Genomic DNA, 57671 nt, shown 5'->3' with positions numbered 1-57671 from the left:
TCCTGTATCAACCCTGCAATCATTAATTTTCGCCCCGTTTGCAACGCAATCTGAATCGCCTCGCTCGTCCCTTTGTCGGGATGAATCCTTCCGAAAAAAAGAAGAAACTCTGACGGTGAAGGGATATACTCAAACTGATCACCGTCGATTCCGTTGTAGACAGTCGCTATATAATCCAGATCTGAACTCCGATCCGAATTACTGATGGAAACGTAACTGGTATGGCGATTGTACTTTTTGTAAACGTCTAGTATTTTGGGTGATGAAAAACCATGTATGGTGGTCAAGATCGGCGTTTTAATGAGTCTGGAATAGGTGAGCGGCAGAAAATCAAAATGGTTATGAATTAAATCAAACTGCGATGCTTTTTCCATAACATTGCTTATATGCAGACACTCAACCACTTTTGGGTCTACCCGTTCGTCTTCAGCATACGGAACCGCGCAAGTTGCGTCCAATCTGGCGTTTGTCACAGAGTCTGAAGTGGCAAATAATGTCACGTCAATACCCTTCGCATGCAAACCTTCTGTCAAATACGATGCAACTTGTTCCCACGGTCCATATTGACGGGGTGGTGTTCGCCAGGCGATGGAGGAAAGAATGGCGATTTTCAAACCGCCGTGCTTTCCAGTTTCGACACTTCTTCGAATGCTTCCAGCACACTGAGATAGGAGATCAGATATGCTAAGGTACTCTCCGCTCCCTGATTACGGTTTATGCCGTAACTTTCCAACCCGTCGCAACAGCCCTTTGTTTCAAAGTCATAAAGGCTGATCCGGAGATCATTTTCGCCCAGAAACCACATAAAACAGATATATAGTTGTGTGATATAGGACTGGTCTTTTGTTAGCCGAAATGCCTGATGTAGCATTAAAACCATCGCAAGGGCATCCAGTGGTTGTTGCGCAAACATCGAGTTTTCGCCGTCTTTTTTATACCACTTTCCATTCCCTACTATTGACAGATATCCGTTCCTCAGCGTGATTTCAGAAAGGAATTTCATGCTTTCCAGTCCAATTCGATTTACCTTTTCATTGTTCAAAAACTCAGCGGCGTGCAGAAGTGCTAGCGGTAAAAATGCATTGTCGTAAGCGAGAAGTGACTCAAACCAGTGCCAGTCGTCGGTGTGGTTTAATTCGTAATCTTTTATCAGCCGGTCAGCCATTTGCCTCAATATCTCAAGCATACCCTCATCCGAAGGATTGCTTTTTAAATAATGGCATATACCCACCATTGTATTTGCGATACTTCTGATCGATTTTAGTTTGATAAAGTTAGGGGCTGCATCAAAGAAAATCTCTCTGCCTGTTTGATAATATGCATCATTTGGTGCGTTTCCTAACAGATATCCCAATGCCCATATGGTGCGTCCAAATGAATCTTCAGAACCGACTTCATCGAGGAAATTACGATTGAAACTAAGAAAATTCCGGAATGCGCCGTCCTCATTTTGCATATAGTTGATATAGCTCAGATAAGTGGGCGACAATTTCAGAGCGAGCGGATGCTTGTTTCGTTTATAGGTCATCAGCACCATTAAGAGCGCCCTCGCATTGTCATCCAGGCAGTAACCTTCCTTCAAATTGGGTATCCCGTATTTTGCGTGTTGAATAATTCCCGTATCGTCGGTCAGTCGCTGAACATGGTCGAGCAGGAATGGAGGCAATGTCAGCAGATCAAGAATCATTTCCTTCCCGATCATCATATCGGTCTGCTCTGCTACAATGCGGCTGGCCAGATCTACATATTTGCCTCCGATTTTCGGCCAGGTGATACCCCGTCCATATTCATATGCATTTTTTCGCAAATCGCGCAGCTCGTCCGGATGGTCCAGCAGATCGAGGAAAATATCGCTTAAAGCCTGCGAGTCGTTGAACGGAAATAGCCTCCCGCGACCATCAGCCAGTAATTCGGCCGCGTGCCAGTAGGGAGTGGATATCACCGCCGAGCCAGCTCCAATTGCATATGACAAAGTCCCGCTGGTAATCTGGGCTTCGTTGGTATATGGCGTGATATAGATATCAGACGCCGACAGATACTTGAAAAGCTCGGATTGATCTATAAATTCGTTGAGAAAAATGACATGTTTTTCGATGTGCAGTTTCTTGACAAGTCCCAGAAGAAAAAACCGATATTCTTCACCGGAGTGTCTGATCACGTTTGGGTGCGTTTTTCCAAGAACAATATACACCAGCTGCGGATACTTGGCGACAACGGCCGGGAGTGCCTTCAAAACAGTTTCGATACCCTTGTTTCTTCCGATAAATCCGAATGTCAGCAAAACATGTTTTGACGCAAGTTTAAATTCCTTTTTCACCAGATGTTGGTCAAATTGCAGATCAGGGACTCCATGGGCGATCTCGACGATTTTTTCCTGAGCAACGCTATATTCCTCAATCAGCATATTAACGGCAGTCTGGCTCATCACTACAATCGACTGCGCGATCTTGCAAATTTCAACAAGAACCGCGCGCTCATTGTACGAAGGATTTTTTAGAACCGTATGCAAAGTGACAATCAAAGGGATCTTCAACCTGTACAGCAGCGGAAGAATGTATATCCCGTTTTGTCCCCCGAAAATCCCGAACTCATGTTCGAGGACGCACACATCGGCCCCACTGATATTGATAAAGTTGGCAGCCTCGAGGTAATCAGCCTGTTCCTCCTGGCGAATGCTCATTTTCACTTCCTTTGGGTAGTCGTAATCCTGATCGTTGTCGTCAATTGCGACCACAAAACCATTGACTGGTTCTTCGGTGGTTGACGTTCCGATCATTGAGTCGAAAAGGTTTTTGGTAAATGTCCCAATTCCACATTCCCGGGGTGGGAATGTCCCTATAAACGAAATTTTCATATTAGTGTGGAGTTGGTTTCTTCTAAGTTAACCTTATTTTCCGATAGTTTGAGCGTATATAGTCTCCACGGCCTTGAATGGGGATATGGATTTTTGGCATAGAAATTGCAAAGGAGAATGGCCATTAAATGGTTATCTTACCATAATTCCATAAATATTATGTCAAAGGAAAAGGAGGTGCAGAAAGGCGATAAGAAAAAGGCAGGGAAGAACTTAAAGGAAAAGCGGGCTGACAAAAAAGAAAAAAGGGAAACTAAGGCAAACGAGGCTCAGAGTTAATATTAAAAAGCATGTCTTAGAGGTCATCAATTGCCACTGGTTGATGACCTTTTAGATATCAATCTTTATCAATTACTCACTCCATTGTTATGAAATTAGCACAACAAATTGCCGATAAGGTTTACCCGATTATGGACGGCAACAGACATCAAAGCTCAGAGCGGCTCAATGTCGCACTGGTGCAGGAAATAGGACCCTTAGTAACCAGGCCTATTGAACTATTGCTAAAGCTGATGCATGCAAGCGTTCCGAACCAGTCAAATAAATATGTATTTGACGAGGTACGGACTTACCTAGAATCTCTCAAATGAAGTGAAATACTGGTCAATATCAATAAAAACCCCCGACGAGTGTCAAGGGCCTGATATTGGTCACAGGTTCACAATTGTTTATGTTGTTAATTTTTTGTTGAAGAAATCGACCGTTCTACCCCAGGCGAGTTCGGCAGCTGCTTTGTCATAGCGAGGCGTGGTATCGTTATGGAAACCGTGATTGACCCCGGGATATACAAAGGCGGTATACTCCTTATTATTTTCTTTCAAAGCTTTCTCGTAAGCCGGCCAGCCCTCGTTAACCCGGGTGTCCAATTCGGCGTAGTGCAATAGCAACGGCGCCTTTATTTTAGGGACATCCTCAGTAGCTGGCTGACCACCATAAAACGGAACCGATGCTGATAATTCCGGAATCCGTACGGCCATCATATTGGCGATACCGCCTCCGAAACAAAAGCCAACTACCCCAATTTTACCATTACAGTCTTTATGGCCTTTCAAATAGTCATACGCTGCTAAGAAATCCTCAGACATTTCATTCCGGTCCCGTTTGCTCTGAAGTTCACGCCCTTGATCGTCGTTTCCAGGATATCCTCCCAGCGGAGTAAGGGCATCTGGCGCAAGGGAGATGAAGCCTGCCAATGCGGCGCGTCGCGCTACATCTTCAATGTGAGGATTCAAGCCCCGATTTTCATGAACAACGATGACGCCACCGAGTTTCTTGGAAGCTCCTTCCGGTTTTGACAATAATGCCTTGATAGTCCCGCCACCTTTAGGAGATGAATAATTGATATATTCTGATTTTAATCGCGGGTCATTGGCATGAACCTGAATGGCACCATGATAATCAGGCATCAGGAAGCTCATTAAAGATGCCACCGTAATACCACCAACAGCATATGCCGAAAGGTTTTGCATAAAGTTACGCCTGTCGATCCGGCTGTGCGCATAGTCATCGTAAAGGTCAAATACCTCTTGCTTAATGTCTTCTTTTCTGATCTCGCTCATAATGGTCTGTGAAATTCTTGATTATAATATATCTGATGGAAATCGTGCAATTCAGACTAAATCTCTGATCCTGATTTTGCCAAAAAGTTCTGGCGGAGTTATAGCTATAAAAGCATGATGAAAAACCGTTCCTACTTTAATATAGAGGAAATTTACTTTTTGATATTTGGCGGAATGATGCAAAACTGACTTCGATTTGGAGTAGCTCTAACTCCGATTTGCAATCGAGGTTGCATGGTCAAGCGTTTGCAACGCATTTAAAATACTTTTTACAATTATAATATCTCAGGCTGTTTGATTTTCTTAACTTTGATTTATGAAAGATATAGCTGTGCCTCCAACTATAAATCCAAATGAGCGCGATTTAAGGCTCAGAGGTTTCAAAGTTTATGAAATAGAAACAAATGTAAGTGGAGCACCCACGTACAGTCGCCGTGATTTTTACAAGATCACTTTGTCGACAAGCAATATGATGATCCATTATGCCGATCGAGCAATTGAAATGGATGGTACTTTCTTGTTTTTTAGCAATCCACATATCCCGTATTCGGTAGAATTGTTATCGGGAAGGCATACCGGATTTTCCTGTCTGTTCACCGAAAAATTCCTGAAGGAAGGCGGACGTTCAGAGAGCTTGCACGAATCGCCCTTGTTCAAGATTGGCGGAACTCCGGTTCTGGAAGTGACTAAAGAGCAGAAGAAAAACATAGAAGCAATTTTCAAAAAGATGCTTTCTGAACAAGATACCGACTATGTTTTCAAAGGCGAACTGATTCGCAATTATCTCAGTATCATTATTCACGAAGCCTTGAAGATGCAGTCGCCGGATCGTTTTGTCAAAAATAAAAACGCATCTTTTCGAATTACCTCATTATTTCTTGAGCTTTTGGAAAGGCAGTTCCCGATCGACAGTCTCGAAAATCCTTTGAGTTTGCGAACTGCCCAGGATTTCGCGGAGCGGCTGTCTATTCACGTCAATCACCTGAACCGGTCTGTGAAAGAAATTACAGGAAAGCCTACCACCGCTCACATATCGGATCGGATTGTAAATGAGGCGAAAGCTTTGTTACAACATACCGACTGGACCATCGCGCAGGTGGCATATGCTCTGGGTTTTGACTATCCCACTTATTTCAACAACTATTTTAAAAAGATCACGGGTACAGTTCCTATGTCATATAAGGCGTAGTTGTTTGAAATTCTTAATTTTCTGTTTGATCATCGTTAACCGGGTACCAAGTTAACGGAATACCTTTGCGTAAGATTAATTATCAAAGCGCTGCTTTTAAAATAAGTATCATGCAAAATCGCAAATTAGGGAATAGCAATCTGGAGGTTTCGGCTATCGGCCTCGGTTGCATGGGTATGAGTTTCGGGTATGGTCCAGCCCACGACAAAACCGAAATGATTAAGTTAATTCGCGCATCGGTCGAACAAGGAGTAACTTTTTTCGATACCGCCGAAGTATATGGTCCTTTTACGAATGAAGAGCTGGTTGGGGAAGCGCTTGCGCCATTCCGCGACAAAGTTGCTATTGCCACCAAATTTGGATTTAAAGAGGCTGCCGATGGTCGTTGGTCAGAATTGGATAGCAGGCCGGAACATATCAAGCAAGTGGCGGAAGCTTCATTAAAGCGATTGAAAACTGACGTAATCGACCTTTTTTACCAACATCGTGTTGATGAAAATATCCCTATCGAAGAAGTAGCCGGCGCGGTAAAAGATTTGATTCAGGAAGGAAAAGTGAAGCATTTCGGGCTTTCCGAAGCTGGCGCTCAAACCATTCGCCGCGCGCATGCGGTGCAGCCGGTTGCGGCGTTACAAAGTGAATATTCCTTGTGGTTTAGAAAACCAGAGTTAGAAATAATTCCTACATTGGAAGAACTAGGAATTGGTTTTGTTCCGTTTAGCCCGCTTGGAAGAGGGTTTTTAACAGGAAAAATCGATGAGAATACCCAATTTGATAAAACCGATTTCCGTAATACAGTTCCCCGTTTTGCAATTGAAAACAGAAAGGCCAATCAGGCGATGGTCGATTTGCTGACCAATATCGGCGCTCAAAAGAATGCCGCTCCAGCCCAAATTGCTCTTGCGTGGCTGTTGGCTCAGAAGCCATGGATCGTACCAATTCCAGGTACCACGAAACTCCATCGCCTGGAAGAGAATCTGGGGGCAGCGAATCTTGAACTGTCTGCTGACGATCTTCATCAGATTGAAACTGCCGCAGCCAATATCGAAATCCAGGGAAATCGATATACTGAAGCAGGAGAGAAAATGACAGGCCGTTAATCATTCCGACACCACTTTTATGAGACGTGTCAAGGTATATCATTGACCTAAAACGCACATTTCCCATGTTCACCGCTGGACGGAAAACGTCCGCTTTTGAACATGAGTGATTAAGAATTGTGCTCCTGGATCTTCCTAAAGGCTATATACGAAGGTGGCAGGATATTTGCCTAAAATAAAATGACTGAAAATCTTCTCAAGTCTCTTGGGAAGATTTTTGGTTTTCAGTTTCTTACTAAGCCAACAAATCATCCTCACTATATGCTGAGTTTAGACATGCTACGGAATTACCTGAAAATAACTTTGCGCCACTTTCTCAAGGAGCGGCAATTCACACTACTAAATCTGATTGGCTTGTCGACAGGTTTGGTTTGTACTTTGTTGATATGTCTTTGGGTTAACGATGAGATAAGTTTTGATAGATTTCATGAAAACGACAGCAGGCTTTATGAGGTCATGATCCATCAGAAGACGGGTACTGGTATTGCGACCTCCAACGGAACGGGTGACAGGGTGGGGGAGACATTGTTGAAGGATATGCCCGAAGTTGAAATGGCAGTGATATCAACGCCATCTACCTGGTTTCAGAAGTTCAGTCTTTCTCTGGGAAATACCACCGTCAGTGCAGGAGGAAACTTTGTAAGTGAAGATTATTTTAAAACATTTTCGTTTCCCTTAATTCAGGGTAATAAAAACGAAATTCTTAAAACTAAGAACTCGATTGCGATATCTGAAAAACTCGCGAAACAACTTTTTCAATCGCCAGAACAAGCAGTCGGGAAAATTCTGGAGTGGAAGTGGCAGGCTTATTCTGAAAAATGCATGATCACCGGTGTTTTCAAAGATTTTCCGGCAAATTCTTCGCAACAATATGATTTCCTGTTGTCTATGGCTTCCTGGCATCAGATCGTTCCGAAAGGGGATATGTTGAGCAGCGGCGGTCCATTTAACAATTTTGTGGTATTGAAAAAGGGGGCTGATATTGATCAACTAAATCACAAAATGGTTGGACTATCCAAAAACACTTTCAATGACTCGACTTCAACTTTGTTTTTACGAAAGTATTCAGATGCTTACTTATATGGGGCGTATGAAAATGGCGTGCAGAAAGGTGGCAGGATTACGTATGTCAGACTGTTTTCGGTAGTGGCCATAATCATTCTATTGATTGCGTGTATCAATTTTATGAATCTGTCGACGGCAAAAGCGTCTATGCGGATCAGAGAGGTGGGCGTTAAAAAGGCACTCGGCGCAGGCCGGTCAACATTGATATATCAATTCCTGGGCGAGTCTCTGGTCATGACTTTTATTGCAATATCCATCGCCGTTTTGCTGACCATATTACTCCTTCCTCAGTTTAATGTACTTACCGGCAAGCACCTTTCTCTCGTACTTGATTTGAAAATCATATCAGTCATTCTTGTTACTTCGAGCGTAACTGGTTTATTGGCAGGGAGCTATCCGGCATTTCATCTTTCCCGCTTCAATCCTGCAATAACGCTCAAAGGCGGAATGGCGAGCTCTTTCGGTGAACTTTTTGTGAGAAAAGGATTGGTTGTTTTTCAGTTTACGGTTTCGGTGATCTTTATCGTCTCGGTTTTGGTAGTATACAAACAGATCGATTATGTTCAGCATAAAAATCTTGGATACAACAAGGACAATATCCTGTATTTTGAAATGAATGGAAGGGTTGCGGCCCAGTCAGAGGCGTTTCTATCCAGATTGAAAGCGTTGCCGGGAGTCGAAAATGCATCCAGTATCCAACAAAAAATCATCCTGCCGAATTTGTTATCGGGAACCGGAACAGGAGTTCGCTGGGACGGGAAAAATGATGACGACAAGATTCGCTTTTACAGAATGCCGGTCAATTTCGATCTCATTGAAACAATTGGAATAAAATTGGCCAACGGTCGAAGCTTTTCTCGAGCGCATGGCACGGAAACAGGCAATGTTATCCTCAATGAAGCGGCGATTAAAGCGATGGAAATTAAAGATCCGATTGGCAAAAAGATTATGATCGGTGGGCAGGAACAGCATATCGTTGGTGTCACTAAAAATTTCCACTTCAATTCCCTTCATGAAGAGATAAGGCCTTTTATTCTGTATATCTCACCCGCAGAAACCATGCTCGTCATGACTAAAATTGCGGCAGGGCAAGAGCATCAAACGATCGATCGGATCAGCAGATTTTACAAATCATTCAATCCCGGTTATTCATTTGATTATCAGTTTCTGGATCACGATTACCAGGTGCAATATGCAGAGGAGAAACTCGTGGGCGAGTTGGCGAAATACTTCGCTGTTCTTGCCATCATCATATCCTGTCTCGGATTATTTGGACTAACAGCCTTCACTGCAGAAAGACGCAAAAAGGAAATTGGCGTGCGTAAAGTTCTGGGAGCGACTGTCGCGAACGTTGTCGGGATGCTTACCAAAGACTTTTTGATCCTTATTTTGGTATCAATCTCGGTGGCATTTCCGATATCCTGGTGGATGATGGACCAGTGGCTTCAAAACTTTGCGTACCATACCCCTCTTAGTATAAGTGTTTTCATGATCACCGGCGCGATGATGATTTTGCTGACTTTTATGACGGTTGGGTATCAATCGGTGAAAGCGGCCTTGATGAACCCTACAAAGTCATTGAAGGCGGAGTGAGGTAATCAGTGAAAAGGAATTTTTGAGATAAGCAATAGATAAATTCTGGCCCGGCATATTTGCTTCAAAGAGGACCCCCTATTGCTGCCGTCCACCGTCTAGATACAATTGCCAGCGCATTCCCACGGTGAGATGGTAAAAATGAATTAACTGAATATTAAAAATTGTTCACTTAGAGATCAGGTTGCCATCTTTTCATTATAAAAAACTATATTTCAAAAACATATTAATTATCAACTCAACGAAATATATGGCAACAATCACTGTAAAAGACGGAACCGAGATTTACTACAAGGACTGGGGTACTGGTCAACCGATCGTATTCCACCACGGCTGGCCACTCTCGGGCGACGATTGGGACGCGCAAATGATGTTTTTCCTGAACCTGGGCTATCGGGTTATTGCACATGACCGCAGAGGTCACGGCAGATCTACCCAAACCTTCGAAGGAAATGAAATGGATACCTATGCTGCTGATGTTGACGAGCTGGTAACGGCGCTCGATCTTAAAGATGCGATACACGTCGGTCACTCAACCGGTGGCGGAGAAGTTATTCGTTATGTTGCAAAATACGGTAAAGGACGTGTGGCAAAGGCGGTATTAATTAGTGCGGTGACCCCGATTATGGTAAAGACTGAAGCTAACCCGGATGGGATTCCCATGTCAGTTTTTGATGAAATTCGTGAAGGAACCGCTACAAAAAGATCCCAGTATTTTCACGAATTTCCGACAGCGTTTTACGGATATAACCGCGAGGGAGCGACCATCTCGCAGGGAATTAAGGATAACTGGTGGCGCCAGGGCATGATGGGTGGCGTAAAGGCGCATTACGATTGTATCAAGGCATTTTCAGAAACAGACTTCACCGAAGACCTCAAAAGTGTGGATATCCCTGTACTGATTTTACATGGAGAAGACGATCAAATCGTTCCTTTCCCATTGACAGGCGCAAAAGCTATAAAACTTCTGAAAAACGGAAAACTTATTTCCTATCCTGGCTTTCCGCATGGTATGCCAGCCACTGAAAGTGCAACGATTAATAAGGATTTGCTTGAGTTTATAAAATCGTAAGAGGATTTAGATCAGATTGGATCACTGAAAAGCCGTCGATGTTTTGGCTGCTTTTCAGTGATCTTTTTATTTGAGTTTTTGAATTCCTGCGCCAACTCTATTAAGAACAACAGGACCTTTCCGAAGCTTTAGCCAAGGCAGATGTCCCCGCCATGATGCATCGGAATGCAGGAGGACATTGGTAAGTCCATTGGAGCCGGAAAATTCGAAATATGAATAGGGAAGCAGAAGGTTTTTAGAAAGAAAACTGGTGGCAGTTGAAGCGGATCTGAGTGGGGTTTATGGTAAGAATAATCAAGCCTAAACCAACTTGATGCCTGCTCGCCATGAAAAAAAAAATTTGAATTGGGCGGGACATTCTATCCATCGGAATGGTATAACTTCGCGTGAAGCAATGGTACTAAGCCGCTCAAAAACTTATTTCAAATGCAATTTCGATTCCTGAAAACCCTTCTTTTAGTTTTCCTGGTTACTACCAGCGCGACACTTTGTTTTGCTCAAACCGAGTTCAGTACCGCTTATTTTAAGATCGCAATCAATCATAAGGGCTGGATAACGAGTATGAAAAATGTGGCTGGTACGACCAGCCATCGGGAATTTTCACCTGCGGATAAGCCGTCGCCCCTGCTGTCGCTTTTTGATGAGAAAAAACACAAATACTACTATCCACAAAAAGCGGTATATAATAAAGCAAAACAGACTTTCTCACTGCATTTTGAGAACGGTTCGCTGGCAACCGTCGCATTGATCACACACAAAAAATATTTCAAGCTAACCTTACTTTCGCTGACTCCAGCAAACGGAATTGATAACATTGAATGGGGCGCATATCATACCAATATCACCAACCTGTTTGGCGAAATAATAGGCGTGGCGCGCGATACCAGCGAATGGGTCAACTATGCGATTGGTATGCTGGCATTAAATGACAATACCCTTGGCGGCACGGCGGGAACGATTGCCGACGCTGCACCCTTTCAGTATATCATTCACAGTCCCGACAAAAAGCGTTATCCGCTACCCGCTCACCTGCATGAGGGACAGATTTTTCCGATCGGGGGCGATGGTATAAATGACGTCGCTTTTTACGCTCACAAAGAGCCTTACTACCGCATATTGTACGGAAATGCAGCCCAGATTGACCGACAGGGCAGGATTTCGATTGCTTATAACTCACGCGACAGAGCGCAAAAGCGGGAAGTCTATTTTTCACTAATCCCTAACATGGCCGTCAATGCGCCCAACCACCTGGAAGTACAGCCTTTATATGGGGTCAATTTCATTGGTTCATCCGTCGCGCTTTGGGGTAGCACGGATAGCACTGCGTTGCTGGATGTCATACAGGAGATTGTGAAATTGGAAGGCTTGCCCTACCCGACAATCGACGGCAAATGGGTAAAAAATCCGTCTGCTTTTGTACCCGACGTGATGACGCAGGGTGTGGCTTACGACAGTACCATATCTTACACGAGGCAGCTCGGCTTCAAAGCAATCAGCTTATATGATCAGGGTTTTGTAAGGCCTGACCGTGGAAATGAGGGATACCTCGATGGGAAAAGCTTTGAAAATAAGTCAATTAAAATGGCGTCGGGGAACAAATCACACAAGGCGTTTTCTGAGCTGGCAGCGCAGGGTGGATTGATCATTGGCCGCACGCCGATTACTACGGCGCTGGCTCCGGGTACAAAGGATGCAAGCCCTGTGCCGAGTGACAGCTTATGTTACCAGCAAAAGGGTTTATTGACAAAAAGTATAGTGCCGGGCGATACCGTTATTCTCGTAAACGATCCCGGATATCTCGACGAAATCGCAAGCTGGGAAGGCCATTCGAAAAACTTGAATATGATCAAAATCGGCAAGGAGCTCATTTATTATATGGGTGTTTCGAAAGAAGCTCCTTTCCGACTGCTGAATGTAAAACGCGGTTATTGGGAAACGGCCGAAGCGAACCATGCAGCGGGTGATACGATTTATAAACTGCAGGTCACGATCAATTATGGTTACGACGGCTTGGTTCCCAATATGCAGTTGCAGGATCAAATTGCTGCATATTATGCTTCCGTTTGCAAGATCAACGGGCTGGCGTACTACGATTTTGACGGTCAGGAATTTTTGTTCAACAATGGTCACGGGTATTATTCTGTCAAAAGGTTTTTTGGTAAAATGTTTGATAAGGCCAAAGAATTGGGCGTTCCCTACATTCGTTTCACGGGTTCTACGCTTTCGGAAGGCTCCTGGCATTATCAGAGTATCTGGAATGTGGGCGGCGGAAAAAATCTCTATGATACTGCTACCAGAGAATGGGGGAGTGCGACCAGTCAGGGAAAAGATCTTCGGGATGTAACCTATGCTAATTTTTTTCCATCCGGAATGGGAGCAAACTTTCCGGTTAATGCAAAATCCACTGTAGCGGAATACGAGCATATTCAGGCAGTTTCGGTGGGGATTGGTGCGACTTACAGTCTGCAATTGAACCAAAAAGAAGTCGAAAGCTGCCCGGAGAAATATGCGATTTTTAAAGCGATAAGAACCTGGGAAAATGCCCGTGCCGCTGATGCTTTTCCTCGCTGGGTCAAAAAGGCACTAGCTGATCCAGTGAATCAGTTTCATTTGGAACAAATTGACGACCGCTCCTGGAAGCTTTACAAGACCGATATAGACGGGAGAAATCCAATATTGTTTACCAGGATTGGAAAATAGAATAGCGACCTTTCAACATCGAGTAGCGTTATAACTGGTTACTGCTAGTCAACGCAGAATTGACAGGTATTGCCACGCCTTCACCTTACCTCGACTAAAACTTTCCCTTTCTCTCTCTACACAGGCAAGTGCTTCATTGATTTGGGTGAACGGAAAGACCTTGTCCACAAAAGGTTTTATATCTCCCGACTCGATCAGTTTTGTTATCTCGCGCAGCTATTTACCATTTTCCTTCACAAACAAAAACGGATAATGTATGCCGAGTCTTTCTGCTTTTTTCCGAATGCTTGAACTGATATAGGAGGGAATCATTTTTATGAACGAGGGGGCACCGATCTCTCTTGCAAAATCCGGTGTTGGCGGCCCCGATATTGAAATGAGCCTGCCTCCTGGTTTTAATACAGGGAGAGATTTCTTAAGTGTAGGCGTGTCCTGGCTGTGAAGCACGAGATCGTAGTTCTGCAGAATATTTTCAAAATCTGGCTTTTGTAATCGGTCAGTACATCCGCAGCAAGGCTTTTTAGTGTGTCAAAACTTTTTTTACTGGATGCTGCCGCAACTGACGCTCCCAGAAAGATAGTCCTTTTGCGCAATGCCAGCGAATGTTTGCAAGCCCGCAAATTCCTGTGAGTGACAATAATTTTTGGCTACTTATTAAATCCTTTGCGCTGATTACTTCTACTACTTCTATATCAAGCCTATAACTTCAGCTTTACTCATCGCAAACGGTGAACAGCGTCCGCTGCGGCTCAGGCTGAAGTGAACCTCAAGCTGTGAAAAATAAGGTGTGCCTTCTGTAAAAATTCCGTCGTCACTGGCAGTAGACCTAAATAGCACGCCAGCGCAAAGCGGAAGAGCCAGTGGCTGACAATCTAACTTTCTTTTCCGTCTACAAATTTCTGCTCGCGCTAGGCACTGCTCATTTTGCGCCCGGTTTCAGCGTAGCTATGTTCTGTAAATCGCCGGATATTCAGATAGTGAATATTCCAATCCCGCGCACTCAGTTATTAGCTTTCTTCCAATTGACGAAGGCTTGGGCTGGCAGCGGGTGTAGCGATAAAATCATAATGATAGTTCGGTTGGCTGATCTCGATTTTCCTCAAGGACTAAAGTTTGGTTAATGGTCTTCTGTACCGACCAATTGGAATTGCGACCGCATGCCGGCATCGCGCAGGGGAACCAGTGCCCGATAATCCGGTGAATGAAACCAGCCAATTGCCTGTTCCTTGGTAGGAAATTCAAGAATGACCTGCATCTCATAATCGGTGTCGCCGGAAAGCTTTTCGAACTTACCTTTGACCAGAAATTCGCCGCTGTACTTGGTCAGTGTGGCCGGAACGGCGGCAGCGTATTGTTGTAGCTTCTCCTTATCGATCGGAGTAAAATTGACGGTGATATAGGCGGACATTTTTGGGCCGTTGTCTAATGAGTGAAAGGGGTATGGAGCGTATGGTTTGCACCCGACACTATTGGGCCGGCGTCGGTTGAACTTGCTGCGGGCTTCCACCTGGCTACTGTTCGCCTTGGGCCGATTTTCAGGTTTCTACATAGGCCAGCATGCAAGATTAAATCGATTAGCGGGAAGAAACTCTCCAAAATAATTAGGTTTGATTAAAAGCACAAACCTAGAAAAATACAATATCCTCCACAAGTTTTTGAATTGATACGTTTTTGATTTGATCCGTTTTCGGACTGATCCAACATTTGGTCTTGATCCAGTGTTAACGAGAATGTTAACGTTTTTAAAAGCAAATAGCGCAAACAATTGATAAACAATTATTTACGCTATTTTGATGTACCCAGAGCCGGAGTCGAACCGGCACGAGTGTAACCTCATTGGTGTTTGAGACCAACGCGTCTACCAATTCCGCCATCTGGGCATTGATCTTCTCTGTTGGGAGTGCAAAAGTAGCGAGAAAAATAGATTACGCAAGTTATTGTGAAAAAAAATGCGAGAAATTTTTTCGAAAATTTTCTGCCTTTTCGTCTATTCGTAACGCAGCGCTTCGATAGGGTCTAAGCGTGAGGCTTTTATAGCTGGATAGATTCCGGAGAGTACCCCAACGACTACGCAGACAATTATTCCAAGTGCCATCCAAAGCCATGGGATCACGAACGTACTTCCCTGAGCGATGAGTGAAGAAATTCCATTTCCAACCAAAATTCCCAGAAACAGGCCTAAAAGTCCACCCAGTACACAGACCATTATCGCTTCTATCAGAAATTGTACCCGAATCACAAGTGGCGTTGCGCCAAGTGATTTTCTGATTCCGATTTCTCGTGTACGCTCGGTAACTGATACGAGCATGATATTCATCAGAGCAATAGCCGCTCCAAGAAGTGTGATAATTCCTATTACAAATCCTCCAATGCGCAGATACCCTGATATACTCTCAAAATCCTTCGCCATGGCGTCAGCGCGTTCAATTTCGAATGAATCCTCCTTACCTAATTTATCTCCTCTTACTCTGCGCATCAGTCCACGCGCTTCCTCAATTACCGTTTCCCCGTCCGCGATACTTGGTGGCGAGGCCGTGATATTGTACGTTAATGTGCGGTTTGCAGCAAGGGCACGGCCGCTTTCCAATGGAATAAAAATGATCCGGTCGGCGTCATTGCCACCACCCATGGATCCTTTTTTCTGTAGCACACCGACAACCTTGAATCTAGATCCCATAAATGTGATCTCTTTGTTGACCGGGTCGAGGTTGCCAAAAAGCGTCCGACCAACTTCCTGGCCCAGAATGCAAACGTTCAATGAATTTTCAAGGTCGTTTCTGTTCAGATTTCGACCGAAGTCTATTTTGTAGCCATTAATGCCCAAATACTGATCATCTCCGCCGACAACGTTACTGTTGGGATTGGTCTTTTTGGAGCGATAATTCGCCTGAACCGCTCCTGCTATCTGTGAAGACAAGGAAACCATGGCCTGGTAATCATCATGGAAATGATCGGCAAATTCAACGGCTTCGCGGTAAGTAATTTCCGGATATCTTTTTTCTCTTCTTCCTCCAAAACGAAACCCGTCATTATCCCTATTCCGGACCGTAAAAGTATTGGCTCCCAAATCAGCAAAGCTATTGTTGACCGAGTTCTGAATTCCATCAATAGCCGTCAGGATCCCCACTAATGACGAAATACCGATCGCAATGATCAGCGCGGTGAGCACTGTTCTGAGCAGATTGGACTGTATGGACTTTAGGCTTTCGTCAATGTTAACTTTAAGATTCATACAAAGGGAGTAGCTATTAGCTGTTATTTACTTCGGACGCGGACTTTCGGCCATCGAAGCGGTTATTGATTAACTTGAAAACTCTCGGCACTCATAGGATTGCGCTGTAAACTCAGCACCAAATATGTTCAAGAGGACGATGCAAACACCATAATCGGTAATATTACGTTTACTAAATCAGATACGACCAATTTTCTTCCTAATTTAAGTGGTAATTTTGATCCGATTTTGTTTTTGTAAAGCTGCATATGATACGTGAAAGATTCAAACCGATGAAGCGCTTCTTTATTCCGTTTATCATTTTTTTGACCTTATCCCTACCCGGATGGTGCAATAAAATACTGGTACCGATGGATGAAAGTCAGAAAAACCACCTTAAAGCGTATGGAATATCATATTGGGTCCTCAAAAACTATGAAATCGAAATTGACTGGCTTTTGAACTACCGGGGTGGCAGCTTTTTGATTCCTTACAACCAGCAATTTGCCTCCGAAATGACCATTCGCGGTATCAGTTTTGATGTGATTTCAGAGGGTCAGGCTGGGCAAATTCTACAGGAAATCAGCGCGCCGGACGTGAATATGGATGCTGTGAAGTTGCAAAAAGCGCCGAAGATTGCCGTTTATTCTCCTAAGTCAAAACTGCCGTGGGATGACGCCGTGACGTTGGTTCTTACTTATGCCGAAATTCCATACGATGTGGTATATGACGACGAAGTATTAGACGCGAAATTGCATGAATACGACTGGTTACACCTTCATCATGAGGACTTTACAGGTCAATACGGTAAATTTTTTCAGTATAAGGATTTTCCCTGGTATCGTGAACAGAAGAGGGAAGCGGAGAATACTGCCGACAAATATCAGTTTTCCAGTGTGCCTCAAATGAAGCTTGCGGTTGCCAAAAAAATCGCTGAATTTGTTGCTGGAGGAGGGTATATGTTCGCCATGTGTAACGCGACGGACACTTTCGACATAGCTTTGGCGGCCGATGGAATAGATATCGTTGAATCAATTTACGACGGCACGCCTTCCGATCCTGACGCCAATAGCAAACTGAATTACAATAACTCGTTTGCCTTTAAAGATTTTAAAACGATTCCCTATCCATACGAAATTGAGTTTTCGGATATTGATAATCAGCCCGATCAAAGAGGGTTGCTCGAATCCAACGACTTTTTCACCTTGTTCCAGTTTTCTGCCAAATGGGATCCCGTTCCGAGTATGTTGACACAAAATCACAAAACCATTATCAAGGGATTTTTGGGACAAACGACAGCATTTAAAAACAAATTCGTGAAACCGGAAGTCGTGATTCTTGCGGAAAACAAATCAGCTAATGAAGCTAGATATATTCACAGTACTCATGGAAAGGGTTTTTTTACATTCTACGGTGGTCATGATCCGGAAGACTATCAGCACCGGGTGGGAGAGGAACCAACCGACCTTAACTTACATCCGAATTCTGCCGGCTATCGGCTGATTTTGAATAATATCCTGTTCCCGGCTGCAAAGAAGAAAAAATTAAAGACCTAGTCTTACTATCATCTTAAGGCTGTCTGCTGAAAACCGAAGTCTATTAAAAATTGTGCTAAATGACACCAGCCGTGCGAATTCGCACGGCTTTTTTTGTGTGAATATTTTGTAATCAACTGATATATAGATTTTTATGGTTTGGCACGTTTGTGTTCTCGTTTTAGAGCATTTAGAAAGGAAATCTGTCCGAAATTTAAACGAGATACATGGATCGGGAGCTGTCACCGGAGTACGTTAAAGGCCTTAAGAAACGCAGAATTGTCATAGCAATTGTTGCAGCGACAGTTTTATCGCTGGTGATATACTGGTTCCGTGAGTCCCTGGGAAGCAGTATTGAGGGATCGAAAATTACAACGGCTGTTGTTCAGGTGGGGGATGTTGAAAATACAATTAGCGCGACGGGCGAAATCATCCCGGCCTATGAGCAGATTTTTACAAGCCCCATCAAAGCTAGTATCAAAAGCATATTGATAGCTCCAGGGACGACCGTTGTTCCCGGTCAGGCTATTCTTGAGTTGGACAAATCTTTATCTGAAATAGAATTGGCACGATACCAGGACCAGCTGGAATTGAAACGAAATAGCATCGAGCAGCTTCGTATGCAATTGGACAAAAAGTTATTTGACGCTGAAATAAATGACAAGATCAAGTCGCTGAATATCAATAAACTGACTGCCGACTACGAGGATGCTATTCGCCTTCAGAAAGTGGGAGGGGGAACTTTGGAAGATATTACCCGTGCACAGAATCTGTTGCGAATCGCTGAATTAGAGAAAAAACTCCTGGAAAACGACCTGAGCTACAACCGCCAGTCAATGGGTGCTAGTTTGAAAGAAACGGAATTGGGTGCTCAGATTGAAGGCAAAAACCTGCTCGAACTACAACACAAATTGAAAGTTGCAGACGTGATCGCAGATCGCAAAGGCGTTCTGACTTGGGTAAATGAAAATATTGGTTCATCAGTTAACGAAGGTGAAATGTTGGCGAAAGTGGCTGATTTGGGAAGTTTTCGGGTGGAAGGCAGCACCTCGGATGTATATGCGGATGAGATTAAGCCCGGACTTTCGGTCATTGTGAGGTTGAATGAAGTGACGCTGAGAGGGGTGATATCACTCGTGAAACCGGCTGTGAAAAATGGCGTTGTGCAGTTCGTAATTCAATTGGACAACGCAAAAAGCGAGTCGTTGCGACCGAATATGAAAGCGGAGGTTTTTATTGTAACCAGTCGCTCACGAAATGTGCTGCGGGTCTCCAACGGCGCGACATTCAAAGGAAAGAAAAGGCAATATGTTTTTGTGATGAAAGGAGATGTGGCGGTGAGGAAAGAGATTGAAACAGGGCTGTCCAATTTCGAATTTGTGGAAATAAGAAGTGGATTGGAAAAGGGGGATAAGGTGATTTTGACGGATATGAGTAGTTATGAGCATTTGGAGAAGGTGGGGGTAGGGGAATAGGGGGGGAAGGAGAAAGGAGAAAGGAGGTAAAAGATTGATGGGTTAGGGATGGTAAATTGTTGAAAATCAAGGATTTTATTATTTGTAGACGTGTTATTTAGCCTGGATGAAAAAAATAGTTTACATATTACTAATGATACTGTCGCATTCTTTGGTTGCTCAGACTTGGAAGTTGAGTTTGCCGGAGGTTGTGCAAATGGCCAAGGAGCAGTCGCTCGCGGTGAAGCAGGCTACCACTCAGAAGAAAACGAATTATTGGCAGTACCATTCGTATCTGGCTGACTTTAAGCCACAGTTAAGTCTGGATGGAATCGTTCCGGGATTTACCCGATCGTATATAGACGTCGTTCAGCCGGATGGATCGATTGCTTTTCAGAATGTATCATATAATAATTCTTCCGTTAACCTTTCGCTGAGCCAGAGTATTGCAGCGACGGGAGGGGTTATATATATTCAGAAACAGCTTCAACGGTTCGATGATTTTGCTAAGGATAATACCAGTTATAACGGCATTCCATTTCAGCTCACAATCGCCCAGCCGTTATTCCGGTTCAATAAAATGAAGTGGGATCGCAAAATTCAACCTTTGAAGTATCAGGAAGGAAATCAGCAGTTTAAACAGTCTTTGGAGCAAGTGGCACTTTCTGCCACCGATTACTATTTCGAACTGCTTGTGGCTCAGGTGAATTTGCAAATTGCAGAAAAGAACAGGAGTAACAATGACACACTATATAAGATAGCTCAGCAACGATTAAAACTAGGTAAGATTTCGACGAATGATTTGCTGCAGTTACAAATGCAACTTCTCACCGCGCAGAAAGATCTTGCAAGCGCAGACCAAGGTGTAGCCGTGGCCTCACTACGTCTCAAAATGTTTCTGTCGACCCGGGACGAACGTGCGCTGGAATTGGGTATACCCATGACCCTGAAAGAGTTTGAAGTTGATACGCAACTGGCAATTAATCAGGCATATACTCATCGTGCGGATGCCGTTGGATTTCGAAGAAGGGAGCTAGAGGCCGAACGCGATGTACAGTTGGCCAAAAAGGAAAATGGACTCAATGCATCGTTAAATGCTTCGTTTGGCCTTTCAAACCAGGGCTTGCATCCGGGTGATATCTACCGAAACCCGCAGGATCGTGAGTTTGTCGAACTGCAATTTGTATTGCCGATTATGACTTGGGGACGAAACAAAGCCAGAACCGAAGTGGCAATAGCGAACCAGGAGTTTGCAAAGCAGTCCGTTGAGCAAGACAAGCTGACTTTCGAACAGGAGATTTTTACGCAGGTGACACTTTTGCAAATGCTTCAGAAACAGGTAAAATTAACACAGCAGGCAGACGAAATCGCTGCGACGAGGTATCAAATTGCTCAAGAGCGATTCATATTGAGCAATTTAAGTGTGACAGACCTCGGGATCGCCATGAAAGAAAAAGACGAAGCCCGCCGCGATTATATTCTCGCGTTGAAAGGGTATTGGCAATCCTATTATAACATCCGGCTGCTCACGCTCTATGATTTTGAAACTATGTCGGCTATTGAGTAGGTTTAAACGCAGAGTTATGGGAGTTGGGCGCCAAGTTACGCGGTTTTTTTAGGATTGAATCGTAGTAATGTTCTTTTGGATCTATACACAGAACAGGAATTAAAGAACAGCAATTTAATATTGGATAATTAGATTTTTTGTGTCTTCGAGCCTTAGTGGCAATCTCATTTTACAATTCAATAAAAACCCATTTATACAACCTTGATTAAATCGAATGCCATGATTAAACTAAAAAATGTAGAAAAGGTATACCGAGCGGGTTCAGTAGAAACTCTTGCTCTCAACAATATCAACCTTGATGTCAAAAAGGGCGAATTTATCTCAATTATGGGACCTTCCGGCTGCGGTAAAAGTACACTGCTGAATATCATGGGGCTGTTGGATGCTCCGTCAAAGGGTACCTGTGAGATAGATGGAAACGCCATTGTCAGCTACCGTGACAAGGAATTGGCGCGTATGCGGAATGATAAACTGGGTTTTATATTTCAGAGCTTTCATTTGATCAATGACTTGTCGGTGATGGACAATGTTGAGATTCCCCTGCTATACCGTTCATCGACCGCCAGCCAACGACGCGAACTGGCGAAGGAGGCACTCGAAAGAGTTGGGCTTAGCAACCGTATGAAGCATTTTCCAAAACAGCTTTCCGGAGGACAAAAACAGCGCGTGGCAATTGCAAGAGCCATCGTCGGTAAACCGGAAATTATCCTCGCCGATGAGCCCACGGGAAACCTTGACAGCGTAATGGGAAACGAAATCCTGAACATTCTCGAAAAACTCAACCAGGACGGAACGACAATAGTAATGGTCACTCACGACGACGCGATGGCGAAACGAACGCACAGGTTGGTCAGGCTTTTTGACGGAACGCAGGTGTTTTGAGTGAATATTTCAACAATGCAACCTAGCTCGAGCCTACTAACTATTCACTCAATCGCTTATTCAGTCATTCAAAATCGATCTATCCGAAACATCATTAACAGGGAAAAAAGATGCTCTTTAACTATTTGAAAATCGCCTGGACAGTCCTTCTGCGGCATCCGTTTTATACTTTTATCACCTTATTTGGAATAAGCCTTACACTTACGGTGATCATGCTGATTACTTCTTTTGCCGATCATCTTTTGGGCTCTCACTACCCGGAACAGAACCGGGATCGGATGCTTTTCGCGCCAATGATGCTATTGACCGACAGCATGCAGCAGTCTATGAACTCGAGTCCGATGGCATTCAGTTTTGCCATAAAACATGCAAAATCCCTCAAAACACCGGAAAATGTGTCTCTGAGTACCTTTTTTGGTAGTTCTAATGCATATGTAGGCAACAAAAAGGTCAAGCTAAATGTGAAGTTCACGGATGCTGCTTTCTGGGAAATTATGCAATTTGACTTTTTAGAAGGTAAACCTTTTAACGATTCCAATATCCTCAACAGCGAGCATGTTGCGGTTATCACAGACAAATTCAAAAAGGAATATTTTGATAGCGTCGATGAACCGGTTGTTGGTGAGGATATAGAAATAGAAAGTATTCATTATAAGGTAATTGGTGTTGTGAAAGGAAGTCCGGTGACGAGGCTGTATAGTAATGCAGATGTGTATTTTCCATATACTGCGCCGAAAAGCAACTACCAGCGCGGCGACTGGGGCGGGGAGTATGTGGCTGTTGTATTAGCAAAAGACAAATCCGACTTTCCGGCTATTCAGGCAGAATTCAAACACCGAATCGATATGATCCCAAGGCCGATCATGATGGGTCAGCAAAAGTTTTCGAAACTCGAACTACCGCTTTTACCATATGCCGACACCTGGCTGACACAGTTTATGAGAAAAAAAGAGATGCGGACGGTTCTTTATTCGGTAGTTACGGCGGTGATATTAATGTTGCTTGGTCTTCCAGCGATCAATCTGGTGAATATCAATGTAAGCCGGATATTGGAAAGAAGCTCGGAAATAGGCGTTAGAAAGGCCTTTGGCGCACCTATCAGCAAGTTATTGTGGCAGTTCATTGTGGAAAACATCTTCATCACCTTCATCGGAGGTACAATCGCATTGATGCTTACCCTGATCCTGATCCATTTCATAAATATCAGCGGATGGATTGCCTATGCTGATCTGGAAATTAACCTGACTGTGTTTCTCGTAAGCATAGGAATAGTGTTTGTTTTTGGATTCGTTTCGGGCGTATTGCCAGCCTTGAGAATGTCGAAATTAAACATTGTCGACGCCTTGAAAAATTGAAAATAATAGCTAATAACTAACAGCTGATAACTATGATCCGGCATCTTTTTAAATTAATATGGAACAAGAAAAAGTCGCATTCTCTGCTGATGGTCGAGATTTGGGCTTCATTTATGGTACTTTTCGGATTGGCTACCATGATTATCTATAACCTTAAGAACTACATCCAGCCGCTTGGTTTTGACTATGAAAATGTTTGGGTGATCAACCTGAATCAAAACCAGGATACAACTGACCTTCGGGAAAAAACGCTTCGCCTTGTTCAACGAATAAAGGATTATAGAGAAGTTGCGGGAGTGACGAGAATGAGTGGAAATGTGCCCTTTTCGTTTAGCTCAATGAACAATTCGGTGGAATATAAAAAAGCTTCCACATCAGCAAATATGTTTCGAACCGATGCGGATTTTGCCAAAACCTTGAAAATGCCATTATTGTCGGGGCGGTGGTATGTCAATGCAGATAGTGTTGGAAAATATATACCCCTGGTGATTAATAAAAAGGCTCAGGACGTACTATTTGGTGATGAAAATCCCATCGGGAAAATGATGGGGGCCGATGCGAAGGGAGAGCCAAGATGGAAGATTATCGGAGTTATCGGTTATTTTAAGAAAGACTCGGAGTTTATGAAAGACGAACCCGCAGTTTTCGAGTTGATTAAAAATGACAATAATTGGGACAATACATTGCTTGTACGAGTTAAACCCGACATTTCCGCAGCTTTCGAGGGCAAAATGGTAAAGGATATCAATTCCATGCTGGTCGGCTGGAGCGTAGAGGTTCAGCACCTCTCGGAAACAAGAAAAAACCAGCATAATCTGGTCATGATTCCAATCATTATATTCTTGATTGTAAGTGGTTTTCTGATTAGCAATGTGTCACTGGGACTTTTCGGTATCCTGAATTTAAATGTGGGAACAAGAAAAGGTGAAATTGGTCTGCGACGTGCAATTGGTTCGACTCAATCTGCGATTACTTATCAATTTTTGGGAGAAATGGGAGTGATCGCCACTTTCAGTCTGATCCTTGGATTATTGTTTGCGGTTCAATTTCCGCTGTTGAATGTATTTGGAATAGAAAGTCGAATATACGTTCTTGCGATTCTGGCGGCGGTAATCTTAATTTATTTTCTTGTTTTTCTTTGCGCGTGGTACCCAAGCAAACAGGTTGCGGGGATACATCCGGCTACTGCTTTACATGAAGAATAGCATTGTTTCAAAACTATTTCCGGTATCATGGTTTTAATCGTTGACGACGACCTGGCAATCCGAACCTCCCTGGCTCTCCTTCTTAAAAGGGAGGGCTTTCAGGTGCAAGGAGCCGCGTCGCCACAGGATACTTTGAGAATGTTAAAAGATGGTCCTCCAGAACTGATATTACTGGATCTGAATTTTACTATGGATACCTCCGGTGAAGAAGGGATTGCATTGCTTAAACAAATACGAAATCGGAATGCAACTGTTCCTGTTATATTGATAACAGGGTGGGGAACTATTGATTTGGCGGTGGAAGGGATGAAAGCCGGCGCCCGCGATTTTATAACGAAGCCATGGCAGAACGATTATTTGATGCAGTCGGTAAGGACGATATTGAATTTGCAAAATGCTTCCAATATTAACGAGACGACGGAATTCGTGCCAAACGCGAAGTTTCCAAATATCATTGGCAACGACCCGAAATTGCTGGAGATATTAGGAACAGTAAGGAGGGTATCACCAACCGATGCGTCTGTGCTGGTGACCGGCGAAAGTGGCACAGGGAAGGAGCTGGTTGCGGAGGCTATCCACCAGAACAGTAAGAGAAGCGGACGACCTTTTGTGAAGGTGAATCTTGGCGGTATATCCTCGACACTTTTTGAAAGCGAGTTATTTGGCCATATAAAAGGAGCATATACGGATGCGAAAACTGACAGACCCGGCAGATTTGAGCTGGCCGATGGCGGAACTATTTTTCTTGATGAAATAGGAGAACTCGATCTGGCAAGCCAGGTGAAGTTGTTGAGGGTATTGCAGGAGCGGACTTTTGAACCATTGGGCAGTAGTAAAAGTCGAAGAGTTGACGTTCGCGTGATATGCGCCACAAATCGAAATCTGGAAGATATGGTGGCTGACGGGACTTTTCGGGAAGATTTGTACTATCGTATCAATCTCATTACCATTAAGTTGCCTTCGCTTAGAGAAAGACCGGGGGACATACCGTTACTGGCCGGGTTCTTCGCAGATAACCTAAAAGTCCTCTATAACCGACCAGAACTTAAAATCGATAAGGATGCCTTGAAGTGGTTGAAAGGGCTTTACCTCCAGGGTAATATCCGTCAGCTTAAAAATATTGTCGAAAGAACTGTTTTGCTCACCGAAGGCGAGATACTGAGAACAGAAGATTTTCAGAAACAAATATCTTTCAATTCTACGCCGGGTAACAGTGGGCTGCCAGAGGTTGGAAGTTTAACACTGGAAGAAATGGAGTTCGCGATGATCCGGAAAGCAATGGACTATCATCATAACAAAATCTCAAAAGTAGCTCATTCACTGGGTATTACGAGGTTTTCACTGTATCGGAGACTAGAGAAATACGGAATAAGTTACGACTCAGAGAGCTGATACGTTACCACGAAATTGAATTAGGCCCCATCTCGGGCTAAGAACCTGACTATGATAATTTCAACCAGAAAAAAGTACATCGCGTATATGGTCGTGCTGCATGCAGTACTGATTTTTCTGGTATTCAAATTGCTGTTTGATAATAAGATTTTATTCATTGGTATTGAGGTTCTGATGCTAATTTCCATCATTATTTCCTGGCAACTTCTGAATGATTTCATGCAACCGATTGAGTTTGTTAGGTCAGGAATTGAAGCGATTAAGGAAAAAGATTTTACGATCAAATTTGTACCAACCGGAAAGGGCGAAGTAGATACTCTGATAGAGGTTTACAATCTCATGATCGATCAGCTCAGAGAGGAACGGACGCGGCTGACGGAACAGCATTTCTTTCTTGAAAAATTGATCATGGCAACGCCGATAGCTATTATCGTTTTGGATTTCGACGATAAGATTTCCTCAATGAATGAAAAGGCGGATCAATTGCTGATGAATGAGTCCCACAAACTAATAGGCCATTCGCTGATTGATGTTGATGATCCTATTTTGCAGCAATTAGTGGGTGTGACCGACGGTGAATCCAAAATCGTTAAGACCAACGGGATCGCCACTTATCGTGTCATTCGTTCTCATTTCATGAGTATGGGCTTTAGACGCTCGTTCTTGATAATTGAGGAGCTTACCGCTGAGTTATTAGCTAATGAAAAAACAGCATATGGAAATGTGATCCGCATGATGGCTCACGAAGTCAACAATACCCTTGGCGCTACTGACTCCATTTTGCAGACAACAATTAGTTGCCTGGTGGATGAGAATATGCAAGATATTCGGGAAGCACTTAGTATATCGTCTGACCGGAATATGAGGCTGACGAAATTCATGAGGAATTTCGCTGATGTTGTCAGATTACCCAATCCAACGCTTATCAAAACCGATGTAAACGAACTAGTTCGCGATGTGTCGGTTTTTATGGAAGCTTTGGCGGCCAATAAAGGTGTTTCAATTGAGAACTTGACTAATAATCAGGACGTTAAGTTTGATATGGACAGGGTGCAGATGGAGCAGGTCTTGGTGAATGTCATTAAAAATGCGATCGAAGCGTGTGACGAAAATGGCAGGGTAACAATTACGCTTACCACTAAAGATCTCATCATCAGCAACAATGGAAAAGGAATCCCGGCCGATGTCAGCTCAAAACTTTTTAGCCCGTTTTTCAGCAATAAACCCGACGGACAGGGGATAGGTCTCACGTTGGCAAGAGACATACTGGTCAATCACGGATTTGATTTTTCCTTAAAAACCAACGAATCAGGGTGGACTGATTTTTGGATTGGGTTTTCGATATAGAAGGTCCCTTTACCTGAATTTTTGTTCGCAATGACTGACCAGACCTGACAAACTCCTACTTCCGTCGAATTTTAATTTCGAAAGCATTTGCCGGATTTTTTACCATCAATTGATCTACCTCTTTTTCAGTAATTCCGGACGATTTGAGTTTAGGAATCAGCTGATCGGATATGGTTGTATACCCACGGAATTCTCCACCGTCAGGGGCGCCCGGGCTATACCAGCCTGCATCATGCGACAATAAAATCTGCCTGAGATACCCCTCTGATTTTAAGAGGTTGATCAACTTAACATGCTGTTGGATGTTTTCTGAATTTACCCCATCAAAACTGATCCAGCAACCTCGCTTTGCCAGTTTGATCAGTTCTTCATCGCTTCCTCGCGCATGTACCCATACAAACGCAGACGACGAAACTCCTGCCTTTTGGAGGATATCAAGCTGTTGCAGCGCAGGTTCAGCAGGACCAGTATGCGAACAGATGGTTAGGCCGGTGGCCAAATGCGTTATAGCAGCGGCTAGAACCAGTTTTTGGTGTAGCTCTGAAAGTGCTCCCGGATTGACACCAGTTTTGATAAAACCGGGTTTAATGTCCGTCCCATCAATTCCGTTCCTAAATTCGGCGATCCATCGGTTCGCCAATTGTTGTGCTGTTTCCTGAAAGGCAAAAGAAGGGAGGTATTTATTATCCGAGGCCCCATACAGGCCTGTGGTAGTAATGATCTGAATGCCAGACAATTTGGCTAGTTTTTGGAGTAGTAAGACATCTCTGCCGATATAAGCTGGAGTGCAGTCAAAAAGACTCTTTATACCTCTCTCTTTGATCTCAGCCAGATAAGCCAAGACCTTTTTTATAACCTCGTCGTGTTTCCAACGATCAAATGATATCTTATCTGCCCCAATGAAGTCGACCAGGATATGTTCGTGAATCAACGACATTCCTAGCTGCTCCTTGCTGATTTTAGAATGGACGGTTTGTATATATTTCTTTTCGGCAATTTTGAAATCAAAAAGAAAAGGAACTACTGCAATAGTTTTCAGAAAGTCACGCCGGTTTGCAAAGGAGGATTTCATTGAGCTCATCGATATCGAGTTTTGATTTTGCCAATATATACTCAGTGCCTGTCATCTTTTGCCAGAATGTGATGAAGGAAAACACTAATAATACCCGAAGCGAAATTTAAACTGATTGAAATCCTGCATTACAACACGATCAAAGGCTTCGGACTAAACGAAATAATGAAAATTATGATCGATATGATACCGATGATTACCCTTCCTTTTCCCAGGGGTGCATTATCCTCAGTTTCCGGATGTTTCACGCCCAGAAATCTGCCAAGAATGAAAATGAACGGCAAAAAACCTGAATACCCTTCCCAATCTGGTCTCAAAAATGTTACTGCGAATTGTGCAACTACTACGATAAGTGAAATCATTAGGGCCGTTGCAGTGCTGTCGCTCATTCTCTTGAAACATATATACAGGAAGTATACATAAAAAAACAAATACATCAATTGTTCGTAGAACATCTCATTGCTTCCGGTTGCAAACGATTCAGGACGGAAAAGGCCCAGACCGCCGTAAAATGCGAAAATTGTGAAGAGGACAGGTGCAACGACGTTAAAATGTTCTTTTCCAATCAATCCGTAGAGAATATGCCCGCCATCCAACTGTCCGATCGGGATCAAATTAAGAGATGTGAAGAACAAAGCAAGATAACCGGCAAAAATGATGGGATAATGGATGATCTCATATGCATGTGGTAGACGGGCTGGATCGGCCACGAAGTTTTTGAAAAACCAGAAAAGCATATTGTCGCCCAAAATCAACTTTTCGGCGGTATTTTCATATACAAATTGCGGATAACTCAGACCGAAGCGCGCATATTCGGGATGGATCGTATAGATAAATTCTGGAGGCGGAAGGTGTGTAAAACCATAAAATAACACGATTAATGCCATCACAAATCCTGCCAACGGCCCGGCGACTCCAATATCAAAAAACTTGAGGCGTGACTTGACAACAGTTTGAATACGGATAAACGCGCCCATGGTTCCAATACTCTGTGATATACCAAACCAAAACGGAATGTAATAAGGTAGGGAAACCTTCACCTTATGATATTTGGCCACAAAATAGTGTCCAAACTCATGAACGGTTAGTATTAGTAAAAATGGAATCGAAAATTGAAAGCCCTGTAAAAATTCTTTCCAGCCAAGGGCCTTTTTAGACGCCGTAATCACTTCCGGCTTTTTGGCTTCTGCTACAAAAAAAAGGAAAATATCGTAGATGAATGAAAAGATATTTCCGAACATCCATTCGGCACCCGCCATAGTCGTTGTGATGAGCGTGGCAACGAATAATAATGCCTGAATTACGTGGGTGCGCGTGTTAGACTGCATAGTCTTTTAAATAATCCAGGATTGTGGTGGGCTTTTGAACGTGGATTGTCTGGATTCCGACTGCCGAAGCACCAGTGATATTATCGAGATTGTCGTCAAGAAATAGCGTTTCTTCGGCAAGTAGGCCTGCTTCCAAAAGTACTTGTTGATAAATCTCTGCCGAAGGTTTCATCAACCCCATTTCGTAAGAAACATATACTTTTTCGAACAGATCGTCCAGTTTTTCAACGCCGGTCGCTTTGAAAAGTATCTTGTTTACCTCCGTAACATGGATTGAGCTCGTGTTGCTTAACAAAAAGAGACGATAATTTCCGGCCAGTTTTTTTAGCAATTCGATTCTTTCAGATGGTATGTCCAGCAGAAGACTGTTCCATGCTTGGTCGATCACGGCATCTTCCCACGCAGCCTGATTCAGTATTGTCCTGACGAAATCACGGAAATCTGTTTCCGACAAATGGCCGGTTTCAAATTTTCGGAAAACGTCCTGCTCTCTGAAAATCTGCAGAATTTCGGATTGAGATAAACCGCTTAATTCAGCGAACGACTGGGAGGCCAGAGGCACGTCAATATTGAGAATTACGTCTCCCAGATCAAAAATTATATTCTTAATTTGATTATTCTTCATCAGTGAGTGAAAACTCAAAAGCGCTATTGACGTACTTTCGGCTTGTTAAAATTGAATAGTATATTATTGTTCCACCACCATTCCCATTGCACAGAATTTGTCAATACGCTGACTAATTCGCTTTTCCGGTTTGATCTTGGAAAGTTCTTGTATATTTTCAATAATCACTCTTTTAAGCTCTTCAGCCATCCAGGCATGATCCAGGTGTGCGCCGCCAAGTGGCTCTGCTATGACGCCATCGATCAACTTGTTTTGGGTCATATCGCGGGCTGTGATCTTCATTGCTTCGGCTGCCTGCTCCTTGTAATCCCAGCTCCTCCAAAGAATTGCAGAGCAGTTTTCCGGAGAAATTACTGAATACCAAGTGTTTTCCAACATCAAAACTCTGTCTCCGATTGCAATTCCCAGCGCGCCACCCGATGCTCCTTCACCGATAACAATACATATCACAGGCACTTTGAGCATAAACATCTCCTTCAGATTTCTGGCAATTGCTTCTCCCTGTCCGCGTTCTTCTGCTTCCATGCCCGGAAAAGCACCCGGAGTATCTATCAGTGTCACAATCGGTTTGTTAAATTTCTCTGCCAATTTCATCAGGCGTAATGCCTTACGATATCCTTCCGGATTTGGCATACCGAAGTTGCGATGTTGTCTTTGCTTCGTATTTCGCCCTTTCTGTTGACCTATCAACATAAAAGAATGGCCACCGACATTCGCAAGACCGCCAATAATAGCCGGATCATCGCGTACCTGACGGTCGCCATGAAGTTCAATAAATTCATCGCATATCAACTGAATATAATCCAGTGTATATGGTCTGTCCGGGTGTCTGGACAATTGAACGCGTTGCCAGCGTGTCAGGTTCGCGAAAATTTCTTTGCTTAGCTCGGTGATGTTGTTTTCCAGAAGATCGATTGCGTCCGAAACATCAACATTATTTTCCTTTGCCAGCAATTTCATTTCCTCGAGCTTTTTTTCAAGCTCAGCCATTGGTTTCTCGAAGTCCAGATATGTTCTCATTTAGTAGGTTCTTATTTTTTGATGGAGTTCCGCTATAGGTCATAAACCTGGCCGCGTCTCGGTATTTCTACGTTGTAATTACCTGTTTTTTCTATAATCGTCTGGAAATCAGCCATGCTCTGCTGTTCGCCATGCACCAGGAATATACGTTTCAGCTTCTCCGGTTCTTGCATTTTGACAAATTTAATCAAATCGTTCTGATCTCCGTGGCCGCTAAATACGTCAATTTTTTCAACATTTGCCAAGACCTGCAATTGTTTGCCCCTTACAGAAATGGACTCCTGGCCGTTTAACAAGCGCCATCCGAGTGTACCTTCTGACGCATATCCTATCATCAGAATTGTCGCATACGGATTCTCGATATTTGCGGCAATATGATGTTCGATCCTGCCACCCTGAACCATACCCGATGACGAGATGATTATGCAGGGCTCATTATAATTGGATACGGCTCGACTCGCGTCCGCATTTTCCAGATAAATCAGATTATCGAAGTCGAACAGGAAATCGTTTTCGTCTTTAAAATTCCGTGCCTCTTTGTTCAGCAGTTTTGTGAATCGCTGGTATACCTTCGTGCTGCTATATGCTAATGGGCTGTCCGAGAATACTTTAAGAGCGGGAAACGAATGATTTAGGTATATCTTGTTAAGCGTATAAAGTAACGCCTGCGTCCGCCCCACTGAAAAAGAAGGGATCAGCAATCTGCCCGGGATATCAATGCAGGTACGTTTGATAACGTCAGCAAGCGCATCTTCAGGGCTACCCTGATCTTCATGCAGCCGATTCCCATAAGTACTTTCACAAACGAGATAATCGACTTGTGGAATTTCCTGAGGATCAGTCAACAAAGGGTAATTAGAACGCCCGATATCACCTGAAAAAGCGATCCGTTTTTTTTCCCCATTCTCAAAAACTTCCACTACCACATGAGCAGCACCCAACAAATGTCCGGCAGCATAGAAAGTAATAGCGATGTGATCAGCAATTCGATATCGTTGTCCGAACAATACGGGCACAAAGTTTTCAAGTGCCTCGTTTACATTCTTTTCAAGAAAATAGTCTTTTGGCACTTCGCGCGCCTTTTTGCTCCTCTTTTTGCCGGAAGCACTGGTGCGCGCGTTCAACCTTTTTTGATGCAGATTTGCGGCATCTTTCAATAAAAGCGCTGTTAACGCCAGGGTAGGCTCCGTACAGACGACACGGCCTTCAAACCCCTCTTTATAAAGATTGGGAATATTGCCTGAATGGTCAATGTGGGCATGGGTCAGCAAGACGGTATTAATCATGCTGGCGTCGAAAGGGAAAACACTTTTTTGTTGATCGTAAAGTTCCTTTTTCTGAATATCGTCGAGATCAAAATCGGAACCGCAGTCAATTAAAACTCGGTAGTCATCAGATTCCAAAAGGAACATACTACCGGTTACTTGTTGTGCGGCTCCCCAAAATGTTAATTTCATATTTTATATTTGGGATGAACAGCTATATTATGATTTCCCTTTTTAAACAGGAAAATCAATATCATTACCAGATCTTCAAATTGCTTTAAAATCAATCAGTTGAGAAAAAAATAAAGCGGTAGACGAGTCAATTTTGAGAGGGTACTTGCCTGAAAATGCCTTTTTTAGTTCGCCAACGGCCGATTAATTTAAAAACAAAAGTATCAAAAAAGAAATGGAGTATGAGGGATAAGTTATTAGTTTGCTCATGAAAGAACTCCTATTTATCGAAAACCAGTATACAACCCGTGATGAAATTTCAAAATGTATTATTCTTCTGCTTTCTTATCAACCATGCAACGGCTCAGACGATCGATTCTCTTGCACTGGTCAATTTTTCGGATGCGGCAGTCGAAATTCAGAATAGCGAACTTTTTCGTCATGGAACTTTGGGGATAAGTGTCCGATCTGTTAAAAATGGCCAGAATATTTTTTCACTAAATCAGGAACGCTCGTTGCCATCAGCGTCTATTCTGAAGCTCGTGAGTACTGCAACTGTTCTGAACGTAATGGGCGGAGAGTATCAGTACTCGACTTTCCTCGAATATAGAGGACGCATATCGGGTGATACTTTAATTGGTAATATATATGTTCGGGGAACGGGCGACCCGTCCCTCGCTTCGGGCCGTTTTAAGGGTTATCCTTCTAAAACCGAAATGATGAGCAGATGGGTCGCAGCGGTTAAAAAGTTGGGCATCAGATATATAAAAGGCGAAGTACTCAGCGATACCTGGTACTTTGATAAAGAAGCTTTTGCCAATACATGGATTTGGGGAGATATTGGTAACTATTATGGTGCCGGTCCGTGGGGATTGAATTTTAATGAAAACATGTACACCATGCGGTTTAAGGCCGGACCAAAAGTGGGGGACGAGACGACGTTGGTCGGCACTGATCCTGAAATGCCATATTTATCATTTCAAAACCGGGTAACGGCAGGGGAGCGGGGATCCGGCGATCAGACCGTTTTCTATGCAGACCCGTTGGGTTCGAATGTTTTGCTGACTGGCACGATACCAGCCGGGTCAGCATCTTTTGGGGTGAAAGGATCAATTACGGAACCGGGTAAATATGTAGCATATGCGTTAGGAAAAGCATTGAAAGAGACAGGAATTCAGATTGTAGAAAAGGAGGTGAACTTGAAAGATTTCGTTTTACCGGCTTCGGTTTTGGTAGATGAATATAAATCTCCACCGCTAAAAGACCTCTGCCGCGAGACAAATTACTGGAGTATCAACTTATATGCGGACGCGTTTTTTAAATTGGTTGGAAAAAAGTTAGGCGGGTCTTCGGATTATGATAACGCTGTTAAAATGCTGACCAGCTATTGGTCCTCCAAAGGTGCTGATTTAAGGGGTTTTATGATCAAAGACGGGAGCGGGTTATCTCCGTCAGGCTCAGTATCGCCGCTGAATATGACAGAGATTCTCCGATTTGAAAATAAGGAAAAATCGTTTGCCGATTTTTATCAGAGTATTGCAGTTATAGGTCAAAACGGAACGGTTCGAAATTTGGGCAAGGGGATTAGAATGTCTGCTAACATGCATGTAAAAAGTGGCTCAATTGAAGGAACAAGGGCCTTTGCCGGATATGTTACTTCCAAATCAGGAGAGTTAATATGTTTCTCAATCATTGCTCATAAATACCAACCCGGCAGCCAACGGCTCGTGGCTGATGACTTGGGGAGGTTAATGGTATTGCTGGGGAATTTATAATTGTGACTTCGGCAATCGGCAACAAGCTTTCGATTCTCCAAAACAATATGATCACTGCGTAACTCCGTTCAAAACCTTGGTCGCGCCACTCCCTTAACACTGCGTTTAACTAAAAGAAAATGCAAATAGAAATAAAGAAAGTTGAAACAAGTAAAGTATTACCACTCCGGCATCAGGTCCTTTGGCCGGATATGCCGTTTGAATATGTAAAAGTTGCCGAAGACGATTCGGCCGTTCATCTGGCGATATTGGAAAGAGAAAAAGCAATCTGCGTCATCTCCCTGTTCGAAGACGAGTCAGGTTTAAGATTCCGAAAATTCGCAACTGATCCATCGTTTCAAAATCGGGGATATGGTTCTCAAATGATGCAGTATGTTATTCAATACGCTTCGGAGCAAGGATATCTAAGAATATGGTGCGACGCCCGTGCAGATGCGTTAAAATTCTACGAAAAATTCGACTTCCAAAAATTTTCGGAAGTCTTCTACAAAGGAGATATTCCGTACTTCAAAATAGAGAAGAAACTCGAATCAAACTCGAAAGTTGTCAAAAAATTGGCAGTAAATAATTGATATTCAGCCTTTTTTTAACAGCTAACAGCTAACAGCTAACAGCTAACAGCTAGCAGCTACCTCAGCTTCACAATCGTAACTCCCGCTCCACCACGATCGGCATGTTCGTCCACCATCGACGCCACCTGGGAATATCCTTTCAAATGATTTCTGATAAGCGTCCTCAGAATACCGTCACCTTTTCCGTGAACAACGCGAAGTTCGTCATATCCAAGCATAATGGCGTTGTCCATAAACTGATCCACCACGCCCAAAGCCTCTTCACCACGTTTGCCCCGGATATCCAGGTTGAAGCTGAAATTCAGCATTCGTTCATTCAGGTCAACTCCCTTTGAGGTCATTTTTACGGTCTTTTCGCCGGTGGCTGCCTTGTAGGTTCTGCTGGATACCTTTTCGAGCCGATTGAGTTTAATATTGGATTTCAGATCACCGATCCGAACCTCAATATCTTTGCCTTTAATCGAAAGGACCTCGCCGATGGTCGATTGGCCGATGATACGAACATAATTACCCGGCACAATTTCCCCTTGCTCTGGCTCATATATCTCTTCCTGAATGGCCTCTTCGGGTAATTCTTCCGGTACTAGTTCAGTTTTCGTATATTTTTCCAGCTTGGTCCTTACGGTTTTGGTCTTCTCCTTCTCGGCCTTATTTTCCTTTATCTCTCTGATTGTGTTTTCAATCAGCTGATTAGCGTCAGCAAGAAGGGTTTTAGCCTTTTGTTTAGCCTCGTTAACAATTTTCTTTTCGTTCGTTTCAAGACTGGTTTTGAGCTTGGTATAGTCAGATAGTTCTTTGGAAAGCTTTCTTTCTTTAATACCTAGTTCAATATTTTTTTCCGAGAACACTCTTCTTTCAATATCGAGTTCTTTCAACAGTTTTTCAAAATTGACTTGCTGCGTTCCCAACTTTTCTTTCGCCCTATTGATAACGCCTTTTGGCAACCCAATTTTAGAGGCAATTTCAAAGGCAAATGAGCTTCCCGGTCGCCCGATTTCCAGTTGATATAGAGGTTCTAAATGCTCACCATCAAACCGCATTGCCGCGTTAATCAGCCCCGGAGTCTTGTCCGCCAAGACCTTCAGGTTTGTATAATGTGTGTTGATCATTCCATATGCTCCCGATTTTGTCAGGTCTTCCAGTATGGCTTCTGCTATTGCTCCACCAAGTCCTGGCTCGGTTCCAGTTCCGAATTCATCAATCAAAAACAGTGTTCGCTTATTGGCAAGTGTTAGAAAATGCCGCATATTCGTTAAATGCGAACTATAGGTACTCAGATCATTTTCAAGCGATTGCTCGTCGCCAATGTCAATAAATATGTTTTGGAAAAATCCCATCGAAGAATCTTCACGCATCGGCACCAAAAGTCCGCACTGAAACATGTATTGGATGAGACCGACTGTTTTTAGTGCAACCGATTTTCCCCCGGCATTCGGTCCGGAAACGATCAATATCCGGTCTTTTTCGTTTACTTCAATCGTCAACGGAACAACTTTCTTTCCTGCTTTTTGAAACGAAACATGCAGGATCGGATGCCTGGCCTCTCGCCAATCGATAAATTGCCTGTTTAAAAAAACAGGGCTGATCGCCTGCATTTCCAACGCCAACTTTGCCTTGGCTCGCAAGAAATCGAGCAGTCCCAAAAAGTGATATGCTTTTTGAAGATCTGGTACAAATGGACGAAGCTGGGAGGTAAGTTGCAACAGAATCCGGTTAATTTCTCTGCGCTCTTCATATTCCAATTCCCGGATCTCATTATTGGATTCGAGCACCTCCGTTGGCTCAATAAATACAGTTTGTCCGGTTGCCGATTCATCGTGTATAAAACCTTTGAGCCTTCGTTTATATTCTGCAGCAATTGGAATTACTGCACGACCGTTTCTGATTGTTAACGACACGTCATCGCTGATCCATCCACTTGATTTAGCTGAACGGAGAATACTGTCCAGCTTTTTACGGATTCCCGCTTGCTCAGTTATTAATTGCTTCCTGATGCGCGCTAACTCTGGTGATGCAGAATCGCGAATTTGCCCCCTGCTATCAATAATCCTGTCAATGGCATCGGTAATTTGCTTTTCTACCCGAATGGTTTTCGCATATTCACCCAACAACGGAAATGCTTCCGGCTCCTGGCTTTCGAAAAAGCGTAGACAAAGTTTGATGGTTTCAAGCGACGACTTAATATCTGAAAATTCAGACTGGGTAAGCAGCATACCTTCGATGGAGGCCCTTTTGAGAAACGCGGTTACATCAATATAATTTTGAGACGGAAAATTCTCTCCGGTCTCGAGGATAGCCTTCATTTCAGCAGTCTGACTTACCAGTTTTTCCACCATACCGAAGTTGTCGGAAAACCTGATTTTGTCAACGTAATATTGTCCTAACGTACTGATACAAGCCTCTCGTAACCATTCACGGAGCTTGTCAAATCCTAATTTTTGTTCTAAAGTCTGGGGGTACAGCATTTGGTATTATTCCGGCTCGAAGCCTGCGACGTATATCAGATATACAGAATTAATATTGTTTTTTATATTTGGAAACAGGCAAATGCAAGCTTAAAACAAGCCGCCGATTTCTTCTTTCAACGTTTTTAACGCAAAGGCCGTTGGTTGGGTTTCTTTTTCTATCACACGCGCGAAAATCTTTTTGGCAAGATTGCTTGCAGGATCTTCCTGAGATACCTCGGAAGCGGCTTGATTGATGACCGCAACCACCTCGTTCATCGCGTTGGTAATCTGTTCCCATGCAAATGGACTAATATACATTTGTTGCGCAATGTTGTGATTATACTCTTCACGAATCTCGCTCAAAAGTATTTGCTGAAAATCCAGTGCATTAATGGCAGTTGGAGCCAGTCGGAGTAAAAGATTGCTCGGTGTGATTCTTTCCAGATACAGACACATCCGCTCATATGCCTGAAGGCGTAACGGAAGCGTAACATCGGAGTATTTCCCTTTAAGGTCCTGTTTTTGTTTGAACAGAATTTTGGTCGCCAGGTTATCGGTAATCACGTATAATCCATACATAACTACTCCACCAAGACAGACATTTAAAAAAGGGACAATGAATTGATCCATGAATTTTACGAATTTTGTAGGGCACAAAATTAGAACATTACCATCATGAATTACAATTCAGAGGAAATTGGGGAATCGTTAGCCTCTAATTATTGTTGCCTTAACCACAGATTTGAACAATGTGTGGACTAAATTAATCAATTTGCCCGACATCAAACGGCGAACAGCATTTTACAGCGTGAGCATGGAGAACCCTATCAGTATTACCCAACGAGCAAAAGATGAGATTATCTCCACACTTACCGATAATAAGATACCTGAGATATATGGGCTTCGAGTTGGCCTCAAAGGCGGTGCCTGCAGCGGAACTTTCCTCTTAGGTTTTGATACTAAAACCGAGTCCGATAATACCTACCTGGTGGATGGCGTAAAGGTGTACATCGATAAGCGACACCTTATGTACGTCATCGGCGTGTCGGTGGATTATGAAGAGGGTTCGAACGGCAGCGGTTATACGGTTTGTGTAGCCGATAAGAAAGACTAGTTTATCATTCTAGTCGTCTATGGTTACATGCTTCCAGTTTTCTCCTGACCGTATCCTGTTGAGCTGCGTATGGGTTATACCAAATTGTTTCGCAATCATTTTCAGACGATTATTGTCATTTTTCAATAATTTCTTTATGATCTTGACCTTGCTCTCCGTCAGCTTATAGTTCTTTGTTCTTCGAGGTATCACGCGGTTGATAAAAGCTGGATTTTCACGATTGTGATCTATCATCTCAGTTTTAGTAACCCACTTCAGGTTCTCGTAGTAGTTGTTTTGTTTTTCAAAATCCACGTGAATAACAAAGCTGTTTTCAGGGGTAGCTCTCTCAACAAAATGCTCGGCTACGAGCTTATGAACATATCTGTTTATTGTTTTACCACCGGTAACCCTTATGTTCAGTGATCGATAACCCTGTATCACAGAACCTTTGATAATGGCTCCGTCTTTGGGATTGTTCTGAAAACTTTTCAGTCTACCATAGTTAGACACTTCGTAATGTGGCGGGTTTTCGATTTCGTCGAATATGATTTTAGCCCATTTCTCATTCCAGAAACTGCGTGCTGCTGTTGACTCACTCATTTTTTATTCGATTTGCAATTTTTAACGATATACTTTTGGGTTACCATTCCTCCCTGAACAATTTATATACCAGATCGTGTTCAATACTAATAACTTGGAAAAATGACATTTTAATTCAATACTTATGAAAAAAACCTTGGTTTTGGGAGCCTCATCCAATCCGGCCCGATACTCCTACCTTGCTACTCAGCGACTCATCGCATATCACCATCCGGTTGTCTTACTTGGTCGAAAAAAAGGATCAATTTTTGGAGAGGAGATTTATACCGAAAGGATTGAATGGCAGGATGTTGACACCATCACACTCTATCTAAATCCAGCAAATCAAAAGGAATATTATGATTTTATTATCTCTCTAAATCCAAAACGTGTAATCTTCAACCCTGGTACAGAAAATCAGGAATTTAAGGTTATTTTAGTCAATAAAAATATCGTACCAGTCGAAGCCTGTACTTTGGTAATGCTTGCAACCGGTCAATATTAATCCTTTGCTCATCGAAAAAATGGGGTAAATTTAATGATTTCATCACAACGTGGGTGTACAATTCCTCAAATTGGATGTATCCATTTTACCATTTAATCAGCGCGGATGCCCAGGTGAAACCGCTGCCAAAAGCCGCAAGGCAGATCAAATCGCCGTCTTTTATTTTACCTTGTTCCCAGGCTTCTGAAAGAGCGATTGGAATGGACGCGGCAGTTGTGTTCCCGAACTTCTCAATATTGTTCATAACCTGGCTTTCTGCTAAACCCATCTGATTTCTTACATACTCACTGATTCTTATATTGGCCTGATGGGGAACCAGCAAATTTACGTCCGACGATTTCAGATTATTGGCCGCAAGTGCTTCATTGATCACCTCCCCAAATCTCACGATCGCATGCTTGAAGACTGTGTTCCCATTCATATGTACGTTAAAACCGCCTTCTTCGATCATTTCTTTGGTAACCGGTCTGTCGATTCTGCTACTTCCGGGATCTTTTACATATAACTCTTCCGCATACCGTCCATCCGCATGTAAATGTGTGGAGAGGATTTGATGGTCTGGATCTTCCGACGCAACCAAGACAGCAGCACCGGCACCGTCTCCAAAAATCACGGCCGTATTTCTGCCCTGTGTACTTTTGTCAATCCACGAAGATTGAATCTCGGAGCCAACGACAAGTGCAGACTTGTACATACCTGTTTTAATAAACTGGTCGGCGATGGACAGTGCATATACAAATCCAGAACATTGCTGGCGAATATCAATCACAGGTTTGCCGTCCATGCCCAATTCCCTTTGCATGAGGAATGCGGAACCAGGGAAAAAGTAATCAGGTGTAATGGTTGCATAAATGATGACATCAACTTCTGCTGGGGTTAAACCGGCTCTTTCCAATGCGATCTTCGACGCTTCGGTAGCCATGCTGTAATTGGTGTCTTTTCCGTATTCGAAGTATCTTCGTTCTTTAATTCCCGTCCTTTCCTGGATCCATTCGTCCGATGTCTCCATCCATTGAGTCAAATCCTGATTGGTAATGATGTTGTCGGGGACGTAATATCCGAGGCCGGCAATACGAGAAAAGGTCATATTAAATGTTTCAGATAAGTGGGTGAACGGTATTTCAAGTTTGATATTCTGGCGGAGAGGTTAGTCACATCAGAACTATATTTAAGACAGCGTTATCCGAAGTAACCTGTATTTTGTAAGATAAACTTAAAAAAAAGATGTAATAAATGTAAATTTTCAATGCCGATTAAATACCAACGATTTACCTGTTTAGGTAATGTATTGATATATAGTCGATTATAGTCAGTTACCCTTCTTTGGCCGATTTTTTAGCCAAGGTATTCACGACTAATGAAATCAGAATGTAAAGTACCAGAATTAAGGGTACCGCAAAGATGTTAAATACAGCCAGAAGCACGATGGACAACATGATGAGAATATACCGTGCTTCATTATGAGCCCATCCAAAAGATTTGAACTTCAGAGCTACCAAAGGGATTTCAGACACCAGTAGCAAGGACATCACTACGGTTAGAATTAGCAAATTGTTGGTATTTACGATGATTGATTTGATCTGCTCGTCGCCAAAATGAACCATAAATGGGAGGGAAGCAATAAAAATCCCATTAGCTGGCGTTGGAACTCCTATAAATGAGTCGCTTTGACGAGGATCATTATTAAACTTGGCGAGGCGAATTGCTGAAAAAAGTGCGATTAAAAAAGCAGGATATGCCTTCCATATGCCAAATAGATCCGGGATACTTTGCATCAAAAGCTGATAAACGATAATGGCAGGCAGAACTCCGAAAGTCACCATATCCGCCAGGGAATCCAGATCCCTTCCGATGGGAGATGAGACACGCAATAATCGGGCTGCGAATCCATCAAAGAAATCGAATATTAACGCAATTGCCATGAGTGCACTTGACAAAAGGATATTGTTATGAAAAGCCTCCACGATGGCGACACAGCCACACAGTAAATTGCAGAGTGTGAGGATATTGGGTATATTTTTTCGGATCATATGAATGTTATTTCAAAAATGGATTGTGTTTCTTTTCGAAGCCAATAGTCGTTGGCTCCATGTGACCGGCATATACCTTATAATCGTCGGGAAGGGTGAAAAGCTGCGTACGGATGCTGTTTAATAGTATGTTCATATTTCCACCAGGCAAATCAGTTCGTCCAACACTTTGTCTGAATAGTACGTCACCACCGATAACTATGCGGCTTTCTTCATTTACGAACGCAACATGACCTGGGGCATGACCGGGGACAAATAACACTTTCAATGTGCTGTCTCCTAATTTAATATCTTTATTTTCAACAATATATCCATCAATCTCAGGCTCATCGAAAGCAGCAAATCCGTAATTTGAAGCATAGGTTTTTACGGCGCGAAGCAAAGGCTCGTCCAATTGATGCAAATAAAATGGAATATTGTATTTGCGTTTCACCGCAGCAACACCCAGAACGTGGTCGATATGAGCGTGTGTATTAATAATCATTTTAGGTTTCAACCCTCGTTCCTCAATAAATGAATAAAGCTCCTCGAACTCGGTTTTGGTATAACAGCCTGGGTCGACAATCACAGCCTCACCGGTGCCATCATATAATACGTAAGTATTTTCAGAAAAAGGATTAAATGTGAAACTCTGTATATGAAGCATTTGAGAAATAGTCGAATGTGAAGTGGGCAAATTTACGAAAAAAGCGGAGTATGAGCTGTTAGCTTTTAGTGGTTAGCTCTTAGTTTGGCCGAATTTCGGAGACTTATTAAACTTATAGCTAACTGCTAAAAGCTTCAATCAATACTCTCCGAAATCCTGACGACAATCCTGTCATAATAGAAAATGGAAAGACCTTCATAGCCCGAGTCGGTTCCAACGCATAGCCAAATTTCGCCTTTATCGTTGGCAGTTGCAGTGATGGGCTTGTCTGCATTTCCCCGCTTCACGATCGTATATACATTCCTATCCTGTCCGTTGGCAACATTTCCTAACACGATCATGTCTTTTCCACCTTCCGACTGACTTCCTTTATCCAAATTAAAAGTGTGAAAATCGTTTTCAATAACATCGAGTGGCTCTGCAGCTGTGGCGCCTGCTTTGATATATACCGAACTCCCCGGCGAACCTCCAGCGCCCACACTATTTTCCGCATATTGGCTTGCAAGGTCAATATCGAAAACCACACTATATTGTTTGCCAGCACTAAACCCACTGATCTTTTTTTTGACGAACATAAACATATCGTCACTATGATTGTTGCTTTGTATGCGCAAACCAGAGGTGGTAGTATCCAGTGGTGCCCGCAATTTGGCCCAGGCAAATCTCATTTGAAGAGACGCAGTATCTGTTTCAGTGCTATATTCAGAAAATACGGCAGCCCAACCTTCTATCCCTGTTTCAAATTTCGAGTCAACAGTTGTTGTTGCGACCATTTTTTCTCCATCCTGACAAGAGAAAATTGTTATAACTGCCAAAATCAAAACTGAAATATTCCATTTATTCATAGCTCACTTAATTTTTTAAAACCGGAGGTCCGGATTTCTGAACTTTACCTGCAAATAACGTGCTGATTCGGGAAGTATTTAATTATTGAACTGAGCAATCAAAAAGATAGTTGGTTTTTTGTGCAAATCCGGTTTGCTTTTTTTCCACTCAGCCACGGTTTTGGTTTTAAGCAGTTCATCCGGAGCCGTCAGATTTGAAGCAATACAAAGTCTGGTATGCCCGGCGCAGGCTTCCAGAATCGCCTCCAAAAGCTGATTATTCCGGAAAGGTGTTTCCATAAATATCTGTGTTTGTGTTCGTTGTGACGATTCGCGTTCCAGACTTTGAATCGATTTTCTTCGATCATTTTTATCAATAGGCAGATATCCATGAAAAGCAAAAGATTGCCCGCTCATTCCCGAACCCATCAGTGCCAACAATATGGACGACGGCCCCACTTGCGGAACTACCTGATAACCAAGTTCGTGTGCAAAACGAACAGCTACCGCACCAGGATCCGCCACGCCCGGGCAGCCTGCTTCTGACAGTATACCTGCATTTCTCTTTAGTGATTTTAATGCTTCGCGTGTTTTCTCTTCCGGCGTATCCTTTGTCAACTCAATAAAAGTGATTTCGTCAATGACCTTTCCGATTTTCAAGCTACTGATGAAACGACGCGCGGTCCGAACATTTTCCACGAATAGGATATCCAGATCATGAAGTAATCTACTGATTGATTGCGGGATAACTTCGCTTTGAGTTTCTTCTGCCAGAATTGTCGGAATGAGATATATAGTCGGTTTGAGAGCTTCCATGGTACTGTATTCAGAAATTAAAATATTTTAACAATTACAACCATTTGCCGGTATTCTTTGTCCAAACAGGAAACAAAGGTAATGCTATGAGATTATTAATATCTGTTTCACTCCTCCTGCTGATGATATTTGGATGCAAAGACCAAAGTGCGGACAGTCTTTCGGCACCGGTCGAAACGCTGGAGGGTTCGTGGAAAAAGTTTGAAACTTATTCAGGGGTAACCAATACGCCTCAATGGACCAACCTCCCTGATTCCCTTCAGGTTGTCATAAAATTTCGCGGCGACGGGGTATTAGTTGATCAGGATAACCTTCCCGCTTGCTGCCGTCCAACCAGTTATATCATAAATTCGACTTTGGTGGACGTCAACAAGAATGTTGAAGCAAATCCAAAATGCACTACGATTTATTGCGCAGGATGCCCGGTCTGGGAAATGCAACTGTCTTCCAATGAGTTGATTATATCTGGTTGTGTTTTGGCGAACGGGAAATACCGGCGACTTTAAGAAAATGCTTGCGGCAAAACAAAAAAAACAGAGTCTGGTTTTTCTTAGCCAGACTCCGTTTTTTACTCACTCAAAAATTTCAAAAGCACTGAAACAAATTCTTTCGGCTGTTCTGCCTGAACCCAATGACCGGAGTTTTCAATCGTAGCTAACTGCGCCGAAGGGAATAGCTTCAAAATGTCTTCCCAGTCCTCGTCCAGTATGTAGTTTGATTTTGCTCCCCTGATAAATAATGTCGGAACCTGTACCGGCTCATCGGTTTTGATCTCCGCACCTATTTTTGACATGTCACTGGTTAGCACAGGCAAGTTGAATCGCCACGCAAAAGATCCGTCTTCTTCTCGGTAAAGGTTTTTCAAGAGAAATTGTCTCACGCTGAGAATTGGCTCATATGGGCTCAGCTGATCGTCAGCATCCTGCCGCGTATTCACGGTCGAAAGATCAATTGCATTCAGACCCTCCAGGATTTTCCGGTGATGAATGGGATATTGTTTTGGTCCGATATCGACAATAACCAGTTTGTCATAAGTTCCCTGATGATTGACAGCATATTCCATAACCGTCTTTCCACCCATCGAATGCCCGATCAAAACCGGAGATTTTATATTTTCCTGTTCGATAAACTCGGCGAGGTCTGCCGCAAATGAAGGATAATCCATAGGCGACTCGTGCGGCGAACGGCCATGATTTCGCTGATCAACGAGATATAATTGATAGCCAGCCTCGGATATTGCTTTGCTTACAGTCAGCCAATTGTCCAGCAGTCCGAAAACACCGTGAAGGATAATGAGAGGTTGGCCCTGTTCGCCAATCTTTTTAAAGTTAAGACGCATATATTTTTTATTTTTTTCGCCTCGAGTGTTCACTGGTTACGAGGTGACCGGCAAAAATTCATTCCATTTAACGAAATGCAAAGATCGTCATCATTTTAAATAAACATCATTAAGATTAATTATAATGATTGCAAAGTAGTTCCGCTTTTGAGTGAAAATCACGAAATACCGTATAGTTGTCTTAACAAAAAAATAACATAGCCAAATGTGTTATTATTAATACATAAATCTGTATTATTACAATAAATCAGGCACTTACGATATCTAGTATAGTACTTTGGTAGGATTGTTGCCGTTGGATAATAACTTATTAAGCTCTTATTTTACGACAAATTCGATTGACCCATTATCTGTCTTTTGATCGCGTTCAATCCATTTCAAACCAAATCACCAAATCTATGATTCAGAAAAGTTTACTTTTCAAGGTATTATCTCTGATAATATTCACATTTGCCATTTCCCTGTCAGGCACTGAACTGTATGCGCAGGTTACGTCATCGGCAATTAGCGGTCGGATTACCGACGACAAGGGGGAAGTTCTTCCCGGGGCCACAGTCGTGGCAATTCACACTCCATCAGGAACCAAATATGGTTCTGTTACTAATGAGAAAGGACTTTACACAATTCCGGCGGTAAGGGTAGGCGGACCATATACGGTTACTGCATCCTTCATCGGATTTAAGGATCAAACACGTGACAACATTGCCGCGGATCTTGGTACGAATTCAGATGTAAGCTTCGTAATGAAATCGGATATTACGGATTTACAAGAGGTAGTGATCAGTACTTCACGAAGTGACGTATTCAGTTCGGATCGTACAGGTGCCTCTACTTCTTTTGGAAGAGACGCGATCAACTCAACTCCGACGATTGGTAGAACAGTAGCAGATATCACGAAATACAATCCTTACAGTAACGGACAATCTTTTGCCGGACAGGATCCACGTTTCAATAATATCACAATTGACGGATCGGTTTTCAATAACGGTTTCGGTCTTGGTTCATCTGCGCAGGCTGGTGGACGTACCGGTACTACTGCTGTGTCTCTTGACGCATTGGATCAGGTTCAGGTGAATGTTGCACCGTTCGATATTCGTCAATCTGGCTTTACTGGTGCAGGTATCAACGCGGTAACACGCTCAGGAACAAATGAATTTTCAGGTTCGGTTTATACCCTTTTCCGTAATAGCGATCTTGTAGGAACAAAAGGCGATGGTAACAAAATCACTCCAGATCCATATGTAAAAGAAAATACCTATGGTTTCCGATTGGGTGGGCCGATCATTAAGAACAAGTTGTTCTTTTTTGTAAACGCTGAACAATTTAAAAGTAGTAACCCTGCCTTGCAATACTCTCTTGACAGAGGAACAGGCGGAACGAACGTATCCCGCGTTTTGGAGTCTGATATGATCGATCTGAACAATTTCATGACTACCAACTTCAACCATCCGCTTGGAGCGTTGGACGGTTTCAACAACGAGGTGAAGAGCAAGAAAGGATTGATCAGATTGGACTGGAACATCAACGATATGCATAAGTTGTCAGTGAGATACTCAACCCACAACTCTGAGTCTGGATCAATCATCAGTAACAGTAGCAGTAGCAACACGGCTGGTAACGGAAACAGGTCGAACAGTTTGCTTGCCATTTCACCTGAAAATTCTGGGTATTTGATTCAGGATAATACGCGTTCTGTAGCGGCTGAGCTTACCTCCAATTTCAGCAGCAAATTTTCTAACGACCTTATTGTCACTTACAACAAGCAGATCGAAGACCGGAAATATAAAACAGATCCTTTCCCGACTGTCGATATTTTGAAGGATGGAAGCACTTATACATCCATAGGTTTTGACCCGTTTACTCCAAGTAACAAGCTGAATTATTCGACCTTCAACGTAACTAACAACCTAAGTTACTTTGCGGGTAAGCATACTTTTACGTTTGGCGTTGTATATGAGCACTTTACTTCAAACAACGTATTCTTCCCTTCTTCAAACGGGGTATATGTTTATAACTCAATAGACGATTTCAAAACTGCTGCATTGGCTTACATTGCTAATCCAACGGCAACCACTTCACCAGTGTCTGTAGCAAGATATAACTTACGTTATTCATTAATTCCAGGACTTACAGAGCCGGTTCAAACATTGAAAAGAGATTTGTACAGCGCTTACGTTCAGGATGAATTCCAGGTTACACCGAATTTGAAATTGACAGCAGGTATCAGAGGAGATATTTTTGCATATGATAATTCGACTGCCAAAGATTTCAACAACCCGGTGGTGGCAGGATTGACCTTCCGTGATGAAAATGGCGACCCATACAAGGTTACTACAGGAACTTATCCAAAGTCGCGTCTTTTGTTGTCTCCAAGAATTGGATTTAACTATGATGTAAAAGGTGATAAGACTACACAACTTCGTGGAGGTAGCGGGATTTTCGTTTCAAGAATACCAGAAGTATTGATATCTAACCAGTTAGGGAATAACGGAGTTAATACTGCCGTTCTTAGCGCGACAAATACAACTGATTACGGTTTTACAACGGATCCTTCGAAATTTATTCCTGATATATCGAATACGGATATCACCAAATTGCCCCCGTATGTTATCAATGCGTCGGATCAAAACTTGAAATATCCTCAGATTTGGAAAACCGATATCGCAGTAGATCAAAAACTTCCGTTTGGATTGATTGGAACAGTTGAATTCATCTTCAACAAAACGATCACTGGTTTAAGATATATTGACGCCAACTTGAAAGCGCCGGATCGTTCGTTCCCGGACCCTGAGGACGGCCGTCCACGTTTCCCTGCTTCCGGCGTTGCAAGCTCAGGCTCAGGTGCTGCTAATACTGTTGCGGTAGCGAGATTTTACAATCCGCAGATCTCCAATGTTTTTGTTTTGAAGAATACAAAAAAGGGTAGCTCGTATATCGCGACTGTTAAGTTGGAAAAACGTGCGACCCGTGGTTTCGGAGGATTTGTTTCTTACACTTACGGAGAAGCAAAAGACATCGCTTTCGTTGGGAGTACAGTGCAGGCAAACGTACCTAGTGTGGTAGGTCAGAATTATCTTCCTTTGACATATTCTGATAACGATTTGCGTCACCGTATCGTGGGTATGCTGAACTATCGTCTTAATTATGGAGGAAAATTTGGCGGATCAACAGCATTTAGTTTAGGAATGGTTTCTGCAAGTGGTGGAAAAATCTCATATACACTTAACCAGGATTTGAACGGTGACGGTCAGACATCTAACGATTTGATCTTCGTTCCGAATAAAGCATCTGATCTTACGTTTGCGCCGCTTACTGTAGGCTCTGGTTCAGCGGCAGTAGTATATTCTCCTGAGCAGCAACAGGAGGCTTTTGACGCCTACATTAACGGCAACAAATACCTGAAATCAAGAAGAGGGCAATTTGCAGAACGTAATGGCGGAGCCTATCCATGGTTGACCCGTTTCGATTTCACTGTTATTCAGGAATTCTATATTGCGGTGGGCAAAAAAGGAAAAAGAAATACAATTCAGCTTCGCGGAGATATCCTGAACGTAGGAAACTTGTTGAACGATTCATGGGGCTTGGGTAATGTTGCAACCGCACAATCAAGCACTGGGGTATCTAACCCGATTGCTCTTGCGAGTGTTTCGGCGGGCGGCGTACCTTCTTACAGAATCGCGACGCAGTCAATAAAAGATGGTGAGTTGAATAAAACAATCCTTCTGAGAGATTCATTTACACCTAACGTGTCAGTGAATAACGTATGGCAGGCACAAATTGGAATTCGGTATATCTTTAACTAATTCTGATAGTATTTTTAAAGCACAGAAGCAACCTCAGTCGGGGTTGCTTCTGTGCTTTAAACAATATAAAGTTTATGATGAGAATGGGATTTTCTTCAAAGTATCCAACGCTTCCTTATATCCCTCCACAATAAGCCTTGAGATATCATCACTTGTAAAATGCTGTAAATCCAGTACGAGCGGTGTTTGCGGTCGGATCACGGTCAATTTCATTGGTTTTCCCCTTAATATTGATCGGTCTACATAGGACTCTGCCCATTGAATATTGCTGTTCACGAGCTGATTGACTGTAATGTCTCTCACCCTTTCCACAAGCGTGATCAGGTTTCTGGCATTAATACCTTCGGGTTGGTAAAGCAAAGGGGAGTGGCAGGCAATCAGTACGATCTCTGTAGCGCCGTCTTCGATGGCTTGTCGAACCGGCGCAACTTCGCGTAAACCACCGTCCAGATACAGCGCATTATCAATAGGCACTGCCGGCATCAGCATCGGAATCGAAGAACTGGCGAATACATAATCCAGAAATCTGGGATGGTCGGGCGCTACATATTTAATCTCGCCACTCTCAATATTGACCGCTCCTATTTTTGACTTGATGTTTGACGACGAGAGAAATTCCTGCTTAATATTTTTCCGCACCATGATATGCAACGGAAGTGGGTCAAGAATCCCGTCAAAACGGCTCATGAGCGTATTCATCCCCAACATGACACGCGACCGGAGCATGGAGATATTTTGCGGCAACGTGATATTGGTCAACCAGAATTCAAGCAATTTTCGACCGGCTAGCGGCCAGTTCAGTTCATGGGATTCCATTGTCTGCCGGCCTGTTTCGTTTATCAAAAATGTGGTGTTCAACGCTCCAACGGAAATTCCATAGACCATATCCGGGCAAAATCCCTGTTCCATAACAGCCTGAATTGCCCCCACTTGAAATGCTCCTTTCATAGAGCCACCACCCAGCACGAGTGCCTTCATATTGTAACTTTCTGTTAAATAATATTAAAATACAAAAGCCTGCGGGACATATATCATCATTTTTTAGGGAGTCAGATATTTTATTTCCTCAATCCGAAATGTGTCATTTTCCCAATTCTAAACATTTTCGGACTAAAATGCTGAGAAAAAGAAGATTTTGTTCCAAATTTGGAATTGAAAGTAAAAATAACTTTACTCCACGCGAATCATCTGATTCGATTTCGCCCATTACGATTACATGAGGGACATTCCTCAGACATTTATATGACCCTTTCAATTAAGGAAATTCAAGTTCCGATCGATGACGAAATGAAGGCTTTCGAGCATAAGTTTCGTCAATTCATGAAAAGTGAGGTGAAGTTGCTTGACCAGATCATGAATTATATTGTCCGCCGGAAGGGGAAGCAACTCAGACCCATGTTTGTTTTTCTTTCTGCAGGCGTTTGCGGGCCTATAGGAGAGTCGTCTCACCGTGGAGCTGCATTGATCGAGCTTTTACATACGGCCACTTTGGTACATGACGACGTAGTTGACGATTCTAATTATCGCCGCGGTTTTTTCTCTGTGAATGCATTGTGGAAAAATAAGATTGCGGTGCTCGTCGGGGATTATTTACTTTCCCGTGGTCTTTTGCTGTCTGTTGACCATAAAGAGTTTGACCTGCTGAAAATCGTTTCCACTGCTGTGAGAGAGTTGAGTGAAGGAGAGTTGCTTCAAATGGAGAAGGCGCGCCGTCTTGATATCAGTGAGGATGTATATTACCAGATTATCCGCCAGAAAACCGCCTCTCTGATCGCTTCTTGTTGTGCTGTTGGAGCTTGCTCGGTCGGAGCAGGAGATGAAATCGTGAAGAAAATGCATGCCTTCGGAGAGAAAGTCGGAATGGCTTTCCAGATAAAAGACGACCTTTTTGACTACGGTGACGACGAGATTGGAAAACCGCTGGGTATTGATATTAAGGAGAAGAAAATGACACTTCCATTGATATATGCACTCAACAAAGCTTCATGGCTTGAAAAACGTCACGTGATTAATATTATCAAAAACCAAAGCCACAAACCTGTGAAAGTGGCCGAAGTAATTGCATTTGTAAAGCAATCCGGCGGGCTTAAATATGCGCAGGAGGTGATGCATAAATATGTTCGGGAGGCGCAGGAGTTGCTTCATGAATTTACAGATTCCCCTTATCGAAATTCATTGGAACAGCTCGTTCAGTTTACCATCGAGAGAACAAAATAAAACAAAAACGGCCTTGAAAGTGATTTCAGGGCCGTTTTTGTTCAGGAGGAATATTTTATAAATTCCACCAATAAGTTAGCTTCAAAACGATTGCCCTGTTTTTTACCATGAAATTATCTGGTAAATAATTGTCAGTATATACAATGAAAAGATCGGAAGCAGGTCGGTATCTCCATTGCACGCGAGCGTTCAGGTTGATATTGTCCGCCTGGTTATTATATTGCATAAAGGTCGTGAAAAACAGCTTGTTGGTGAACGTGACGTCAATCCGTGGGCCAACAAGCCACAGGTCAGTCTGGTTCCAGGGCGCTGGTAGTTTCAGGTTGTTGTAGTTGCCGGCTAGTGCCATAGCTACATATGGCTGTATACGATATCCCAGCTCAGTCTTAATTGTCGTCTTTTGCCCTTCCGCATAATATCCTCCATGACTGGCAGAAAACGAATAAGTAAATCGACGTTGAGGGCCTGAAACTATATCAATCCCTACCGTTTTCCAATGGTGTTCTGTACCAGCGTCCAGTCTAAAGCTTCCTAGATTTGTTGGATCAAATGGTTTAAGAAGTCTTATGTAATTGCTTGACACATAAGGAATAATAGTTGCGCGATTGATAAAATTGATGTTGTAGGAAAATATAAATTCCTTGTCACTCACATCAAATTGCTTGTCCCAATAGATATTGGTAATCAGCTTTGGACCATGGCTGATGATCTTCGGTGATTTGATAAAAAACAAATACCCAACATTAGGACTGATCTTGTAATACCCCATCCGAGCCGAATTTGGCACATATCCCACTTCGGCAGTGTAGTTTGAACCCACATATTCCTGCTGCCATTGCCAGAAAAAGTTTGCCTTATTATATTTCAGATCACCTGCATATACAAAATCGTCGGAGGATTTGCCCGGAGTGAATGATTTAAGAAACATTACTTTTCCGGTCCAAAGGTTTTTGGCACTTGCCAGGTTAAATTCCGCACCAATATTCCGGTTATATCGATTTACACCCTCATATTTCTCCTGTGAAAAATTAAGCGCGTCTTTATTTACAAACATGAAACGGATATTGGACCTGGCTAAAACCTGGCGTTGTAAAGCAAAAACCGCATAATTGTTTTTGGGCGTCAGACTATCCGGCGAATCCGTTTGAACATCGAGCACTCCAATACGCCAGTTTTTATCAAGCTTCCCGCTCATACGCGCTCCGAACTCAATGGGAGTGCCCAAACCAATTCGCCGCGAGAAAAAAGGCCTTATGGTAGCGTACCCGAAATTGGCAAAAAGGTCAGCGTTTTCAAGAAAGAACTGCCGACGCTCCGGGAAAAAGAGCTCAAAACGATCCAGATTTGTCTGCTGAACGTCTACATCTACCTGCGAGAAGTCCGGGTTGACGGTCAAGTCCAGATTGAGAGAAGGAGTAAGGCCGATTTTTACATCTCCTCCAATGTTATTTTTATACTTCGTTGGCTTGTCATTCACATAGTCGCGTGTCATTCTCGTAGCCGCATATGGAATCACGGAGATATTCGGACCAGGTTTTGGAGGTGGTACATCCCACACCAATACACCAGTATATGCCAGAGATGCCGAAGGAAATTGACGTGGAACAGGAGCCCACGAAGATTTTTCGGAAACAGTCAGATCCTGCCGGCTAAAATTGATTCCCCATTCCGTAATACCGGGTTTATAGCGGATACTCTTAAAAGGAATAGCAGCTTCCCAAATCCACTTATCTTCGTCGTTTTTAACGGAAGAAAGCCACTTATTATCCCAACTCAGATCAACAGATCCTCCATCCCACATTTGGCCGTCCCATGGTGCGCCTACCGCATTGGCGCCGAAAGAAAAGCCATTGGTCTTGTCATCAAAGGTGTCCATGAAAAGAAGAAAGTTGTCATTTTTCCCAAAAGCAAAATCTCTTTTCAGCGATTCAACCACCGTGCTTCCCTTGACTGGCTTGTGGTTGATCACAAGTATATACAGGTTATTGTGATCATAAGCCATTTTTACCTCAGTATTGCAACGCGCAAAACTGGTATCCATCGGCGTGATCATAAAAAACTTGGTCGCAGTTTCAGCATCCTGCCAGGCGATTTCATCAACCACACCGTCGATACTTATTTTCGATGATGCGGGATGAATATGGTATCGGTAATTATCATTGGGTTTTTGTGCAAGTGTTTTAGTCAGGGCAAAAATCAGCGCATAGGTGAATAGGTAACGGTACAAATTATTATAGGTTTAGGATATGGAAATTAACTTATAGGCGAAACAATTTTGCATCGGCATAAAAGGTGCCGAAAGGGATAAGAGATGCAAGAAAAGCAAGTATAGATGTTTTAAATGACCATCCTTTCTCAATCGCAACCTGAATTAAAAGCACTATATATAATATGAAAAGGACTCCATGCGCCATTCCAACCACGCGAACTGCCTCGGGAAGTCCCGCCATATATTTGAGCGGCATTGCAATACCTAACAAAACCAGAAATGAAATACCTTCAAGGAAAGCCACAATACGCAATCTGCCGATTGCCGTTTTAATTAAATCCGAAGTCATTATTTTTATGAAAATTGGAGAATGAACAAAGATAAGGTCTGATACGTTTATCCGCTTAATTTTCAGTTGATTTTGGTTAGGAAATCGACGTTCTAGGCCGTTTTTATGAAAGTTTTGTGACTTTTTTACAATGAATATGAATTTTACTGGAATAGATTACAATATTTTACTATTTTAATAGTTTGATTCAAATATGTGTCCATATTGCCATTTAAACGTACCAATGTGCGTTAAACAACCCACACATTAATTTCAATCGGCTTTAACCGACACATATGTCAACGATGAAGGCTTTTTACCTTTTTTTGCTTCTCATTTCTTCTCAGGTTTCTTATTCTCAAGTATTTACGGTCAAAGGCAGCATCAAGGACGAGAACGGCATGGCATTGAAAGGTGCTATAGTCCACGAAAGAGGTACAAATAACAAAGTGTTGTCAGACGGAAAAGGGCTCTTTACCATTTCAGTAAGATATGTAAACGCCGTTTTAATCGCGTCGGGCCCTGGTTTTTCGAAAGCCGAAAGGATGATCAATGGGCAGGGAACTCAGGATTTTGTGCTGAGAACGACGATTGACCTTGGTCAAATCAATGTAATTGGCACGCGGAATCTGAGCCGGAATGCCGAAACATCCCCAGCCTCAGTTGAAACAATAGATATACCGCAACTCTCCCGAATGCAGGGCCAGTTTGATTTAAATCAGTTGCTCCAATTCGCTTTGCCATCCTTTAATTCCAACCGCCAGTCAGGTGCCGACGGAGCGGATCATGTGGATCCTTCTTCGGTACATGGGCTGAGTCCGGATCAGGTTTTGGTGATGATCAATGGTAAGCGGAGAAATGAATCTTCGATGATGAATGGGTCTGGATCGAGGGGACGTGGTAGTAATTTCTTCGATCTGAATTCTATACCCATTGCTGCTATCAAGCGAATCGAAATACTAAAAGATGGCGCGTCTGCTCAATATGGTTCTAACGCAATGGGTGGAGTAATCAATGTTGTTCTTAAAGATTCGCCAAATGAGTTTTCTGCAAACGTGAATGGGGGGATGTTTTCGTCTCAATACCGACTGGATGATAGCACAATTGACGGGCTGAACACCAATGCGAATATCACGTACGGTATGAAACTCGCAAAAAAAGGATTTGTGAATATCACGGGCGACTACAATTTTCGCAATTACACTAACCGCGCATATGCCACTGAATTAGGTGATGTGGTCCGCCGGGAATATGGCGACCCGAGAATTCAGAACGGCTCGATATATTATAATATGCAGTTGCCAATTGGCTCTAAAACAGAATTATACAGTTTTGGAGGAATCAATTACCGATTGGGTGACGCATATGCCTGGACGCGTTTTCCCAAAGATTCCGAGAATATTGCGTCAGTATATCCAAAAGGATTTGATCCTGTTGTTTCCACAAGAATCGATGACCGCGAAGCAACAGTTGGTGTAAGAACAAAGAGGAATCGCTGGGATTTTGATTTAAGCAATACATTTGGCTTCAACAAAAATCATTTCTTTGTCTCCAGCTCATTGAACCGCTCATTGGGTGCTCTCTCTCAACATTCCTTCGAATCGGGAGGAACACTGGGTGGCCAAAATGTTTCTAACTTGACTGCCACGAGGCATTTCTCTGACATTTTTGAAGGGTTGAATTTCAGTGCGGGGGCTGAATACAGACTACAATGGTATAAGATTTTTGCGGGCGAGCGACCTTCATACTATAATTATGATCCGGGTAAACAGCCCGGTGGAGCACAGGGCTTTCCTGGATTTAGTCCGGCAAATGAAGTCCGGGAAACGCGGTCAAATATGAGCGGCTTTATGGATATTGAAGCCGATTTAACCAAGAAATTTGCAGTGACAGGAGTCGCACGTTATGACTATTATACTGATTTCGGAAGCACTGTCAGTGGAAAAGTCGGTTTGAGATATAAGGTCAGTGAGGAGCTAACTATCCGTGCTTCGGTCGGCACTGGTTTTAAAGCTCCCTCCATGTCTCAAAAGTATTTCAATCAACAGTTCAGCAATTTTGAGGGAAGTAGTCTGGTTGAAGGATTGGTGTTAAACGATAATAACAAATTACGGCAAGAACTCAAAATGCCCGATTTAAAACCTGAGTCTTCCGAAAATGCAAATATTGGAGTTGTTCTGAAGCCTGTAACTGGGCTAACTATTGCTCTGGACGGTTATTATATCAAAATCAAAGAGCGAATTGTGTTGACTGACATGATCGGAAGAGTCAACCGCCAAACGGATACTTTGTTTAAAAAATACGGCATCAATGAGGTTCGGTTTTTTTCAAACGGACTTTCGTCGACTACTACAATGGGGATAGACGCGAGCATCAAATATGTGATTCCGGTCGGCACGGCAAATTTCAGTACAACGTTGGCGGGCAATTATAATCATATGGAAATTGGCGACGTGAATATAGGTTCATCCGTTATCGGGAAGGATGGCATATATTTCAGCGAACGCGAGAAACAATTTATGCTGGCGTCAGCTCCTCAGACCAAGGTTAACATGATATTTAACTATTCGCTGAACAGACTGAGTTTCATGGTCCGGTTGGTTCGCTTTGGTGAGATAAATTTGTTCAATCGTAATTACGGAAAAACCGATCCTTCGACAAAAATGCCATATACTCCTGCCAAATATACCGATGTATACGCAGCCAAAGTGCAGGCTGATATCAGTGCGAGTTACACTCTAAACGACACATTCTCAATCATTTTAGGAGGAAGCAATATACTAGGTACAATTCCTGACAGGAAAATTCAATCGCTGACTGAAAGCGGTGGAGCATGGGATGCTGTCCAAATGGGAAATAACGGCGGGTTCTTTTTTACCAAAATTGCGATGCGGTTTTAAATATGAGAGTAACTCGGCATATGATGCTCTGGGCGTGGGTTTTGGTACCAATTTGTGGGTTTGGTCAAAATTGTATGCTTTTGAAACAAACTTTTGCGATTGCTGATACGATCAAGCCTGATACTTCGCAACTCTATCTGTTTCGGTTCAGTGCTGGTCAGCTTGCTGCTTTGAAAAATGTACCGACGCTCGAAAAGGCTATTGAAGTCATCGGGAGATTACAGCAAACGCTCGACCAGGATCACGAATCATATAAAAATGGAATAGTGTGGCAGCTGGATACCAAGCTTGCCAACAAACAGTTGAATGAATTAAAAGAGAAATGCGTTGAGACGCCGTTTCTGGTATATCAAAGAGAGATTGATTTCTACCGAAGAAGATATATTCCCAAAAAGCAGTAAAGTTTGTTTGTGTTATATAAAAACAGAGAGCTGACTTCCATATCAGCTCTCTGTTTTTGCTTCGGCACCTGCTACTATACTTTTACCAGGGAATGTATATGAAATCGTAATTCCTCAGACTACTTGCGGCTTCTGTTTTTTAACGCTGGCTGCTGTTGAGGCTAATTCTTTGTCTCTCATTTTTATGAAATCCTTGAACCGCCTTACCGTCGCCATAATCAGACCAATGATCAGAACAAAAGTCCCAAGCCAAAGCACATTGATTAACGGTTTTTCAATTGCTTTCAGAACCATAAAATCTTTCTGCGTCGTGTTGACCCCAAAAGTGAATTGTCCGGTCTGCGGATTGATCTCGTTAAATTGAATTCTGAAACCCAGGTCTTCATTAACTTCCGGCTTACGGGCAACCATACGGTCTCTGATCACAAATGACGGTGTGATCACATATTCGTTATCCTTGTCCAAAACCCTGATCAATGCTTTAACTGCAGCATCGCCTTCGTTGAGTTTCACACCTTCTACGTCGTCAGTACGAACCACATTGTCAAGAATTGCTACGTAGTCGTTTACAAAGAAAGTATCTTTCAGATTGACCGTGAACGACTCAGTTTTGCTCCAAACCG

At 43.0% G+C, this 57671-nt stretch carries 45 protein-coding genes, 1 tRNA gene and 1 pseudogene (2 of these 47 running past the window's edge); 22 read left to right on the top strand and 25 right to left on the bottom strand.

The genetic code is table 11. The annotated features are described in order from the left end of the window. The 3 genes from AC1XUD_RS04820 to AC1XUD_RS04810 form a co-directional block, all read right to left on the bottom strand. Window positions 1-614, bottom strand: partial view of a glycosyltransferase family 4 protein gene (locus tag AC1XUD_RS04820; protein ID WP_483359829.1) — the 5' portion only. 397 nt of this gene lie to the left of the window's left edge; 614 of the gene's 1011 nt are visible here — the first part of the coding sequence; the start codon lies at window positions 612-614; the stop codon falls past the left edge of the window. After that, complete coding sequence (locus AC1XUD_RS04815) at window positions 611-2854, bottom strand: glycosyltransferase family 4 protein (protein WP_483359828.1); 2244 nt, start codon at window positions 2852-2854, stop codon at window positions 611-613. The genes AC1XUD_RS04820 and AC1XUD_RS04815 overlap by 4 nt, the downstream gene beginning before the upstream one ends. A 668-nt stretch (window positions 2855-3522) precedes the next feature. Further along, window positions 3523-4413, bottom strand: a complete 891-nt coding sequence (locus AC1XUD_RS04810; protein ID WP_483359827.1) for a dienelactone hydrolase family protein — start codon at window positions 4411-4413, stop codon at window positions 3523-3525. 316 nt (window positions 4414-4729) lie between these two features. Between AC1XUD_RS04810 and AC1XUD_RS04805 the strand changes: the two genes are divergently transcribed. From AC1XUD_RS04805 to AC1XUD_RS04785, 5 genes are all read left to right on the top strand, one after another. After that, window positions 4730-5602, top strand: a complete 873-nt coding sequence (locus AC1XUD_RS04805) for a helix-turn-helix domain-containing protein (RefSeq protein ID WP_483359826.1) — start codon at window positions 4730-4732, stop codon at window positions 5600-5602. A 110-nt stretch (window positions 5603-5712) separates the two neighbouring features. After that, entirely contained in the window at window positions 5713-6702 is a 990-nt protein-coding gene (locus AC1XUD_RS04800) for an aldo/keto reductase (RefSeq protein ID WP_483359825.1), read from the top strand. 180 nt (window positions 6703-6882) lie between these two features. Next, a complete protein-coding gene (locus AC1XUD_RS04795) occupies window positions 6883-9360 on the top strand; it encodes an ABC transporter permease (protein WP_483359824.1) in 2478 nt (825 codons plus the stop codon). Between the two features lie 250 nt (window positions 9361-9610). After that, window positions 9611-10432 (top strand): alpha/beta fold hydrolase, encoded by an 822-nt coding sequence (locus AC1XUD_RS04790; RefSeq protein ID WP_483359823.1) that lies wholly within the window; start codon window positions 9611-9613, stop codon window positions 10430-10432. A 426-nt stretch (window positions 10433-10858) separates the two neighbouring features. Continuing rightward, window positions 10859-13132, top strand: a complete 2274-nt coding sequence (locus AC1XUD_RS04785; RefSeq protein WP_483359822.1) for a hypothetical protein — start codon at window positions 10859-10861, stop codon at window positions 13130-13132. A 48-nt stretch (window positions 13133-13180) separates the two neighbouring features. Here AC1XUD_RS04785 and AC1XUD_RS04780 read toward each other — a convergent pair. From AC1XUD_RS04780 to AC1XUD_RS04765, 4 genes and pseudogenes are all read right to left on the bottom strand, one after another. Beyond that, a pseudogene (locus AC1XUD_RS04780) lies at window positions 13181-13606 on the bottom strand (zinc-binding dehydrogenase); the annotation flags it as partial. Between the two features lie 643 nt (window positions 13607-14249). After that, a complete protein-coding gene (locus tag AC1XUD_RS04775) occupies window positions 14250-14540 on the bottom strand; it encodes a DUF1330 domain-containing protein (RefSeq protein WP_483359821.1) in 291 nt (96 codons plus the stop codon). Between the two features lie 388 nt (window positions 14541-14928). Then, window positions 14929-15012 (bottom strand) — tRNA-Leu (locus AC1XUD_RS04770). Between the two features lie 107 nt (window positions 15013-15119). After that, window positions 15120-16364 (bottom strand): ABC transporter permease, encoded by a 1245-nt coding sequence (locus AC1XUD_RS04765; protein ID WP_483359820.1) that lies wholly within the window; start codon window positions 16362-16364, stop codon window positions 15120-15122. A gap of 272 nt (window positions 16365-16636) precedes the next feature. Between AC1XUD_RS04765 and AC1XUD_RS04760 the strand changes: the two genes are divergently transcribed. The 8 genes from AC1XUD_RS04760 (at window position 16637) to AC1XUD_RS04725 (ending at window position 27080) form a co-directional block, all read left to right on the top strand. After that, the gene (locus AC1XUD_RS04760) at window positions 16637-17899 is read left to right on the top strand and encodes an asparagine synthetase B (protein WP_483359898.1); all 1263 of its coding nucleotides are present in this window, start codon (window positions 16637-16639) and stop codon (window positions 17897-17899) included. A 206-nt stretch (window positions 17900-18105) separates the two neighbouring features. Then, a complete protein-coding gene (locus tag AC1XUD_RS04755) occupies window positions 18106-19353 on the top strand; it encodes an efflux RND transporter periplasmic adaptor subunit (protein WP_483359819.1) in 1248 nt (415 codons plus the stop codon). Window positions 19354-19486: 133 nt separating this feature from the next. After that, complete coding sequence (locus AC1XUD_RS04750) at window positions 19487-20899, top strand: TolC family protein (protein WP_483359818.1); 1413 nt, start codon at window positions 19487-19489, stop codon at window positions 20897-20899. A gap of 219 nt (window positions 20900-21118) precedes the next feature. Continuing rightward, window positions 21119-21781 (top strand): ABC transporter ATP-binding protein, encoded by a 663-nt coding sequence (locus tag AC1XUD_RS04745; RefSeq protein ID WP_483359817.1) that lies wholly within the window; start codon window positions 21119-21121, stop codon window positions 21779-21781. A gap of 110 nt (window positions 21782-21891) precedes the next feature. Continuing rightward, the gene (locus tag AC1XUD_RS04740) at window positions 21892-23136 is read left to right on the top strand and encodes an ABC transporter permease (RefSeq protein ID WP_483359816.1); all 1245 of its coding nucleotides are present in this window, start codon (window positions 21892-21894) and stop codon (window positions 23134-23136) included. Window positions 23137-23168: 32 nt separating this feature from the next. Next, the gene (locus tag AC1XUD_RS04735; protein ID WP_483359815.1) at window positions 23169-24341 is read left to right on the top strand and encodes an ABC transporter permease; all 1173 of its coding nucleotides are present in this window, start codon (window positions 23169-23171) and stop codon (window positions 24339-24341) included. A gap of 27 nt (window positions 24342-24368) precedes the next feature. Further along, on the top strand, window positions 24369-25733 hold the full coding sequence (locus AC1XUD_RS04730) for a sigma-54-dependent transcriptional regulator (protein WP_483359814.1): 1365 nt from the start codon (window positions 24369-24371) through the stop codon (window positions 25731-25733). Between the two features lie 51 nt (window positions 25734-25784). After that, window positions 25785-27080, top strand: coding sequence for a sensor histidine kinase (locus AC1XUD_RS04725; protein ID WP_483359813.1), 1296 nt, complete (start codon window positions 25785-25787; stop codon window positions 27078-27080). Between the two features lie 55 nt (window positions 27081-27135). Here AC1XUD_RS04725 and AC1XUD_RS04720 read toward each other — a convergent pair whose 3' ends face one another. The 5 genes from AC1XUD_RS04720 to AC1XUD_RS04700 all read right to left on the bottom strand — a co-directional run bounded on the left by AC1XUD_RS04720 (window position 27136) and on the right by AC1XUD_RS04700 (window position 32582). Next, window positions 27136-28161 carry a phosphotriesterase family protein gene (locus AC1XUD_RS04720; RefSeq protein WP_483359812.1) on the bottom strand — a complete coding sequence of 342 codons (1026 nt, stop codon included), beginning with the start codon at window positions 28159-28161 and terminating at the stop codon, window positions 27136-27138. Between the two features lie 119 nt (window positions 28162-28280). Continuing rightward, window positions 28281-29480, bottom strand: coding sequence for a site-2 protease family protein (locus AC1XUD_RS04715; protein WP_483359811.1), 1200 nt, complete (start codon window positions 29478-29480; stop codon window positions 28281-28283). Beyond that, the gene (locus AC1XUD_RS04710) at window positions 29470-30105 is read right to left on the bottom strand and encodes an HAD family hydrolase (RefSeq protein WP_483359810.1); all 636 of its coding nucleotides are present in this window, start codon (window positions 30103-30105) and stop codon (window positions 29470-29472) included. The genes AC1XUD_RS04715 and AC1XUD_RS04710 overlap by 11 nt, the downstream gene beginning before the upstream one ends. Window positions 30106-30168: 63 nt before the next feature. Next, a complete protein-coding gene (locus tag AC1XUD_RS04705) occupies window positions 30169-31125 on the bottom strand; it encodes an acetyl-CoA carboxylase carboxyltransferase subunit alpha (RefSeq protein WP_483359809.1) in 957 nt (318 codons plus the stop codon). A 32-nt stretch (window positions 31126-31157) separates the two neighbouring features. Continuing rightward, on the bottom strand, window positions 31158-32582 hold the full coding sequence (locus AC1XUD_RS04700) for an MBL fold metallo-hydrolase RNA specificity domain-containing protein (RefSeq protein ID WP_483359808.1): 1425 nt from the start codon (window positions 32580-32582) through the stop codon (window positions 31158-31160). A gap of 290 nt (window positions 32583-32872) precedes the next feature. Here AC1XUD_RS04700 and dacB point away from each other — a divergent pair, with 290 nt between their 5' ends. Together dacB and AC1XUD_RS04690 are read left to right on the top strand one after the other, a co-directional pair. Continuing rightward, complete coding sequence (gene dacB / locus AC1XUD_RS04695; protein ID WP_483359807.1) at window positions 32873-34336, top strand: D-alanyl-D-alanine carboxypeptidase/D-alanyl-D-alanine endopeptidase; 1464 nt, start codon at window positions 32873-32875, stop codon at window positions 34334-34336. 119 nt (window positions 34337-34455) lie between these two features. Beyond that, the gene (locus AC1XUD_RS04690; protein WP_483359806.1) at window positions 34456-34908 is read left to right on the top strand and encodes a GNAT family N-acetyltransferase; all 453 of its coding nucleotides are present in this window, start codon (window positions 34456-34458) and stop codon (window positions 34906-34908) included. A 56-nt stretch (window positions 34909-34964) separates the two neighbouring features. Here the strand turns inward: AC1XUD_RS04690 and AC1XUD_RS04685 are convergent, their stop codons facing one another. Together AC1XUD_RS04685 and AC1XUD_RS04680 are read right to left on the bottom strand one after the other, a co-directional pair. Beyond that, window positions 34965-37373 (bottom strand): endonuclease MutS2, encoded by a 2409-nt coding sequence (locus AC1XUD_RS04685; protein ID WP_483359805.1) that lies wholly within the window; start codon window positions 37371-37373, stop codon window positions 34965-34967. A gap of 90 nt (window positions 37374-37463) precedes the next feature. Next, complete coding sequence (locus AC1XUD_RS04680) at window positions 37464-37985, bottom strand: DUF7935 family protein (RefSeq protein WP_483359804.1); 522 nt, start codon at window positions 37983-37985, stop codon at window positions 37464-37466. Between the two features lie 184 nt (window positions 37986-38169). On the opposite strand from AC1XUD_RS04680, the gene AC1XUD_RS04675 reads away from it, so the two are divergent. Continuing rightward, window positions 38170-38469, top strand: a complete 300-nt coding sequence (locus tag AC1XUD_RS04675) for a HesB/IscA family protein (RefSeq protein WP_483359803.1) — start codon at window positions 38170-38172, stop codon at window positions 38467-38469. Window positions 38470-38478: 9 nt separating this feature from the next. On the opposite strand, the gene AC1XUD_RS04670 is transcribed toward AC1XUD_RS04675, so the two are convergent. After that, on the bottom strand, window positions 38479-39051 hold the full coding sequence (locus AC1XUD_RS04670) for an HNH endonuclease (RefSeq protein ID WP_483359802.1): 573 nt from the start codon (window positions 39049-39051) through the stop codon (window positions 38479-38481). A gap of 124 nt (window positions 39052-39175) precedes the next feature. On the opposite strand from AC1XUD_RS04670, the gene AC1XUD_RS04665 reads away from it, so the two are divergent. Continuing rightward, on the top strand, window positions 39176-39535 hold the full coding sequence (locus tag AC1XUD_RS04665; RefSeq protein WP_483359801.1) for a CoA-binding protein: 360 nt from the start codon (window positions 39176-39178) through the stop codon (window positions 39533-39535). A gap of 85 nt (window positions 39536-39620) precedes the next feature. Here AC1XUD_RS04665 and AC1XUD_RS04660 read toward each other — a convergent pair whose 3' ends face one another. The 5 genes from AC1XUD_RS04660 to AC1XUD_RS04640 all read right to left on the bottom strand — a co-directional run bounded on the left by AC1XUD_RS04660 (window position 39621) and on the right by AC1XUD_RS04640 (window position 43851). After that, a complete protein-coding gene (locus AC1XUD_RS04660) occupies window positions 39621-40622 on the bottom strand; it encodes a 3-oxoacyl-ACP synthase III family protein (protein ID WP_483359800.1) in 1002 nt (333 codons plus the stop codon). Between the two features lie 226 nt (window positions 40623-40848). Continuing rightward, entirely contained in the window at window positions 40849-41565 is a 717-nt protein-coding gene (gene pssA / locus AC1XUD_RS04655) for a CDP-diacylglycerol--serine O-phosphatidyltransferase (RefSeq protein WP_483359799.1), read from the bottom strand. A 7-nt stretch (window positions 41566-41572) separates the two neighbouring features. After that, on the bottom strand, window positions 41573-42211 hold the full coding sequence (locus tag AC1XUD_RS04650) for an MBL fold metallo-hydrolase (protein WP_483359798.1): 639 nt from the start codon (window positions 42209-42211) through the stop codon (window positions 41573-41575). Between the two features lie 134 nt (window positions 42212-42345). Beyond that, window positions 42346-43056, bottom strand: coding sequence for a hypothetical protein (locus AC1XUD_RS04645; RefSeq protein WP_483359797.1), 711 nt, complete (start codon window positions 43054-43056; stop codon window positions 42346-42348). A gap of 78 nt (window positions 43057-43134) precedes the next feature. After that, window positions 43135-43851, bottom strand: coding sequence for an SAM-dependent methyltransferase (locus tag AC1XUD_RS04640; protein ID WP_483359796.1), 717 nt, complete (start codon window positions 43849-43851; stop codon window positions 43135-43137). Window positions 43852-43937: 86 nt separating this feature from the next. Between AC1XUD_RS04640 and AC1XUD_RS04635 the strand changes: the two genes are divergently transcribed. Next, window positions 43938-44357, top strand: coding sequence for a hypothetical protein (locus AC1XUD_RS04635; protein WP_483359795.1), 420 nt, complete (start codon window positions 43938-43940; stop codon window positions 44355-44357). 62 nt (window positions 44358-44419) lie between these two features. On the opposite strand, the gene AC1XUD_RS04630 is transcribed toward AC1XUD_RS04635, so the two are convergent. Continuing rightward, window positions 44420-45190 carry an alpha/beta fold hydrolase gene (locus AC1XUD_RS04630; RefSeq protein ID WP_483359794.1) on the bottom strand — a complete coding sequence of 257 codons (771 nt, stop codon included), beginning with the start codon at window positions 45188-45190 and terminating at the stop codon, window positions 44420-44422. Between the two features lie 398 nt (window positions 45191-45588). Here AC1XUD_RS04630 and AC1XUD_RS04625 point away from each other — a divergent pair, with 398 nt between their 5' ends. After that, complete coding sequence (locus AC1XUD_RS04625) at window positions 45589-48993, top strand: TonB-dependent receptor (protein ID WP_483359793.1); 3405 nt, start codon at window positions 45589-45591, stop codon at window positions 48991-48993. A gap of 72 nt (window positions 48994-49065) precedes the next feature. Here AC1XUD_RS04625 and AC1XUD_RS04620 read toward each other — a convergent pair whose 3' ends face one another. Beyond that, window positions 49066-49971 (bottom strand): patatin-like phospholipase family protein, encoded by a 906-nt coding sequence (locus tag AC1XUD_RS04620; RefSeq protein WP_483359792.1) that lies wholly within the window; start codon window positions 49969-49971, stop codon window positions 49066-49068. Window positions 49972-50235: 264 nt separating this feature from the next. Between AC1XUD_RS04620 and AC1XUD_RS04615 the strand changes: the two genes are divergently transcribed. Then, window positions 50236-51210, top strand: coding sequence for a polyprenyl synthetase family protein (locus AC1XUD_RS04615; RefSeq protein ID WP_483359791.1), 975 nt, complete (start codon window positions 50236-50238; stop codon window positions 51208-51210). Between the two features lie 55 nt (window positions 51211-51265). Here the strand turns inward: AC1XUD_RS04615 and AC1XUD_RS04610 are convergent, their stop codons facing one another. Further along, window positions 51266-53437, bottom strand: a complete 2172-nt coding sequence (locus tag AC1XUD_RS04610; RefSeq protein WP_483359790.1) for a DUF5916 domain-containing protein — start codon at window positions 53435-53437, stop codon at window positions 51266-51268. Between the two features lie 31 nt (window positions 53438-53468). Beyond that, the gene (locus AC1XUD_RS04605) at window positions 53469-53768 is read right to left on the bottom strand and encodes a DUF3817 domain-containing protein (RefSeq protein ID WP_483359789.1); all 300 of its coding nucleotides are present in this window, start codon (window positions 53766-53768) and stop codon (window positions 53469-53471) included. A gap of 275 nt (window positions 53769-54043) precedes the next feature. Between AC1XUD_RS04605 and AC1XUD_RS04600 the strand changes: the two genes are divergently transcribed. Both AC1XUD_RS04600 and AC1XUD_RS04595 read left to right on the top strand, forming a co-directional pair. Next, window positions 54044-56647 (top strand): TonB-dependent receptor plug domain-containing protein, encoded by a 2604-nt coding sequence (locus AC1XUD_RS04600; protein ID WP_483359788.1) that lies wholly within the window; start codon window positions 54044-54046, stop codon window positions 56645-56647. 80 nt (window positions 56648-56727) lie between these two features. Next, entirely contained in the window at window positions 56728-57048 is a 321-nt protein-coding gene (locus AC1XUD_RS04595) for a hypothetical protein (RefSeq protein ID WP_483359787.1), read from the top strand. 114 nt (window positions 57049-57162) lie between these two features. On the opposite strand, the gene ccsA is transcribed toward AC1XUD_RS04595, so the two are convergent. Next, window positions 57163-57671: the 3' portion of a cytochrome c biogenesis protein CcsA gene (gene ccsA, locus AC1XUD_RS04590; protein WP_483359786.1), read on the bottom strand. It continues 2089 nt past the right edge of the window; only the last 509 of its 2598 coding nucleotides appear in the window; its start codon lies beyond the right edge, outside the window — the gene reads right to left on this strand; its stop codon occupies window positions 57163-57165.

This window comes from Dyadobacter sp. HNCC25DJ184 (genome assembly GCF_056895215.1).
The sequence above is the reverse complement of the archived record's forward strand: the minus strand, read 5'-3'. Positions and strand labels throughout refer to the sequence as shown.

Bases quoted from the DNA above. Each gene is read 5' to 3' on its own strand.
- AC1XUD_RS04815 (WP_483359828.1), bottom strand. From the start codon at position 2,854: ATGAAAATTTCGTTTATAGGGACATTCCCACCCCGGGAATGTGGAATT.
- AC1XUD_RS04810 (WP_483359827.1), bottom strand. From the start codon at position 4,413: ATGAGCGAGATCAGAAAAGAAGACATTAAGCAAGAGGTATTTGACCTT.
- AC1XUD_RS04805 (WP_483359826.1), top strand. From the start codon at position 4,730: ATGAAAGATATAGCTGTGCCTCCAACTATAAATCCAAATGAGCGCGAT.
- AC1XUD_RS04800 (WP_483359825.1), top strand. From the start codon at position 5,713: ATGCAAAATCGCAAATTAGGGAATAGCAATCTGGAGGTTTCGGCTATC.
- AC1XUD_RS04795 (WP_483359824.1), top strand. From the start codon at position 6,883: ATGACTGAAAATCTTCTCAAGTCTCTTGGGAAGATTTTTGGTTTTCAG.
- AC1XUD_RS04790 (WP_483359823.1), top strand. From the start codon at position 9,611: ATGGCAACAATCACTGTAAAAGACGGAACCGAGATTTACTACAAGGAC.
- AC1XUD_RS04785 (WP_483359822.1), top strand. From the start codon at position 10,859: ATGCAATTTCGATTCCTGAAAACCCTTCTTTTAGTTTTCCTGGTTACT.
- AC1XUD_RS04775 (WP_483359821.1), bottom strand. From the start codon at position 14,540: ATGTCCGCCTATATCACCGTCAATTTTACTCCGATCGATAAGGAGAAG.
- AC1XUD_RS04765 (WP_483359820.1), bottom strand. From the start codon at position 16,364: ATGAATCTTAAAGTTAACATTGACGAAAGCCTAAAGTCCATACAGTCC.
- AC1XUD_RS04760 (WP_483359898.1), top strand. From the start codon at position 16,637: ATGAAGCGCTTCTTTATTCCGTTTATCATTTTTTTGACCTTATCCCTA.
- AC1XUD_RS04755 (WP_483359819.1), top strand. From the start codon at position 18,106: ATGGATCGGGAGCTGTCACCGGAGTACGTTAAAGGCCTTAAGAAACGC.
- AC1XUD_RS04750 (WP_483359818.1), top strand. From the start codon at position 19,487: ATGATACTGTCGCATTCTTTGGTTGCTCAGACTTGGAAGTTGAGTTTG.
- AC1XUD_RS04745 (WP_483359817.1), top strand. From the start codon at position 21,119: ATGATTAAACTAAAAAATGTAGAAAAGGTATACCGAGCGGGTTCAGTA.
- AC1XUD_RS04740 (WP_483359816.1), top strand. From the start codon at position 21,892: ATGCTCTTTAACTATTTGAAAATCGCCTGGACAGTCCTTCTGCGGCAT.
- AC1XUD_RS04735 (WP_483359815.1), top strand. From the start codon at position 23,169: ATGATCCGGCATCTTTTTAAATTAATATGGAACAAGAAAAAGTCGCAT.
- AC1XUD_RS04730 (WP_483359814.1), top strand. From the start codon at position 24,369: ATGGTTTTAATCGTTGACGACGACCTGGCAATCCGAACCTCCCTGGCT.
- AC1XUD_RS04725 (WP_483359813.1), top strand. From the start codon at position 25,785: ATGATAATTTCAACCAGAAAAAAGTACATCGCGTATATGGTCGTGCTG.
- AC1XUD_RS04720 (WP_483359812.1), bottom strand. From the start codon at position 28,161: ATGAGCTCAATGAAATCCTCCTTTGCAAACCGGCGTGACTTTCTGAAA.
- AC1XUD_RS04715 (WP_483359811.1), bottom strand. From the start codon at position 29,480: ATGCAGTCTAACACGCGCACCCACGTAATTCAGGCATTATTATTCGTT.
- AC1XUD_RS04710 (WP_483359810.1), bottom strand. From the start codon at position 30,105: ATGAAGAATAATCAAATTAAGAATATAATTTTTGATCTGGGAGACGTA.
- AC1XUD_RS04705 (WP_483359809.1), bottom strand. From the start codon at position 31,125: ATGAGAACATATCTGGACTTCGAGAAACCAATGGCTGAGCTTGAAAAA.
- AC1XUD_RS04700 (WP_483359808.1), bottom strand. From the start codon at position 32,582: ATGAAATTAACATTTTGGGGAGCCGCACAACAAGTAACCGGTAGTATG.
- dacB (WP_483359807.1), top strand. From the start codon at position 32,873: ATGAAATTTCAAAATGTATTATTCTTCTGCTTTCTTATCAACCATGCA.
- AC1XUD_RS04690 (WP_483359806.1), top strand. From the start codon at position 34,456: ATGCAAATAGAAATAAAGAAAGTTGAAACAAGTAAAGTATTACCACTC.
- AC1XUD_RS04685 (WP_483359805.1), bottom strand. From the start codon at position 37,373: ATGCTGTACCCCCAGACTTTAGAACAAAAATTAGGATTTGACAAGCTC.
- AC1XUD_RS04680 (WP_483359804.1), bottom strand. From the start codon at position 37,985: ATGGATCAATTCATTGTCCCTTTTTTAAATGTCTGTCTTGGTGGAGTA.
- AC1XUD_RS04675 (WP_483359803.1), top strand. From the start codon at position 38,170: ATGGAGAACCCTATCAGTATTACCCAACGAGCAAAAGATGAGATTATC.
- AC1XUD_RS04670 (WP_483359802.1), bottom strand. From the start codon at position 39,051: ATGAGTGAGTCAACAGCAGCACGCAGTTTCTGGAATGAGAAATGGGCT.
- AC1XUD_RS04665 (WP_483359801.1), top strand. From the start codon at position 39,176: ATGAAAAAAACCTTGGTTTTGGGAGCCTCATCCAATCCGGCCCGATAC.
- AC1XUD_RS04660 (WP_483359800.1), bottom strand. From the start codon at position 40,622: ATGACCTTTTCTCGTATTGCCGGCCTCGGATATTACGTCCCCGACAAC.
- pssA (WP_483359799.1), bottom strand. From the start codon at position 41,565: ATGATCCGAAAAAATATACCCAATATCCTCACACTCTGCAATTTACTG.
- AC1XUD_RS04650 (WP_483359798.1), bottom strand. From the start codon at position 42,211: ATGCTTCATATACAGAGTTTCACATTTAATCCTTTTTCTGAAAATACT.
- AC1XUD_RS04645 (WP_483359797.1), bottom strand. From the start codon at position 43,056: ATGAATAAATGGAATATTTCAGTTTTGATTTTGGCAGTTATAACAATT.
- AC1XUD_RS04640 (WP_483359796.1), bottom strand. From the start codon at position 43,851: ATGGAAGCTCTCAAACCGACTATATATCTCATTCCGACAATTCTGGCA.
- AC1XUD_RS04635 (WP_483359795.1), top strand. From the start codon at position 43,938: ATGAGATTATTAATATCTGTTTCACTCCTCCTGCTGATGATATTTGGA.
- AC1XUD_RS04630 (WP_483359794.1), bottom strand. From the start codon at position 45,190: ATGCGTCTTAACTTTAAAAAGATTGGCGAACAGGGCCAACCTCTCATT.
- AC1XUD_RS04625 (WP_483359793.1), top strand. From the start codon at position 45,589: ATGATTCAGAAAAGTTTACTTTTCAAGGTATTATCTCTGATAATATTC.
- AC1XUD_RS04620 (WP_483359792.1), bottom strand. From the start codon at position 49,971: ATGAAGGCACTCGTGCTGGGTGGTGGCTCTATGAAAGGAGCATTTCAA.
- AC1XUD_RS04615 (WP_483359791.1), top strand. From the start codon at position 50,236: ATGACCCTTTCAATTAAGGAAATTCAAGTTCCGATCGATGACGAAATG.
- AC1XUD_RS04605 (WP_483359789.1), bottom strand. From the start codon at position 53,768: ATGACTTCGGATTTAATTAAAACGGCAATCGGCAGATTGCGTATTGTG.
- AC1XUD_RS04600 (WP_483359788.1), top strand. From the start codon at position 54,044: ATGTCAACGATGAAGGCTTTTTACCTTTTTTTGCTTCTCATTTCTTCT.